This window comes from Paenibacillus durus, assembly GCF_000756615.1.
Lineage (GTDB): Bacteria > Bacillota > Bacilli > Paenibacillales > Paenibacillaceae > Paenibacillus_AQ > Paenibacillus_AQ durus.
In genome coordinates this window covers 3,286,044-3,343,714 of the sequence record NZ_CP009288.1, presented here as the reverse complement: position 1 = coordinate 3,343,714, position 57,671 = coordinate 3,286,044, and the positions used below count along the sequence as shown (strand labels likewise).

General features: G+C 46.8%; 57 protein-coding genes (2 of these 57 cut by a window edge). 37 read left to right on the top strand and 20 right to left on the bottom strand.

Translation table 11 applies throughout. The features are described 5' to 3' along the window. A protein-coding gene (locus PDUR_RS14140) for a glycoside hydrolase family 32 protein (RefSeq protein WP_042206832.1) crosses the window boundary here: on the top strand, positions 1-931 show its 3' portion. The gene continues 647 nt to the left of window position 1, outside the view; only the last 931 of its 1,578 coding nucleotides appear in the window; its start codon lies off the left edge, out of view; it ends in the stop codon at positions 929-931. A 71-nt stretch (positions 932-1,002) separates the two neighbouring features. Here PDUR_RS14140 and PDUR_RS28790 read toward each other — a convergent pair whose 3' ends face one another. Further along, complete coding sequence (locus PDUR_RS28790; RefSeq protein WP_156130464.1) at positions 1,003-1,176, bottom strand: hypothetical protein; 174 nt, start codon at positions 1,174-1,176, stop codon at positions 1,003-1,005. A 191-nt stretch (positions 1,177-1,367) separates the two neighbouring features. On the opposite strand from PDUR_RS28790, the gene PDUR_RS14135 reads away from it, so the two are divergent. The 6 genes from PDUR_RS14135 (at position 1,368) to PDUR_RS14110 (ending at position 6,429) form a co-directional block, all read left to right on the top strand. After that, positions 1,368-1,742, top strand: a complete 375-nt coding sequence (locus PDUR_RS14135; RefSeq protein ID WP_042206831.1) for a hypothetical protein — start codon at positions 1,368-1,370, stop codon at positions 1,740-1,742. 133 nt (positions 1,743-1,875) lie between these two features. Beyond that, positions 1,876-2,775 carry an efflux RND transporter periplasmic adaptor subunit gene (locus PDUR_RS14130; protein WP_042206830.1) on the top strand — a complete coding sequence of 300 codons (900 nt, stop codon included), beginning with the start codon at positions 1,876-1,878 and terminating at the stop codon, positions 2,773-2,775. 5 nt (positions 2,776-2,780) lie between these two features. Then, positions 2,781-3,464 carry an ABC transporter ATP-binding protein gene (locus PDUR_RS14125; RefSeq protein WP_179945211.1) on the top strand — a complete coding sequence of 228 codons (684 nt, stop codon included), beginning with the start codon at positions 2,781-2,783 and terminating at the stop codon, positions 3,462-3,464. Next, the gene (locus tag PDUR_RS14120; RefSeq protein WP_042206828.1) at positions 3,465-4,637 is read left to right on the top strand and encodes an ABC transporter permease; all 1,173 of its coding nucleotides are present in this window, start codon (positions 3,465-3,467) and stop codon (positions 4,635-4,637) included. Positions 4,638-4,672: 35 nt separating this feature from the next. After that, a complete protein-coding gene (locus PDUR_RS14115; RefSeq protein ID WP_042206827.1) occupies positions 4,673-5,347 on the top strand; it encodes a response regulator transcription factor in 675 nt (224 codons plus the stop codon). After that, a complete protein-coding gene (locus PDUR_RS14110) occupies positions 5,344-6,429 on the top strand; it encodes a sensor histidine kinase (protein ID WP_042206826.1) in 1,086 nt (361 codons plus the stop codon). Before PDUR_RS14115 ends, PDUR_RS14110 begins: the two co-directional genes overlap by 4 nt. Here PDUR_RS14110 and PDUR_RS14105 read toward each other — a convergent pair. Further along, the gene (locus tag PDUR_RS14105) at positions 6,402-7,016 is read right to left on the bottom strand and encodes an HD domain-containing protein (protein WP_233277376.1); all 615 of its coding nucleotides are present in this window, start codon (positions 7,014-7,016) and stop codon (positions 6,402-6,404) included. The two genes, PDUR_RS14110 and PDUR_RS14105, sit on opposite strands and share 28 nt — an antisense overlap. A gap of 241 nt (positions 7,017-7,257) precedes the next feature. On the opposite strand from PDUR_RS14105, the gene PDUR_RS14100 reads away from it, so the two are divergent. Then, on the top strand, positions 7,258-8,823 hold the full coding sequence (locus PDUR_RS14100) for a DNA-binding protein (RefSeq protein WP_042206824.1): 1,566 nt from the start codon (positions 7,258-7,260) through the stop codon (positions 8,821-8,823). Between the two features lie 121 nt (positions 8,824-8,944). Here the strand turns inward: PDUR_RS14100 and PDUR_RS14095 are convergent, their stop codons facing one another. The 4 genes from PDUR_RS14095 to PDUR_RS14080 form a co-directional block, all read right to left on the bottom strand. Beyond that, a complete protein-coding gene (locus PDUR_RS14095; RefSeq protein WP_042209369.1) occupies positions 8,945-9,865 on the bottom strand; it encodes a DMT family transporter in 921 nt (306 codons plus the stop codon). After that, a complete protein-coding gene (locus tag PDUR_RS14090) occupies positions 9,865-10,716 on the bottom strand; it encodes a helix-turn-helix domain-containing protein (RefSeq protein ID WP_042206823.1) in 852 nt (283 codons plus the stop codon). Before PDUR_RS14090 ends, PDUR_RS14095 begins: the two co-directional genes overlap by 1 nt. Positions 10,717-10,842: 126 nt before the next feature. Beyond that, positions 10,843-11,439 carry a TetR/AcrR family transcriptional regulator gene (locus tag PDUR_RS14085; protein ID WP_042206822.1) on the bottom strand — a complete coding sequence of 199 codons (597 nt, stop codon included), beginning with the start codon at positions 11,437-11,439 and terminating at the stop codon, positions 10,843-10,845. A gap of 139 nt (positions 11,440-11,578) precedes the next feature. Then, positions 11,579-12,754 carry a YhgE/Pip domain-containing protein gene (locus PDUR_RS14080; protein WP_042206821.1) on the bottom strand — a complete coding sequence of 392 codons (1,176 nt, stop codon included), beginning with the start codon at positions 12,752-12,754 and terminating at the stop codon, positions 11,579-11,581. A 379-nt stretch (positions 12,755-13,133) separates the two neighbouring features. Between PDUR_RS14080 and PDUR_RS14075 the strand changes: the two genes are divergently transcribed. From PDUR_RS14075 to PDUR_RS29510, 13 genes are all read left to right on the top strand, one after another. Next, complete coding sequence (locus PDUR_RS14075) at positions 13,134-13,574, top strand: MarR family winged helix-turn-helix transcriptional regulator (protein ID WP_042206820.1); 441 nt, start codon at positions 13,134-13,136, stop codon at positions 13,572-13,574. Between the two features lie 143 nt (positions 13,575-13,717). After that, complete coding sequence (locus tag PDUR_RS14070) at positions 13,718-14,599, top strand: hypothetical protein (protein ID WP_042209368.1); 882 nt, start codon at positions 13,718-13,720, stop codon at positions 14,597-14,599. 321 nt (positions 14,600-14,920) lie between these two features. Continuing rightward, on the top strand, positions 14,921-15,253 hold the full coding sequence (locus PDUR_RS28170; RefSeq protein WP_081949524.1) for a DeoR family transcriptional regulator: 333 nt from the start codon (positions 14,921-14,923) through the stop codon (positions 15,251-15,253). Positions 15,254-16,672: 1,419 nt separating this feature from the next. Next, positions 16,673-17,161 (top strand): MarR family winged helix-turn-helix transcriptional regulator, encoded by a 489-nt coding sequence (locus tag PDUR_RS14065; RefSeq protein ID WP_042206819.1) that lies wholly within the window; start codon positions 16,673-16,675, stop codon positions 17,159-17,161. Then, the gene (locus tag PDUR_RS14060; RefSeq protein WP_042206818.1) at positions 17,136-18,068 is read left to right on the top strand and encodes an alpha/beta hydrolase; all 933 of its coding nucleotides are present in this window, start codon (positions 17,136-17,138) and stop codon (positions 18,066-18,068) included. Before PDUR_RS14065 ends, PDUR_RS14060 begins: the two co-directional genes overlap by 26 nt. Next, positions 18,058-19,020, top strand: coding sequence for an amidohydrolase family protein (locus PDUR_RS14055; protein WP_042206817.1), 963 nt, complete (start codon positions 18,058-18,060; stop codon positions 19,018-19,020). The genes PDUR_RS14060 and PDUR_RS14055 overlap by 11 nt, the downstream gene beginning before the upstream one ends. 117 nt (positions 19,021-19,137) lie before the next feature. Further along, entirely contained in the window at positions 19,138-19,662 is a 525-nt protein-coding gene (locus PDUR_RS14050) for a PadR family transcriptional regulator (RefSeq protein WP_042206816.1), read from the top strand. A gap of 3 nt (positions 19,663-19,665) precedes the next feature. Then, positions 19,666-21,030 carry a flavodoxin family protein gene (locus PDUR_RS14045; RefSeq protein ID WP_042206815.1) on the top strand — a complete coding sequence of 455 codons (1,365 nt, stop codon included), beginning with the start codon at positions 19,666-19,668 and terminating at the stop codon, positions 21,028-21,030. A gap of 308 nt (positions 21,031-21,338) precedes the next feature. After that, the gene (locus PDUR_RS14040; protein ID WP_042206814.1) at positions 21,339-21,902 is read left to right on the top strand and encodes a polymer-forming cytoskeletal protein; all 564 of its coding nucleotides are present in this window, start codon (positions 21,339-21,341) and stop codon (positions 21,900-21,902) included. A 423-nt stretch (positions 21,903-22,325) separates the two neighbouring features. Next, the gene (locus PDUR_RS14035; RefSeq protein WP_042206813.1) at positions 22,326-23,834 is read left to right on the top strand and encodes a nitrogenase component 1; all 1,509 of its coding nucleotides are present in this window, start codon (positions 22,326-22,328) and stop codon (positions 23,832-23,834) included. Next, entirely contained in the window at positions 23,818-25,131 is a 1,314-nt protein-coding gene (locus PDUR_RS14030; RefSeq protein WP_042206812.1) for a nitrogenase component 1, read from the top strand. The genes PDUR_RS14035 and PDUR_RS14030 overlap by 17 nt, the downstream gene beginning before the upstream one ends. 96 nt (positions 25,132-25,227) lie before the next feature. Beyond that, positions 25,228-25,422 carry an NAD(P)H-dependent oxidoreductase gene (locus PDUR_RS29515; RefSeq protein WP_052410227.1) on the top strand — a complete coding sequence of 65 codons (195 nt, stop codon included), beginning with the start codon at positions 25,228-25,230 and terminating at the stop codon, positions 25,420-25,422. Between the two features lie 26 nt (positions 25,423-25,448). Further along, positions 25,449-25,670: a hypothetical protein gene (locus PDUR_RS29510; RefSeq protein WP_218918404.1), complete on the top strand. Its 222-nt coding sequence runs from the start codon at positions 25,449-25,451 to the stop codon at positions 25,668-25,670. Between the two features lie 101 nt (positions 25,671-25,771). Here the strand turns inward: PDUR_RS29510 and PDUR_RS14020 are convergent, their stop codons facing one another. The 3 genes from PDUR_RS14020 to PDUR_RS14015 form a co-directional block, all read right to left on the bottom strand. Then, positions 25,772-26,635 (bottom strand): DUF4405 domain-containing protein, encoded by an 864-nt coding sequence (locus PDUR_RS14020; RefSeq protein WP_052410225.1) that lies wholly within the window; start codon positions 26,633-26,635, stop codon positions 25,772-25,774. A 226-nt stretch (positions 26,636-26,861) separates the two neighbouring features. Continuing rightward, entirely contained in the window at positions 26,862-26,969 is a 108-nt protein-coding gene (locus PDUR_RS28160) for a GNAT family N-acetyltransferase (RefSeq protein WP_156130463.1), read from the bottom strand. A 128-nt stretch (positions 26,970-27,097) separates the two neighbouring features. After that, on the bottom strand, positions 27,098-27,490 hold the full coding sequence (locus PDUR_RS14015) for a winged helix-turn-helix transcriptional regulator (RefSeq protein WP_042206811.1): 393 nt from the start codon (positions 27,488-27,490) through the stop codon (positions 27,098-27,100). Positions 27,491-27,605: 115 nt separating this feature from the next. On the opposite strand from PDUR_RS14015, the gene PDUR_RS14010 reads away from it, so the two are divergent. Continuing rightward, on the top strand, positions 27,606-28,619 hold the full coding sequence (locus PDUR_RS14010; protein WP_042206810.1) for a zinc-dependent alcohol dehydrogenase family protein: 1,014 nt from the start codon (positions 27,606-27,608) through the stop codon (positions 28,617-28,619). Positions 28,620-28,705: 86 nt separating this feature from the next. Here PDUR_RS14010 and PDUR_RS14005 read toward each other — a convergent pair whose 3' ends face one another. Beyond that, the gene (locus tag PDUR_RS14005; RefSeq protein WP_052410224.1) at positions 28,706-28,975 is read right to left on the bottom strand and encodes a cyclic nucleotide-binding domain-containing protein; all 270 of its coding nucleotides are present in this window, start codon (positions 28,973-28,975) and stop codon (positions 28,706-28,708) included. Between the two features lie 258 nt (positions 28,976-29,233). On the opposite strand from PDUR_RS14005, the gene PDUR_RS14000 reads away from it, so the two are divergent. Further along, positions 29,234-30,145, top strand: a complete 912-nt coding sequence (locus PDUR_RS14000; protein ID WP_042206809.1) for a nucleoside hydrolase — start codon at positions 29,234-29,236, stop codon at positions 30,143-30,145. Positions 30,146-30,164: 19 nt separating this feature from the next. Here the strand turns inward: PDUR_RS14000 and PDUR_RS29160 are convergent, their stop codons facing one another. Then, positions 30,165-30,365 (bottom strand): solute carrier family 23 protein, encoded by a 201-nt coding sequence (locus tag PDUR_RS29160; protein WP_042206808.1) that lies wholly within the window; start codon positions 30,363-30,365, stop codon positions 30,165-30,167. A 79-nt stretch (positions 30,366-30,444) separates the two neighbouring features. Beyond that, the gene (locus PDUR_RS13990) at positions 30,445-31,116 is read right to left on the bottom strand and encodes a YukJ family protein (RefSeq protein WP_042206807.1); all 672 of its coding nucleotides are present in this window, start codon (positions 31,114-31,116) and stop codon (positions 30,445-30,447) included. Positions 31,117-31,897: 781 nt separating this feature from the next. On the opposite strand from PDUR_RS13990, the gene PDUR_RS13980 reads away from it, so the two are divergent. From PDUR_RS13980 to PDUR_RS13965, 4 genes are all read left to right on the top strand, one after another. After that, entirely contained in the window at positions 31,898-32,275 is a 378-nt protein-coding gene (locus PDUR_RS13980) for a hypothetical protein (protein ID WP_042206805.1), read from the top strand. 85 nt (positions 32,276-32,360) lie between these two features. Continuing rightward, entirely contained in the window at positions 32,361-33,359 is a 999-nt protein-coding gene (locus PDUR_RS13975) for a ketoacyl-ACP synthase III (RefSeq protein ID WP_218918403.1), read from the top strand. 173 nt (positions 33,360-33,532) lie between these two features. Beyond that, positions 33,533-33,904, top strand: coding sequence for a hypothetical protein (locus tag PDUR_RS13970; RefSeq protein WP_042206803.1), 372 nt, complete (start codon positions 33,533-33,535; stop codon positions 33,902-33,904). Positions 33,905-33,950: 46 nt separating this feature from the next. Continuing rightward, positions 33,951-34,307 carry a hypothetical protein gene (locus tag PDUR_RS13965; protein ID WP_042206802.1) on the top strand — a complete coding sequence of 119 codons (357 nt, stop codon included), beginning with the start codon at positions 33,951-33,953 and terminating at the stop codon, positions 34,305-34,307. Between the two features lie 77 nt (positions 34,308-34,384). Here PDUR_RS13965 and PDUR_RS13960 read toward each other — a convergent pair whose 3' ends face one another. Both PDUR_RS13960 and PDUR_RS13955 read right to left on the bottom strand, forming a co-directional pair. After that, the gene (locus PDUR_RS13960) at positions 34,385-34,720 is read right to left on the bottom strand and encodes a hypothetical protein (RefSeq protein WP_042206801.1); all 336 of its coding nucleotides are present in this window, start codon (positions 34,718-34,720) and stop codon (positions 34,385-34,387) included. Between the two features lie 15 nt (positions 34,721-34,735). Next, the gene (locus PDUR_RS13955; RefSeq protein ID WP_042206800.1) at positions 34,736-36,157 is read right to left on the bottom strand and encodes a hypothetical protein; all 1,422 of its coding nucleotides are present in this window, start codon (positions 36,155-36,157) and stop codon (positions 34,736-34,738) included. Positions 36,158-36,353: 196 nt separating this feature from the next. Here PDUR_RS13955 and PDUR_RS13950 point away from each other — a divergent pair, with 196 nt between their 5' ends. The 3 genes from PDUR_RS13950 to PDUR_RS13940 all read left to right on the top strand — a co-directional run bounded on the left by PDUR_RS13950 (position 36,354) and on the right by PDUR_RS13940 (position 38,832). Beyond that, positions 36,354-36,803: an Rrf2 family transcriptional regulator gene (locus tag PDUR_RS13950; protein ID WP_042206799.1), complete on the top strand. Its 450-nt coding sequence runs from the start codon at positions 36,354-36,356 to the stop codon at positions 36,801-36,803. 134 nt (positions 36,804-36,937) lie between these two features. Then, the gene (locus tag PDUR_RS13945) at positions 36,938-37,846 is read left to right on the top strand and encodes an alpha/beta hydrolase (RefSeq protein ID WP_233277375.1); all 909 of its coding nucleotides are present in this window, start codon (positions 36,938-36,940) and stop codon (positions 37,844-37,846) included. A gap of 380 nt (positions 37,847-38,226) precedes the next feature. Continuing rightward, on the top strand, positions 38,227-38,832 hold the full coding sequence (locus PDUR_RS13940; RefSeq protein ID WP_042206798.1) for an ester cyclase: 606 nt from the start codon (positions 38,227-38,229) through the stop codon (positions 38,830-38,832). Positions 38,833-39,527: 695 nt separating this feature from the next. Here the strand turns inward: PDUR_RS13940 and PDUR_RS13935 are convergent. Further along, positions 39,528-43,751 (bottom strand): sulfite reductase subunit alpha, encoded by a 4,224-nt coding sequence (locus tag PDUR_RS13935; protein ID WP_042206797.1) that lies wholly within the window; start codon positions 43,749-43,751, stop codon positions 39,528-39,530. Positions 43,752-43,787: 36 nt separating this feature from the next. Next, positions 43,788-45,020, bottom strand: coding sequence for a nitrate/nitrite transporter (locus PDUR_RS13930; RefSeq protein WP_042206796.1), 1,233 nt, complete (start codon positions 45,018-45,020; stop codon positions 43,788-43,790). Between the two features lie 463 nt (positions 45,021-45,483). Between PDUR_RS13930 and PDUR_RS13925 the strand changes: the two genes are divergently transcribed. After that, complete coding sequence (locus PDUR_RS13925) at positions 45,484-46,650, top strand: DUF116 domain-containing protein (protein WP_042206795.1); 1,167 nt, start codon at positions 45,484-45,486, stop codon at positions 46,648-46,650. Between the two features lie 154 nt (positions 46,651-46,804). On the opposite strand, the gene PDUR_RS13920 is transcribed toward PDUR_RS13925, so the two are convergent. Together PDUR_RS13920 and PDUR_RS28155 are read right to left on the bottom strand one after the other, a co-directional pair. Continuing rightward, complete coding sequence (locus PDUR_RS13920) at positions 46,805-47,635, bottom strand: polysaccharide deacetylase family protein (RefSeq protein ID WP_081949522.1); 831 nt, start codon at positions 47,633-47,635, stop codon at positions 46,805-46,807. A gap of 150 nt (positions 47,636-47,785) precedes the next feature. After that, positions 47,786-48,172, bottom strand: coding sequence for a YmaF family protein (locus PDUR_RS28155; RefSeq protein WP_081949521.1), 387 nt, complete (start codon positions 48,170-48,172; stop codon positions 47,786-47,788). Between the two features lie 225 nt (positions 48,173-48,397). On the opposite strand from PDUR_RS28155, the gene PDUR_RS13915 reads away from it, so the two are divergent. Beyond that, positions 48,398-49,291, top strand: a complete 894-nt coding sequence (locus tag PDUR_RS13915) for a cation diffusion facilitator family transporter (protein ID WP_042206794.1) — start codon at positions 48,398-48,400, stop codon at positions 49,289-49,291. A gap of 606 nt (positions 49,292-49,897) precedes the next feature. On the opposite strand, the gene PDUR_RS13905 is transcribed toward PDUR_RS13915, so the two are convergent. Further along, the gene (locus tag PDUR_RS13905; protein WP_042206793.1) at positions 49,898-51,496 is read right to left on the bottom strand and encodes a DUF4179 domain-containing protein; all 1,599 of its coding nucleotides are present in this window, start codon (positions 51,494-51,496) and stop codon (positions 49,898-49,900) included. After that, positions 51,465-52,046 (bottom strand): RNA polymerase sigma factor, encoded by a 582-nt coding sequence (locus tag PDUR_RS13900; RefSeq protein WP_042206792.1) that lies wholly within the window; start codon positions 52,044-52,046, stop codon positions 51,465-51,467. The genes PDUR_RS13905 and PDUR_RS13900 overlap by 32 nt, the downstream gene beginning before the upstream one ends. A 269-nt stretch (positions 52,047-52,315) precedes the next feature. On the opposite strand from PDUR_RS13900, the gene PDUR_RS13895 reads away from it, so the two are divergent. The 5 genes from PDUR_RS13895 to PDUR_RS13875 all read left to right on the top strand — a co-directional run. Continuing rightward, positions 52,316-52,849 carry an RNA polymerase sigma factor gene (locus PDUR_RS13895; RefSeq protein WP_042206791.1) on the top strand — a complete coding sequence of 178 codons (534 nt, stop codon included), beginning with the start codon at positions 52,316-52,318 and terminating at the stop codon, positions 52,847-52,849. After that, positions 52,836-53,960: a DUF4179 domain-containing protein gene (locus PDUR_RS13890; RefSeq protein ID WP_042206790.1), complete on the top strand. Its 1,125-nt coding sequence runs from the start codon at positions 52,836-52,838 to the stop codon at positions 53,958-53,960. The genes PDUR_RS13895 and PDUR_RS13890 overlap by 14 nt, the downstream gene beginning before the upstream one ends. A 19-nt stretch (positions 53,961-53,979) precedes the next feature. Further along, a complete protein-coding gene (locus tag PDUR_RS13885) occupies positions 53,980-54,549 on the top strand; it encodes a VanZ family protein (protein WP_042206789.1) in 570 nt (189 codons plus the stop codon). A 344-nt stretch (positions 54,550-54,893) separates the two neighbouring features. Continuing rightward, positions 54,894-55,682, top strand: coding sequence for a LacI family DNA-binding transcriptional regulator (locus tag PDUR_RS13880; RefSeq protein WP_042206788.1), 789 nt, complete (start codon positions 54,894-54,896; stop codon positions 55,680-55,682). Between the two features lie 117 nt (positions 55,683-55,799). Then, positions 55,800-57,671, top strand: partial view of a glycyl radical protein gene (locus PDUR_RS13875; RefSeq protein WP_042206787.1) — the 5' portion only. The gene runs 495 nt beyond the window's last position; the window shows 1,872 of its 2,367 coding nt (coding positions 1-1,872); the start codon lies at positions 55,800-55,802; its stop codon lies off the right edge, out of view.

Sequence of the window (57,671 nt, the reverse complement as noted above, 5' to 3'; positions counted from 1 at the left end):
TTTTTATGAGTCTTCGAATTTAAAGAATTGGCGCTATATCTACGGATTTATTACGGAAAATATCGGTATAGTGGAGTGTCCTGACCTTTACAGGATGCGGGCGGATGACGGGACCTATCACTGGATTCTTGGGGCCAGCGCAAATGGGAAAGCGACGGGTAAGCCGAACACCTACGCTTACTGGACCGGAAAATTTGACGGCAAGGAATTTGTCCCGGATATCAAGGAGCCGCAGTGGCTTGATTACGGATTTGATTGGTATGCCGCTGTAACGTTTGAAGAGGGGGCAGGCAGCGATAAAGACAGCCATCGTTATGCTCTGGCCTGGATGAACAACTGGGATTATCCCCATACTACGCCCACGATGCAGGAAGGGTATAATGGAACGAATTCCATCGTTCGTCAAATCAAGCTTAAGTCTGCGGACGGTATGTACCGTTTGGTTTCACAGCCCGCTGAAGGATTGAATCAATTGACGAAATCAACGGAATCCTTTCAACGAATCGAGGTCAACGGCTCTACAACGCTTAATACAACCGGAGATGCTTACCAGCTTGACGCGGACATTTCGTGGTCGGAGGTTAAGAATGTAGGCTTCAGACTTCGAGAATCTGCAGACAAGAAGCGGCATGTCGATGTCGGGGTTTTTGTGGAAGGCAGTTACAGCTATGTGAATAGAGCAAAGACATGGCAGCCCGACAAGCGTGGAACCTATGTAGAAAGCAGGGCGCCGCTTAATACTGGCAACAAAAAGGTGCATTTAAAAATCCTCGTTGATAAAACAAGCATCGAAGTCTTTGTTGATGACGGATCGGTCGTATTTTCCAATGTCATTTTCCCCGGATGGAAGGATAAAGGGATCACTCTTTTTTCAGAAGGGGGCACGGCGGTCTTTGAAAATGTCGTGATCAAGCACTTGGGCAAAAATTAATCATCTTGCCAAGCACCGGCTAGCGCAGCATTTTTTCAGCAGCGTTAGCCGGTGCTCCGGCGCCTTCTTGCTTAATATTCAAAGCTATCGAGCTGATCCATGGAATCAACTATTTTCTTCTTCTGTTCTAGCTCGCCGTCAGATTCCATATCCAAGCCTCTGTCTCTGGCAGCCTGCTCTTCCTTATCTAGCGCAGTCCGGTTCATTTCCTTCTGCTCATTAAATTCCTGCTTTTCTTCTGTCACGGTATACCTCCTTCTGAAGCTGTCTAAATTGGTGGGCCTTAGCGGATGTCTCCTTGCCGGGTCCCTTACCATTGTTAACCAATAATATCTCCCTTAAGCAAAAAACAAACGTTTTAACCGCTATATTTGTCTGATACCATTCGTTGAAGTTTGTAATAGACTATATCATCCTCAGATAAGGAGTGATATAGTTGGCAAACAGAGATGTGCGTCTTGCTCTTTGGTCGGGCACCAATTTTACCGGCCGCCGGATTCTCTTCAGACGGGGAGGAGTTGCGGTTCGTGATCTTGGAGCGTTTCGGTTTGACAATGTTCTCTCGAGCTTCCGGCTCAGAAATGTTGTGCAGAGCTCTCAAGTAACGCTTGTACTGTTTTCACGAATTAACTTTCAGGGATCATTCCGTGTGTTCCGTGGAAGCCAAAACGTAGCGAACTTGGGCAATTTTAACTTCAACAATGTCACATCTTCGTTTATTTTGGTAGGCCGCAACCTGACCAACCTCGAAATTGCCCTAATTCAAAGCACGGGCAGACCGCCTCGCGACATCCTCATCATAAGACAGTAATACCGCAAATGGGCGCCTTGGGGCGCCCTTTTTTTATGAAAACATCACTCACTCCAAGAGATTGTCCGCCGTTCATCTTCAGTTCATATACCTATATTATTCTAAATTCATTAAATACATAGGAGGGCTCTTTATGAGTACAAAAAGAAAGTCCAAGACAAGAAAATGGCTGGTAGTAAGTGTAATAGTGATTGCCGTGGCGGTCATTGCCGGTGCAGCGCTTATGCGGCCCGCAGCCGCTTCCTATGAAAGCGTAGTGGCCAAATCTGGGGATATCACCACCTATTATTCTTTTTCAGGAAATGTCGAAACGAAAAATCGTCAAACGGTTATAGCGGAGAAGATATTACAAATTTCGGATATAAAAGTCGAAGAGGGAGCTACGGTTAGCGAAGGTGATGTGCTGCTAACGACAACTGCCGGAGATGAAATTAAGTCTAAAATCAACGGTGAAATTGTGAAGATCAATGTAGAAGATAACGCTCAGGTCATGGCTGGAACGGCGCTGATAGAAATCGTGGATTACAATAATCTGGAGCTTAATGTCAAGGTGGATGAATACGACATTCATGCCTTGGCGGAAGGCAAGGAAGCAGCAGTGAAAATCGGGGCAATCAACAAGGAAATGACAGGGAAGATCAGCAGTATTTCTAAGGAAGGCCAGGTTATGAACGGGATCACCTTCTTTATTGCGACGATTGACCTTGCCAAAGATGAAGACCTCAAGATCGGCATGTCGGCAGAGGTAAAGCTGATCAGCAGCAAGGCTGCGGGTGTTGTGACATTGCCTATGACAGCCATTCAGTTTGATGATAACAACCAGCCCTATGTGCTGAAGAAGGATCAAAATGGGGCGGAGGTCAAAACGGAAATCACGACAGGCATCAATGACGGGACAACCGTTGAAGTGAAAAGCGGGGTTGCAAACGGAGAAACTATTCTCTATAAAAAAGCGGCTGTGGCATCAACAGGCGTAGGATTCGGCAGAGGAGGCGGCAATGCGAATGGTTCGGACGGGGGCGGAAACGAATGACAGAAATCCTTCACATGGAAAATATAAATAAAAGCTACTATATGGGTGAAGAGGAGCTGCCTATTCTGCATGATGTTAACTTAACCATCCATTCGGGTGAATTTGTATCCATACTGGGTCCGTCAGGCTCAGGCAAATCGACCATGATGAATATCATTGGCTGTCTGGATGTGCCATCGTCAGGGAAGTATCTGCTCTCCGGCAATGATATTAATGACCTGGATGAGATCGAACTTGCCAAAATACGAAATAAAGAAATAGGCTTTGTCTTTCAGAATTTTCAGCTTTTGCCCCGGATGACCGCACTGCAAAATGTGGAGCTTCCATTAATATATAGAGGTCTGTCATTTTCGGAACGCCAACAGCGCGCAAAAGCGATTCTGGAACGCGTAGGCCTAGCGGATAGAATGAAAAATCTGCCCAATCAGCTCTCCGGCGGACAGCAGCAGCGTGTGGCTATTGCCCGCGCATTGGTTACTGAACCTACTATCCTCCTTGCGGATGAACCGACAGGCGCCCTGGATCAAAAGACCGGATCACAGGTCATGGAGCTGTTCGAAGAACTGAATAACGATGGAAGAACGATTGTGATGATTACCCATGACATCAAGATTGCCCGGCATGCCAGAAGAGTCGTTCATATTTTAGACGGTCATCTAACTGAGCAGACGGGGCAGGAGGTGGAGTAGATGCTGTTTGAAAGCATAAAGATGTCTTGGGAAAATATTATTCATAACAAGCTCCGTTCCTTCTTAACCATGCTTGGCATTGTTATCGGCGTAGCCTCGATTATCGCATTAATTACGATCGTTCAAGGGGCGACGAACAGTATCAGCGATCAGGTCAATGCGCTTGGCGTCAACCGGATTATGATTAATGCAATGGGCACTCCGCTTAAGCAGGGCCTTAACGAAGATGACATGAACAGCATTTCGAAATTAGACAATATCAGCGGTGTATCTCCTACGGTTTCAGGCAAAACGGGTATTGTGTATAATGGTCATGTCAAAGAAGACGTATCGGTTCAGGGGAAGAATGAGGTTTACTTTAAGGCTGATTCAAGCCTATTGAAATCCGGAAGGGCGATCAATAGATTGGACCTGGAAAGCAAGAATCAAGTTGCTGTCATTGGCAGTAATATCGTGAGTGAATTCTATTACGGGGTGAACCCTGTCGGCAAAGAGTTAATGATAAACGGGACAACGTACACGGTAATCGGCACATTAGCCTCTTCCAGCGGATTCGGGCTTAGCTCAAATAACGATTCAATCCTCATTCCATACACAACAGCGCTGCGGAATTTGAACGTAAAAAGCATTTCTAGTCTGGATGTTTATCTTAAGGATACCAGCTTGGCGGATGAATCGGTAATCGATATTAAAGGCGTACTGAACGCGGCATTTAATTACAAGGATAATGCGTACACCGTTAATAATATGGGAGATATGATCGATTCCTTCCAAACCATGATGTCGATGATGTCCATGCTTCTTGGGGGGATTGCCGCCATTTCGCTTGTTGTCGGGGGAATCGGCATTATGAACATGATGCTTGTATCCATCACCGAACGGACTACGGAAATCGGTCTTCGCAAAGCTCTGGGAGCGACGCCTAATCGAATACAGCTTCAATTTATCATCGAATCGATATTCCTCTCGCTTATTGGCGGACTGATCGGATTAATCCTTGGCGCGCTCATTGCCTATATTGCCGCGGCGCTTATTGGACTAGGTTTCTCCATCTCCATGTCTACCGTGTCACTGGCGATAGGATTCTCGGCGGGTGTGGGTATCATCTTCGGGTATATGCCTGCCAGAAAAGCCAGCAGACTCAATCCGATCGACGCGCTCAGAAGCTTATAATAGGCAGATACTAACTATAGAAGGAAGCGGCAAAAATGGTCAATATTCTGGTTGTTGATGATAATGAAAGTATCCGAAAGCTGATGACAACATATTTAATCCGCGATGGATATCACGTTTTTGCCGCTTCTGATGGATTGAAAGCATTGGAAGTGCTGGATACGGAGCATATTGATCTAATGATCGCGGATATTATGATGCCGAATATGGATGGCTATACGTTAACCGAAGAACTAAGAGGCTCTAGACATGATCTCCCAATCTTGATGATTACAGCGAAGGAAACCTTTGAAGATAAGAAAAAAGGCTTCCTCGTCGGCACCGATGACTACATGGTCAAGCCGATTGATTTTGATGAAATGCTGTTGAGGGTCCATGCATTGCTTCGCCGGGCCAAAATTTCCAATGAGCATCGTATCGTAATCGGCGACGTTATCCTTGATTATGAAACGTTAACGGTCACAACCCCAGCCGAAACCTTCGTTTTGCCCAAAAAAGAATTTTACCTATTGTTTAAGCTGTTAAGCTATCCGCAAAAGATATTTACGCGGCAGGACCTTATGGATGAAATTTGGGGGCTGGATCATGACACCGACGAACGGACCATTGATGTCCATATCAAGCGCTTGCGCGAGAAATTCGATGGATTCGAGGGATTTAAAATCATCACCGTCAGGGGACTTGGGTACAAGGTGGACAAGCTGATATGAAAAAGCCCCGTCTGCTCAACTCCATTTATGCCAAATTCGCGATCCTTTTTTTGCTGATATGGTGGGTATTAAACTCATTGACCTTCGGTGTGACGATTAATGTCATTGCAAACAGTTTTTTCGATAAATTGTCTATGGACCATGACCAGTTAATGGCTGAATTTAGAAGAGTCCGGATGATTACCGGTCTTGTATTTCTTGTTAGCGCCGCCGTAGGAACAATCATCATCTTAATTGCGGTAAGGAGTATTGTTAAACCGATCAAGAGGCTGTCCAAGGCGTCGAAAGAAGTGGCCAAAGGCAACTTCGACATTGAGGTAAAAGTAACCAGCGGAGATGAAATGGGGCAGTTAACCGCCGATTTTAACTTGATGACCAAGGAACTGAAAAATATCGATGTGCTGCGCAAAGACTTCGTATCCAGCGTGTCACACGAGTTTAAGACGCCTATTACATCCATAAAAGGCTTTGCCAAGCTTATTAGAGACAATCGGCTGACGGACGAGCAATTCTCGGAATACACCGAAATCATCGTGAACGAAAGTGAGCGGCTGTCGGTGCTTTCGTCCAATTTATTAAAGCTGTCCGAGCTGGATAGTAAAGTGATAAGAGAGCAGGCGACCGTATTTTCGCTGGATGAACAGATCAGGAAAGCGGTATTAATCCTGGAAGCCGCGTGGTCCAAGAAAGAGATTGAATTTGACATCGATTTAGAGGAAGTAATCATAACGGGCGATGAGCATTTGCTTCAGGAGGTCTGGCTGAACCTGATTCAGAATGCCATTAAATTTTCAAATCAGCAGGGCATGATAAAAATTGGTCTGTACAGAAGCGGAGAGCTCGTAAAAGTGGAGATTGCAGACCATGGCATCGGGATCCGGGCAGAGGATAAGGAGCGCGTTTTTGAACGGTTCTATAAAGGCGACAAATCACGTTCGCAGGACGGAAATGGATTGGGGCTGGTTATCGTCAAAAAAATCGTTGAGATGTCGGGTGGAAAGGTATACTTTGAAAGTGAGCCAGGCAGAGGCACTACATTTATTGTTGAACTTTGTCAAACTTCACCATTCCATTCTGCATAGAAATGATTTAAGAACTCTACCATAATGTCATGCCTTCTTTGAGCTTTTTGTGCTCCAATTTCTGTATTCATTAAATCTTTTAATAATAATAGTTTTTCATAGAAATGACTGATCGTATCATTGTTAAATGACGGATTATACATGGGTCTATTAACGTATCCACCATAAGTAAATGCTCTACCTATACCCATCGCCCCAATGGCGTCAAGTCTGTCGGCATCTTGAACAATTTTTGCTTCGATTGTAGACAATATATGCTTATTAGTTCCACTTTTAAAAGAAATGTTATTCGCTATGTATACTACCGCTTCAATAATTTCTTTAGAAACTTCTAATTCACCCAAGAAATCTGAAATAATCCTTCTTCGATCATCGTCAGTGTACCCAAATTTATGGTCAGCAATATCATGAAGCAACGCTCCTAGTTCAACAATAAAACAATCCGCTTCTTTTGTTTGTTTAGCAATATCAGCAGCATTATTATAGACTCTAACAATATGCCACCAATCATGTCCTGAACCTTCGCCTTCAAGCCTTTCTTTTACAAATTGTTTTGTCTTCTCCAGAACGAGTTCTTTGTTCATCATTAAATCCCCTCTATTATAGCTTCAGCCAATCCCGGAGCAGTGTCCAAATCAGCAGCGTTGTATGCCTCTTATTATAACAGGTGCCAGATCTAATCATCCGGTTGTTTTGTTGTCCTTTCATCAAAAATGTTTGAAAATTGTAAAATATATCAAATCTATATTCTATTCCAAAATCTCCTATGCTATTCTAATAGCGGCCATCCATGGTCAAAATCCAATGAAGAGAGTGGAGGAATGAATGATGTTTCAAAGCTTCCTGCGGCTCCGCAAAACCTGGACGAGCCTGATGATTGCCGCTGTGCTGGTATCGGCATTAGGGATTCCATCGCTTAGGGTCAACGCGGAAGGACCGTCCGATCCGGCGCCCAGCATCACCCCGGTTACGGCGAACGGCAAGAAGGTTCTGTTCGACAATACACATGCGCAGACCGCAGGCGCGGCGGATTGGGTCATCGACGGCGGCTTCTCGGATTTCGCCAACGGGCTCACGGCCGAAGGATATTACGTTAAGGAGCTTCGCAAGAGCACGGCGATTACCTTGTCGGATCTGTCCGGCTATGATGTATTCGTCATTCCGGAAGCTAATATCCCTTACAAGACATCGGAGCAGACCGCTCTGCTTAACTATGTACAGGGCGGCGGGAGCATTTTCTTCATCAGCGATCATTACAACGCAGACCGGAACAAAAACCGTTGGGACGCATCGGAGGTCTTCAACGGCTATCGGCGGGGAGCCTGGTCGAATCCTGCGCTCGGAATGAGCACGGAGGAAGCTGCTTCGTCCGCGATGTCCGGGGTCGCCAGCGCGGACTGGCTGTCTTCCAACTTCGGTGTACGATTCCGCTACAACGCGCTTGGCGACGTGACAGCAAATAATATCGTGACACCGTCGCAAGCATTCAATATTACAAGCGGGGTATCCACCGTGGCCGTCCACGCCGGTTCAACGCTCGCCATTACCGACCCGGCGAAGGCGAAGGGAATCGTCTATGTTCCGACGACGGCTACCGCCTGGCCGAGTGCAGTGGATACCGGAGTTTATAACGGCGGCGGGGTTGCGGAAGGGCCGTTTGTCGCTGTAGCCAAGGTTAGCGGCGGCAAAGCGGGCTTTATTGGAGATTCCTCCCCGGTCGAAGACGCTTCACCTAAATATAAGAAAGAAGAGACGGGCGGCACCAAAACGACGTACAACGGCTATGGGGAGGCGGACGACGCCACTCTCTTGATCAACATGGTCAACTGGCTCGCGACGCCGGAGAGCTATACAACACTCTCCTCGGTACCGGGGCTTACACTGGATACGGCAACTCCGTTGTACAGCTGGGAAGCGCCCTCCAGTTCCATGGAGCTGGAGACTGAGCCTTGGGCATCGCCAGCTGCCGGGTACAAATGGTATGATCCTTCCACGTTTAAGACCGGCTCTTATGGTGCCAACTCGGCCTCCACCACAACGCCAACTTATGCGTTCAGCCATCAAGCGACGCTTCCAAACCATTATGAGTTCGAGGTAGAAGTGATCGCCACCGGTCTGACGGCCAACTCGACGACCTCCGGCTACAGCCTCGGAGTATACACCAGTACGGGGACGCAAGTCGCGAAGGTGAAGAACAGCGACGGTTCGTGGCCGTCATCCTATGGCTACAGCTCAACCTTCTCGCTGACGGCCAATTCAAGCGGTGTTGCCTCCAAGATATTAACGGTAACCATCAATCCGAGCGTAACCGGCGCAGCCAATATGCGATTGAGATTGAGCGGTACAGCAAAATACACCGAGGCTGTGACGATAGCAGACGTTCCTGTCGAGTAATTCGAATCGGATCTGCGCGTCACGCTGCCGGCAACTACGCTAATGGACTTATGCTCTAAATGGAGCGGGTAGCGGCATAGAACGTTACCCCGCTCCAATCATTGATGAACTGTCCAGTCATTTAACTCTGTTCGCAGCGCACCTTTCCTTTTCTAACCGTGTTAGGTTTCCGCTCTGAAATATACGAACCGATTAGGGTCAGGAAGGCGCCTGCCAGGGTAGCCCAGGTAATCTGTTCATGCAAAATAAGGGCAGAGGCCGCCACTGTAATCACAGGCACAATATAAATGTACACGCTTGTTTTTACCGCTCCCAATATTCCCACCGCCCGGTTCCAGGTCACAAAACATAATGCGGAGGCACCAAGGCCCAAGTACAGCAAGTTTGTAACATTTGAAATGTTATGGAATCGATCCAGGCCAAGATTGAAATGATTCAGGAATAACACCGGCAGCATAAACAGCAGTCCATAAAAGAACACTCGGCGGGTAGAGCCAATCGTATGATGCTTTAGCCCGCTTATTTTTCGCATCAAGACAGAATAAACCGCCCAAACCGCAGGGGCCAAGAATGCCAATAGGTCTCCGATCGGGTTCAGCTGCAAGAGAAAATTCCCGTTTAGCCCGATCAATACAATACCTGACAGCGCAAGCGAAAATCCGATCATAAATGGAGCGTTTAGTTTTTCTTCTTCCAAAAAGAAGTGAGCCAACACCGCCGTGAAGAAGGGGGCAATCGACACAATCACGCCCACGTGGGAAGCAAGTGTATAAATAAGGGCTATATTTTCAATTAAGAAGTATAATGTGACCCCGCAAAGTCCTGCCAAGATAAACAGCAATTCTTCTTTAAAATCCTTAGTTCGGATTGGGCGAGAATAGACAAGAAGCAGAACAAAGTATCCGATGAGAAAGCGAAAAAACAGGATTTCAACGGGAGTGAAGTCAATGAGCAGTATTTTTGTGGAGATAAAGGTGGTTCCCCAGATTAAAATCGTGAACAGTGCCAACAGGTGTCCGGTAGTGTTCTTACGCTGATCCATCATGCCGTGATATCCGCAGATCGTTGCGATCCCGTTTCATGAAGAAATATACGCGCATATTGCTTGGGGGTTAAGCCAATCAGTTTTTTGAAGAAATTTGTAAAATGGCTCTGATCGCTAAACCCGGTCTGAAAGGCCACATCGATCGGCGGCATTCCTTGCTCCAACAGCCTTTTCGCATGGTTAATCCGAATAGTTGTCAGGTAGCTATACGGCGAGATTCCTTTTTGTCTTGTAAATGAACGCAGCAGGTGATATTTGCTGAGTCCTGTCAACTGGCTTAAATGATCCAGGGTAATGCTTTGTGCAATATGTGACTCTATGTATTCGCATATCATTTTGATTTCGGCGGCAGGTTCCTGAGAGGAACAGGGCGTATCCACGTCCGTATATTCTCTCAGCAGCTGCTCCAGTAGTAATAGAAACCATTCTTCTTTTTGAAAATCGGGCTGGCCCTCCATAATCATAAGATGCAGATCATGCAGGGTCACGGCCAGTTCACTGCGGAAGAGAACGGTTGGTGTGAAACAAGGCAAATACTCCGTTCCTGTAATTTCCAGCACATATTGGCGCATGACGTCCGGTTGAATGTTGATGCAGCGATAATCAAGCGTATTTCCATCGAGCTGCTCACAGGCGTGAGGATCATTGGGGTTGAAGATGACCACGTCGCCGCCGCCAATAATGTACTCCTCATTTTTACACAGCAGATGCCGCTTGCCTTGTTCAATGAAACCAATGACATAATAGTCATGAAAATGGTTGGGAAACTTCTGCATAATTCCTTCAAACCGGTACGCTTCAACCTTTAAGTCCGCATCGAAGCTTACCGTTCGAACTTCACGAGTCATCGACTGCACCTTCTTCATTCATTCAATGTGCTGTCATTATAATACGTAAACAAAGAAAATTCTTGAATAATGTTGCTGAAATGAGCAGGATCTCATGCGTGTTGTGATATCCAGGCGGGACCCATGCTATGCTTGTTCCTCATAACCGATCGCCTGAAAAATAAACTGGGTCAAGTCCTCAATAAGTAAATTCGGATTTTCTTCGCTATTACCGAGAATCTGGTTGAAATAATACGTTTTGTTGTGAAACAGGATGCTGCCAAGTACGCTGATGAAGGTGTGATCGAGTGACCGGAAATGAAATACGCCCTGTTCCCGGCCAAGCTTCAGCCAATCCCGGATAAGCGTCCAAATCGGCAGCGTCAATTTTTGTATATAGTCCATTCGAGGGGACTGCATGACGATCTCCTGCTGCAGCAGGCTGATCATTTCCGGCTCGCGCAGCCGGTAGGCGGTGATCTCCCTTATCAGCAGTTTGAGGCCCGAGGCCGCATCCATCCGGGATAGTTCGTCTCCATTTAATATATCGTGTGAAAAATATTCCTTGAACAGAGCTTCGAACACCTTATCCTTGCCACCAAAATAATACGAGACGAGCGATACGTTCGCGCCCGCCTCTTCACATATTTGCCGTACGGTTGTTGCGTTGAAGCCCTGCTGCGCGAACAGCCTTTTTGCGGCCTGTAAAATGCGCAGCTTAACGTCATTTTCTTCTGAGCCCATGCTTTTCCATTTCCCCTTTGTTCCTTCGTTCTCTGGAATTGCGTTCCGGAACTAAACGGTCCCTTGTATGCTCTTATTATAAGCGGGGCGAGCGGGGGTTTTCCAGTAAGGTCAGAGGCATGTGCCGGATTAATCGGCTTTATGATTCGGGTACCGTATTGGAACGAGTCTGACCTACGGGCGCAGCGGCCGCATTAGACGCCGGTTCCCTGCGCAGAGCGGTTGTCCCGATCATCACGAGCGCCATCACACCCGCAATGATAAGCAGCGCTGCCGCATCGCCTCTGATCCCGGGGCCGCCGAACAGCAGATTCATCAGGCCTTCAACCGCGTAAGTAGCAGGGAGTACGCTGCCGAGATTGAAGTAAAAGCCGGACAACATCTCACGCGGCATCATCGCGCCGGAGGACACGAGCTGTACAGACAGCAGTGCAATGTTGATCAGCATGCCGGCCGTGCCGAGCAGCACAATGAGCGTCTGCGCGACGATCATGAACGTGAGCACGAACAATGTCTGGTAGCCCCACAAGGCCAAAAATCCCTGTTCGACCTGTCCGCCGAGCAGCATGACGAGGGATGTTCCGACCAGCGAAACGATGATGGCCGCTGGAATTGTAATGGCGATGCGGGCGCCGAGCCGCTGCCAGCGTCCCGTGCGGGCGGAGATTGCCGTCATTGATACCTCCAGGTTCTGAGCCATGATCATCGCGCCGACAAACGAGGCGAGTACCATCATCATCGGCACCATCTGATTGTTCGTTCCATCAACGATGTTCACCGACTGAATATCGGATACGACCCGCTCGGACAGCAGATCCGACGTGGCTGCAGCTTTCTCCGCAGGCATTCCCTGAGACAGCGCAGCCTGGGCGCCGGCCGCGATTGCCTGCTTGTTCGCTGCTGCCGTTACCTGGGAGGCGATGGAGGTCATGATGCTCTTGATCATCGCAGGATTGGATTCGTTCACAACATACTGAATGGATGCCTTACTGTCCCGTCCCGCCACAAGCGAGGTAAAGTCGGCGGGTATATGCACAATCATCTGAATGTCGCGGTCTTCCAGCCGCTCCCGCGCGGACGCCATATCCGCTGCCGTCTCCACATGGACGGGCAGCCCCGCCGACAGCTGCTTCGCTATAACGGCCCCGCTTTGCGTATCCTCGTTTACGACCGCGATGCTCAGCTCGTTGACCCGGTCCGACATACCCTCATAACCTGTCATCCAGATGATGGAGAAGAGCAGCTGAAAGAGCAGCGCAACAGCTATGCCAATTATCGTCGTCTTCATTTTCAGTAATTCCCTAATTGTGTTCATCAAGCATTCACTCCTTAAAATTCGTATGGGTATGGTATCTGCAACAATTAAAACAATTGATTTAAACATTTGTTTTAATTGTTTGTTTGAATTATAAAACGTGAAATTCTTGCTGTCAACCAAATACGAAGAGGCTGGACTTATCCACAGTTTGTCTGCGAATGAGGATGCCGGAGCTTCTCATTATGATGCTTCGATATAATATGAGAGATGATGATTCTCCGCGCAATAACAGTCAGCCGCAGATACTGGTTGGCCTTTTTGCTGTCCGCTTACAGTGAGTGCCTATGCGGTGTGTGAGAAAGCGCACGGACAAACATCATGAAATTTGAAATAGTGTAGATACACGATAAGGCAAAAGGAGAGCTATTCGACTATCATGAACAACAGGTCATCAGAGAACAAATCATCGTCAATCTGCAACTGCATCAATTTACGGCGGGCTTCGCTGGTTATTACGGAGCTGTATGATCGGTATCTTGCACCCAGTGGGCTGAATAATAGCCAGTTCTCACTCTTGCGGCACATTGATCGGCTTGGACCGGCAAGTGTCAGTGATGTGGCGCAGAAGATGCGGCTCGACCGAACAACACTTGTACGCAATTTGAAAGCTTTGGAGGAACGGGGTTATGTTCAGGATACGTCAGCCAAGGGAAGCCGGAGCCGCCAGTTGACTTTGACGGAGAGCGGGAAAGCGGTACATGCGGCTGCGGGAAAGTTGTGGGATGATGCGCAAAGCTTTGTTGAGCAATCGCTGGGTAAAGAGGATTTGGCAGCACTAACGGTTCTGTTATCTAAAGTGGAGAATCTTGCGCCTTGATGCACTCCGGTGATCTGTAAGTGCTGCCTGATTCAAAGTGATTTGTACTTTCAATTAGATCGTTATGCGTTCTTTTCGTGTATATACACGAATATGTGGGCTGTTGCGGTAAATAGATATGCCGGGAGGGAAAGAACTTGGAAATGGAAAAAGACACGAAAGAGGCAGAGGGACGTATCAAGCAATTAATCGTAGAGGAATTAAAGTCTTATGTGCGGGAGAACAAAGGGAACTTTTCCGAAGATCTACAGGCGCCTTACTACGAGGAGCCGATTGTACAATTCGCAGCTTGTGATGATCCCCTGTTTGAGGAATATAAGACCCTTATCGGTCCTGACCATGCTACGCCACGGGAAGTCTTTGAGCGGTCATTTGGCTCCGGCAGCTATGAGGGAGGCTCGGTGATCAGCGTGGTGCTGCCCATCAGCGAGGTCATTCGCCGCGCCAATCGGGCGCAGAAGGACGGGGCTTCGCGGGAGTGGGCGCTGCTTCGCACATTCGGGGATGAGTATTTTGTGACTGCGATTCGCAGGCATTTAACGGCTTATTTAAGCAGCCTTGGTTACCGGGCGGTTGCCCCGCTGGATACCGACTGGTACAGCATTCAGGGCACGGCTTCGGGGCCGGTATCCAATTGGTCTGAACGCCATGTCGCTTACGCTGCGGGCCTTGGCAGCTTCAGTATCAATGACGGCTTCATCTCAGAAAAGGGGATTGCGATCCGCTTGTTCTCCGTTGTGACCGACCTGCAGGCGGCTCCGGATGCCAGAACAGCAACAAGCCATGCGGGGAACTGCCTGCTCCACAGTAAAGGGATTTGCGGCGTCTGCATCACCCGCTGCCCGGTTCAGGCTATCAGCAAAGAGGGGCATGACAAAATCACCTGCATGAAATTTGTATATGGGCAAGCCTCCCGGGACTTTGCGGTGGCCAATGGCGGAAATGCCAAATCGGGAGCCGGCTGCGGTCTGTGCCAGACCAAAGTGCCTTGTGAGAGCAGAAATCCGATGCGGACTGCGCGGTGAACATAGTGTATTGTCCAGACTGGTCAAAATGGAATCCCAATCAAGTGTAGTTGCTCGTAGCTCGTGCCCACATTTCGCCGTGGACGCAGCCCTCATCATCCCTCGTTTTTTCTTTGTTCCATTCAAAGAGCGCAACAGCCAACAACGTTTTGGCGGCAAGCATTAGTTCGAAATAGGCACGATGATACGCTTCGGATCGCTTACCGAATGGCGCAGTGAATCAGAAGGGTTCTCAGAGTATAACAAATATCGTAATACTTTATAAATTTATCCATATATATGTTTTTGTAAGACATCACAAAAATGAAGAGATGAAATTATATGTCAACTAAAATACTTATTTCCAGCGTTACTTCTTCACCAACCCCTCAACCTGGCCAGTCAAGCCGTTCCAGCGGGAACTTTTCAACGGAAACTCTTCCTGCCAACACAATCAATTTTCAGTGGGAAATATCGTCTTTTGGAAATGATAATCCCAATTCGATAAGTTTCATTGTAGCGCGAGATGTAAGCGGCGGCAGCGATCCAACTATTTTTTCTGGCGTAGTTAACGGTAAGTATACAGATGTTTATGAAAGTAGATCTCTTTATATTGCAAATCCAAAAGGCGCAACAGCCAAATTTGTAGTAAGCGTATACGCGATAACAAGGTAAGAGTACGTTATAAAGCAGCACAATAAACAAAAAATCCCCGCCCAGCCACACGGCCAAGCGGGGATCGTTGTTTTTTTGCTGATGTTGATTGTGTGGGTTGTATGGCCGTACATATCGAAACCGACTCACCCTGCACCGGCGTGCTAGTCGCGTCGAAATCCCCCTTCCCGCTCCTCCCAGTTCTCCTGAACTTCAGGCCAGTGCTGCGCTGCATCAACGCCCCCACAAGAGGGTGACTCCAAACTCAGGGAACTACCCCGCCATCCCGCCGCGTGAATAGTTCACCTTCACCAAATCGTGATCCGGCCAAAAATAACTCAGTAAGTCCTTGCAAATCGTTGCACTTATGTGTCACTCTCAATGGAGATTCGCTGAATACTCTTGAGCAAAGATAATCATATGAGCTTTCGATACACCATCAATCGTAAGCAATGACTACCCAGGAAAACAAACAAAGGGAGATGACCTGCAAGACTCATCGACGTGATTAGGGTCAGGGTGGATGGAACGAAATAAGCAATCCGGCAACGGATGATGAGAACTTACTCCTGACGATGGGGAACTGACGAAGGAAAGCCGTGTGAGGGAAATCCGCTTGCACGGTTTGACGTGGAGTCCAAGGGAGTAATCCCTCGTCTTACCCTACTTGGAAGGGAAAGAGAAGTTCCGGTATATCCTGGCATAACGTGAGATACGAAGCTTCTAGCGATATTATCGCTATATTTTAATGCCTGCTGGTCTGATGATGTATCACTAAACGGAGAGAGTAACAGTCCTGTTTTTGCACGTAAATCTTTCATTAAGTATCCAAGTATGGAGGGAGACCGTGAGTAATATATTGGAAGGCTTGTTTTACGGGAATTTGCGTCCTGACGAATGCATCCATCCGAACCTCGATCTATTCCGCCGCCTCTTTTGTCCACGGGTTTCGGATGGGCGCATTAATGATGGTTGAAGTGTATGGCGGAGGAGAGGGTTTTGTTCAGAGAAAAACATAATGAAGTGCTGGTGAAGCCGGAGCGCGGATGGCCCCGTGCTGTTAGACTAAGAAGTGGATACGGAGAAATATGATTGATAAAAGCCAATAAAGACCCGCAGAAGCGAGTCTTTTTGGCTTTTTACTGTGTCTTCAAACCATTGATTTCCAGCTCAGCATGGCTAACGTATCACTTGGTTGCTCGGAGGCTAATAAATCTAGCTTTTCACTTAAATTTCTGACGCTTTGCTTGATGTCGCTTATATCATCCTTGATCGGTTTAAGTTTCATATATGAAGCACTGACACTGTTGTTAGTGCTTTTTTATTTTATTATTGATCGTGCACTTGGTATTTCCGCCTGACGCAGCTTGTAATTTAGTTGACACGATCAACATTGAGGATTATTATATAGTTGATCAAGTCAACTATGGAGGGATATAAATGGACCTTTTAACTTTAGCGAAATATGTTGGAATATTTAACAGGCAAACTCAGGCGTATATTACGACTGCTTTTAGCAGCATGGATATCAGTTTCTCTGAATGCATCTTTCTGATGAATCTATATGACAACGAAGGAATCAACCAGGAAGAGCTGTCATCCCTGTTGTTTATTGATAAAGCGGCAACCGCCAGGTCGATAAAATCACTCGAACAAAAGGGATTTATAACGCGTGAGATGATGAAGGATGACAGAAGAGCCAAAAAACTATTCTTAACCAACAAAGCAAGAGATCATAAAGCTCATTTCTACATGCTTTTGGAGAAGTGGAAGGACCACACCACCGAGGGGATGGATGAAGAAACTAAAGATGTGGTTTTTAAAGGGCTTCAGGCGATGGCAGAAAAGTCTGCAAGCGCAAATCTTATTGAATTATCCGAATATACGAAAGAAGGTAATGAGAATGCCACTAAATCCCAAACTGAATAAATTACTTGAAACCGACTTTGAGAAAATATATGCTCTGCCGCTTGATCAACAGAGAGAATGGTATGCAAGAAGCTGGGATGATTGTAAAGAGAGCATTGTGGAAGTCGGCTCCGTAAACGATCTCATCGTAAAAACATCCGTAAGGGATACCCTGATTAGAGTCTATCATCCCAAAGGAAATGGTCCTCATCCTGCTTTTATTTGGATTCATGGCGGCGGGTTTGTGTTTGGAAATATTGAAGTGTATGACTCTGTCTGCCGCAGGATCGTAAACAATGCAAACTGTACGGTAATATCCATAGAATACGGATTGTCACCGGAATACAAGTTTCCCCTGCCTGTAGAAGAATGCTATGAGACTGTAAAATGGGTATCTGATCATGCTGAAAAGCTGAATATATTGGCCGATAAAATCTCCATTGGAGGCGACAGCGTAGGTGGAACTCTTTCCGCTGTAATTAGTCAGCTTTCCAGGGATAAAGGGGAACTCAAGATTATTTATCAAGTTATCATTAACGCAATGTTAGATTTGCTGGGCGAAACCAAACCCAAATCCCGGGTGGAAAACGCTGAAGGTTACAGGATTACAACCAAAGGCATCGAATGGTTTGTTCGCCAGTATTTGAACGAGTTAAGCGAGGCGAACAATCCATTGGCTTCGCCGTTGCTGGCAGAAAATTTCGCAGAGCTTCCAGCCGCGTGCATCATTACCTCAGAATACGATCCGTTAAGAGATGAAGGCGAATTGTATGCGCAGCGTTTGGCTGCGGCCGGGGTTAACGTATATCTGAAGAGGTACAATGGAGTCATACACGGTTTTTTTAACATGCAGCACACATTGGAAGAAGCACGAGATGCTCTGGCTTTGGTATGTACAAAATTAAGAGAAGCTTTTTATGAAGATTGATCTTCATGTGCATTACTTGCCTCAGGCGTACAAGAAGGCATTGCTGAATTGCGGTGAGAACAATCCCGACGGATTTCCAACACCCGCATGGAGTCCGGAAATGCATTTGGAGGCCATGGATCATTTGGGCATTACTACTTCCATGCTTTCCTTATCATCGCCCCATATTAATTTTGGAGACAAGAATGCCGCTAAAGCCTTGGCCCGAATAGCCAACGAAGACGGTGCGGAACTTGTGAGGAAATATCCGGGGAAGTTTGGCTTGTTTGCCTCTTTGCCATTGCCTGATATTGAGCACAGTATTGCAGAAATTCAATACGCAATGGATGTTTTGCATGTGGATGGTTTCACGTTGCCTACCAATACACTGGGAGTGTATCTGGGAAATCCATGCCTGGATGCAATATTTGAAGAGTTAAACAGGCATAAATCCGTTGTCACTCTTCATCCCAATAAACCCGGTCGTGTCCCTGAGCATGTTGTGGAAGGCTTGCCTATTCCCATGATGGAATTTTTCTTCGATACAACTCGCACAGTCATCAACATGATATTAACAGGAACCCTGAATCGTTTCTCCGATATTAAATTCATCATCCCCCATGCAGGAGCGTTTCTGCCGGTACTTGCAGATAGGATCGCACCTGCTCTTCAAATGACGCCTTCATCATTTGGTGAACAAATTGGAACAGACGTAGTGGATATCTATGCTGCTTTGCAAGGACTGTACTATGACCTGGCCGGAGCTTGCCTGCCAAGGCAACTGGCTAACGTGATGCCAATCGTTGGAATAGACCATTTAGTGTATGGCAGTGACTACCCATATACACCTGATTTCGCCTGCATGGCTTTAGCAGATGCCTTGGACATCACAGAAATGCTAACGGAAGAACAGCGCCGGCTCATTTATTGTGAAAATGCGCTGCGTTTATTCCCGAGATTAACGACTGGTTAATAAAGTATATCTTATTTGCGGTTTTCCTCAAAAAGTAAGATATTGACAGAGATTAATATATCGGAATAATATATACCTATAAGACATATATCTAAACAACATATATGGAGGGTCATTATGTTGGAGAACATTATGTTAGGTTTTTTAATGTACGGTGAAATGAGTGGTTATGACCTGAAGCAGCGTATGTTAAAGAGTACATCAAATTTTTTTGATGCAAGCTTTGGAACTATTTATACTGCGCTAAAAAGAATGGAGGTTAAGGGTGCCATATGTTCGCGCGAGGTTGTTGATGGAGGGAAGTATAAAAAGTTGTATTCCATAACCGAGTATGGGAAGTCTGATTTTACGAATTGGCTGGAACAGCCCGTAGATTTTACAAGGACAAAACCAGATCATCTCATAAAAGTTTTCTTTTTCGGATTCTTGCCAAAAGAAAAGGCAATATCAAACTTGAAAGCCTTTATTGAAGAAGTTGAAGAAGTCCACAATAGTCTAAAAATACTTGAAAACCAAATAAAGGAAACGAGTGATGTTTATCAGTTTTCTACGTTAATTTTTGGAATTAACTATTATAAATACGTAATAGATTGGAGCCATAATTTATTGGGCGATTTGGAGAATATAAAAAAAGGGGTGTGAAATATGAAGATTGTGGTTTTGAATGGAAGTCCCAAGGGCGATGATAGTGTGACCCTACATTATATAAAATATATTGAGAAGAAATTTCCGCAACATGTATTTACTTACTTGAATGTAGCACATTCTATTAAAAAGCTTGAGAATGATTTAGCCTTTTTTGGAAATGTTATGGAGAGTGTGAAAAGCTCTGATGGTGTGATTTGGGCATTCCCGCTATATGTTTGCTTGGTGCATTCAAATTACAAGCGCTTTATTGAATTAATCTGGGAGAGAGGGGCGCAGGATGTATTCAGGGATAAATATACTGCCTCTGTTGCTACATCCATACATTTTTTTGATCATACAGCGCTAAGTTATATTCATTCGATATGTGATGATTTGGGGATGAGGTATATTGATTTCTTCTCTGCTCATATGAATGATTTGACCAAAGAAACGGAACGAAGCAGCTTAATCTTTTTTGCAGAAAACTTTTTTGAAAGTATAAATAAAAAAATAAAGACGTTGAGAACATACATGCCAATCGAATACAACATAGGAGAATATATACCTACGGAAATAAAGGCTACAGTAGAAAACAAAGGACAAAAGATTGTTATTGTGACCGATTCAGTGGATCAGACTAAAAATATCGGTAGAATGGTGGAGCGCTTCAGAAAGCTTACCCAGGCAGAGCTTATTAACATATCTGCAATAGATATTAAGGGTGGCTGTACAGGATGCATAAAGTGTGGGTTCGATAATCAATGTATGTACGGAAAAAGTGATGACATCCAAATGATATATGAAAAAATAAGAGGGTTTGACATTATTGTCTTTGCAGGGGCTATTAAAGACAGATATTTATCGGCCAGATGGAAAATGTTTATTGATCGAAGCTTTTTTCGAACCCACCAGCCCCTGTATACAGGCAAACAGATAGGATATCTGATTTCAGGGCATTTGAGTCAGAATCATAATTTAAGAGAAATTCTGCAGACCACCACAGAGATGGATGGAGCCAACCTTGTGGGGATTCTTACTGATGAGTACGAGAACGAAATAAATGAAATGATGGAAGACTTCGCACAAAATCTTGTTCAGTTCTCTGTAAGACATTACATTAGACCGCACACCTTTCTCGGGATCGGAGGCATGAAAATATTCAGGGACGATATATGGGGACCCCTCAGATTTGTATTTCAAGGCGACCATAGATATTATAAAAAGCATAGATTTTACGATTTTCCACAAAAAAAGTATGGCATGAGAATGGTTAATGCCATTCTGATGACTTTGACAAAGATACCCCCAGTAAAGAAAACCATCCGGCAAAACATCAAAAGCTCTATGACCATACCCCATAAAAATGTCCTGAAAAATAAGTGATCAGGTAAACCTAATGAAAATTCTAGAGGGTGCATTTTTGTACCGAAATTTTATGAACCGTTTAATTATCGATACGATTATGGCAGCGATATTGATAACGTCATGGCGCTTGCGCTGGCGATGAAATCCCCGGAGCGCTTATTGAGGAAGGAGATCACTTTCTTACGAAGAGCGCCACGCTGTCGATTTTATTATCGATACTGATGGATCTTCTTGGAAAATAAAATGTCGTTTTTTAGTGAAATGTGTCACATGTCTTTTTAATTGTTTAATATATAATATTTTTATAAATACAATTGGGGGGAATTATGGTGAAACTAGTTAAAGGTTTTTTAGTAGCAGGAATCGCAGCCGCGTTATTGTCCGGTTGTGGGGGAAACAAGGAAGAAGCAGCGGCTCCATCGGCTAGTCCGGCAGCCAGCCCAGCGACAGCAGAGCAAACGGACGCCAAAACTACGGCATCTATCGTGAACGTAGCGGATGCTTTCAACAATGCAGTAAGCGAAAAAGGAACTTGGATCATTGCCATTCTTAATGATTTAACGATTGATAATGAAGTGGTTGTAGCCGGAGAATTCCATGATAAAGGCGCCGCAGACGGTAATATTTACCGGAAAATCGCCCTTTACGCGCAAGATGCGAATCGCAATATCACCGCTAATTACACGCTTACTGCACCGAAAGTTACAGTAAAAAGCGAAAATTTAAGAGTTCAAGGCGGAACGATTAAAGGCGACGTTTATGTTGAAGCCAAAGGATTTAATCTTCATGAAACATCAACTATAGATGGCAACCTTTACTTTGCAAGCGAAGATGTGAAAGCATCCGCCCAAATCGATGGTAAAGTAACAGGGAAAACCGAAGTCCAGTAATCTCATAGCAGTACAACTAATAGAATCGAAAAGTTAAAAACTCTATACCTAGCCTGTAGACAATGCCCGTAACGGGAATTTTGTTTGCAGGTTTTTTCTTATTTCAGAGAGTTTGGAAGGAATGTTTATCCTTGACATGTACCCAAATAATGCTATACTAGTAAAAACATTAAGCATATGAGATTACTCGGAATAAAACCTGCTGCCTTTTTGATCGCTAGAAAATCCCCCATACCATCACAATTCCCCGGGATAATGCAGCGGTAAGACAACCCTCATATGATCCGGACTACTCTCCATGATTTTCGCCAAACCGAATTCCTTATCCGATTTTGCTTGTTATATTACCTGGCAACAGCCAAATAATGGTGTGCGCCTAAGGAGTGAGTTAAACCCACATAAAGCTAGAAGGAGGTTTTAATAGTGTCAATTAATTTAGATCGCTCTCAGGTAATCATCAGGGAAAAAAGACTGAAATCCATCGTAGGGTATCAAGGAACGATCAAGGATTTGGCGGAACAATCCCAATCAGGCTGCCTGAAGAACGCATCCAGAGGATTCAGCCAGGCGACAAATTGCAACTCGGGCTGCGCGCAGGGGTATTTGTCTTCGATAACGGATGCCGCTATCGTCAATCATGGACCCATTGGCTGTGCGGGTGACGTCGCGGGCGCAAACGCGGGGTTTCAATGGGGGCAGAGAATCAGAGACTGGGACCAGAGAAATGTTCGAATCATCAATACCAATATGTCGGAAAAGGCTGTCGTATTCGGTGGAGACCAGATTCTGAAAGAAGGCATCCTGAAAGCCTATGAAAGATTTAAACCGAAAGCGATCTTTGTCACCACATCCTGCGCTTCCGGGATTATCGGAGACGATATCGAAAGCACGATAAAAAAAGCGGAAGCGGAGATTGGCATCCCCGTGGTTCCCGTATTTTGCGAAGGATTCCGGTCACAGATCTGGGCCTCCGGGTTCGATGCGGCATTCCATGCCCTATTGACACGAATTGTCAAGCCTGCTGAGAAGAAGCGTCCCGAATTGGTTAATGTCATCAATTTTGTAGGCAGTGGACGGGCTCTTATTACCGAGATCTTCGGGCGTCTGGGGCTGGTTCCCCAGTTCGGAATACCCTACAGCAACATAGAGGAAATCTCCAGATGGTCGGAAGCCGGGGCTACAATCAGCATTTGCGGCACGCTCGGCGGTTATATGGGGAATGGCCTGGAGCAGAATTTTGGCGTCCCTTATGTAACCGCGCTGCAGCCGCACGGGATTTCGGGCTTTGATGACTGGCTCACAAAGCTTGGAGAGACCGTAGGCAAGGAGAAAGAAGTGGAAGAGTACCTTGCCGAACAAAAGATTCTTGCTGCGCCTGAATTGGAAGAGCTCAAGTTTAAGCTGAAAGGCAAAAAAGTGGTCGTCGGCATGGGGCCGAGCTTCGCGCATAACTATATCCGGTTTCTCGAGGATCTCGGCATGGAAGTGGTATGGGGATTCTCCTGGCATTACGATGCCAAGCATGATCATGGCGGATGCCCATCCTGCACAACCGAGCTTACAAAGAAAGACAAGGATATCCCGGTCAGCGTAAGCGATCAGCAGAATCATGAGGTTATCAATCTGCTGTCCAAGGTCAAGCCGGATATTTTCATCGGAAGACATCCCGGAATGTCCGTCTGGGCTACAAAGATGGGTATTCCCGCCATCATGGTCAGCGATGAATACAGCGCCTTCGGCTACCAGGGAACGATCGAGTTCGGCCACCGCATTATCGATGCGCTGACCAACAATAGTCTTGCCGTGAATCTGTCCAAACGAGTTAATCTTCCCTATACCGAGTGGTGGCTGGAGCAGGACCCGTTTGAATTCCTGGAACAAAAAAATAAAAAAACAGAAAGAGAGAATAAGAAAAATGTCGCTGTGCGTTGAGCAAATCAGACATGTGTGCACACTCGGTGCGTTTGAATCGGTACTGGCCATCAAGAGAGCGGTGCCCATCATTCATGCCGGTCCGGGCTGCGTGGCCAAGCTGTGGACAACACTTGGAAGTCAGAACGGTCATCAGGGTTCGGGCTATGTTGGGGGACATGCGATTCCCTGCACCAATGCCTCGGAAAAAGAAGTGGTGTTTGGCGGTACGGACCGGCTGCGTAAAGTCATCACCAATACCTTTGATGTCATCGACGGCGATCTTTTCGTAGTGCTGACAGGCTGCACATCGGATATCATAGGGGATGACGTTGGAGAGATTACAAGAAAGTTCCAGGCCCAAGGCAAACCGATTGTATATGTGGAAACCGGCGGTTTCAAGGGAAGCAATCTGATCGGTCATGAACTGGTTCTGGATGCCATTATCGACCAGTATTTGCAGCCGCAGCAGGTAGAACCGGGACTGGTCAATATCTGGTCGTCTGTGCCTTATCAGAATACCTTCTGGTCGGGCGACATCGAGCAGCTGAACCTTCTCATTTCTTCGCTCGGGCTGAAACCGAATGTGATCTTCGGACCGGATAGCAGCGTTGACGCTATTAATAACATACCTAAGGCGCAGTTTAATCTAGTGATCTCTCCATGGGTGGGACTCCGGACCGCCGAGCATTTGAAAGATAAATTCGGTACACCGTTTCTGCATTATCCCGCGCTTCCGATCGGTCCGACCGAAACCTCAAATTTCCTGAGAACGGTAGGTGAATTCGCCGGGATTGATCCTTCAGTAGTTGAAAATGTCATTCGTAAGCAAGAGGAGCGATATTTCTACTATTTGGAAAGAGCGGCCGATACTTTGTTGGAAACAAGACTGCTGCCAAGACGCTTCATTACGGTGGCGGACAGCCTGTATGCACTGGGAATCGCCAAATTTTTGACGAATGACATGGGATTAATCCCGGAGAAGCAGTTTATCACCGATGATACACCAACAAATTATCAAAGCGACGTAGCTGCTGAATTTGCAAAATTCACTAACGATATCGCTGCCGAAACGGTATTTTCCAATGACGGCGGTTATGTTGAAGAAGAAATCCGAAGATTAAAAATCAGAAGCCGGCCTATTATTCTGGGCAGTTCCTGGGAGCGGGTGGTTGCAAGAGACTTGAACGCCTATCAGTTATCGGTTGCCGCGCCGATCGGCAATGAGTTGGTATTGAGCAAATCCTACGTTGGATATAATGGAGCATTACAATTGGTTGAAGATATCTATTCCGTCGTTTTGAATGATTTCATGTGAAAATAGGCTCAAAGGTTCGTATAATTGTTCTTAGGAGCGATTTGCGAACCTTTTTTGTTCAGGATCGCAGGCTCTGCGTAAAGGATCTGATCCTACATGAACTTTAGGAAAGTGCTCCAGGAAATTCTGGAATCGGACGCCCTCCTGCTTGGTTCCCCAATCTATTTCGGCAATGTTACCGGAGAAATGCGCAGCTTTCTGGAGCGGCTGCTGTTCCCCAATCTATCCTACAACGTAGGAGAAAGATCCACTTTTGAGGGCAGGTCAACTCAGGCTTTATCTATACCATGAATGTCACAGAAGAACGGGCACATGATATGAATTATGAGGCGGTGTTCCAGGGCAACCGGAATATTCTGCAGATACTGGGCGGGGATTCGGAGATTCTGCTTTCCTATGACACGTACCAATTTACCGATTATTCCAAGTATGAAGCTTCCAGATTCGACGCTGCGCATAAGGCCAGGGTAAGAGAGGAGCAGTTCCCCATCGACCGCAAAAAGGCGTTTGAGCTTGGAGCCCGTTTGGCTGCAGTATGAAGCGATCGTTGATCCATAATGTGATTCAGCATCATTGAATGGTCCAACAACAAAACTCCAATTCCGCTTATAGCGGGATTGGAGTTCGTATAACGCTTCTTTTAAGCGGTAATGGCCCGTTTTCTTCGGCAGGCCCATTTATCTGCATAATAAGTGATTCCGGCAAATACGGCCATAATGCCGAAATAGGTCAGGATGACGCCAATAAAGTTGGGGGACTGACGGCCGCCTTCATGCTCTCCCCGGGAAAATCCTCCCATAGCTCGTCGCTCGAAGCCGTTCTCTTGGTCCATGCCCGTCCCGTCGAATGGCGCCGGTTCGTTATTGAAGGTTCTTTCGTCAAAATCATACCGCTCTATCCCGCTTTCTTCCGCCGCCGCAGTCAAGATGCCGAATACGTTCCCAACCATCTGAAGCCTCGAAATGTAGTGAGTGGAGTACACTTGGTACACGCCGAACAGCAATACGAACACCGCGGCACAGGTCATCAGAATTCGCGCACGGGCTTTTGACATCTTCAGATGCAGCAGCCTTTGCGTTACTTTCATCACCCAATGCCAGTGCAGGCCGATATGTACTCCGATCAGAGCAAGTGTGAGATAGGCGATGCTCATATGGGAAACACTGAACCAGCGCTCATTCCCCAATTGGAAGCCCTGCAGAACCACTCTAGAAATGACCAGCCCGCTGAAAATAACAAAGATCATGGATAAAAGCAGCAGCACATTTAATCCGTAGCTCAGGCGCGTTTTATGAGGGAGATTCTTGTCGAACAGGCGCAGGGTGATTTTTTTGACAAAATTAAGGTTTAATCCGATGTGGGTCAGAATAGCAATGCCGATGGCGATTCCGGCAATTTCGTGGAAGGCCAGTCCTCCAAACACCCTGGTATTGAACAGCAGAGCAAATGTAACGCCCATCGCTGCATCAAGGGCAAGCTTCACATACGGTTTTTTCTTGTTCACGCGTTCATCTCCAATCTTCTTGTTCGGTTCTGTGAACCCATTATCCGCCTGGAAGCTTAAACCTGTCTGAAGTTTGGCTGAATGACCACTGAAAGTTGTCCGGAGCACTAAAGTGGAGCCTGGAGTTATTCGTCCCTGACGCCGCTCAAGCCGCCTTGAAACATAAAAAGCTCCTGCAGCTATATGCTGCGGGAGCTGGGTATGACCGTGAATTTTACTATTGCGGTTATTTGTGGAGTACGTCCCCGTACTTGGGGTAACGCTCGAATCTTCCCTTGGCAAAGGGGCATAAAGGAATAATCTTAATCCCGTTTTCCCTCGCATACACCACCATGTGTGGGAATGTCGGATTTCAAACATACTTGATATGAATATACTCTGGCCATGGGTGGAGGAAACAGGCCGCTGATGACTTGGACCAAAGTGGTCCCGAATGCTTAATCGTATAAGCGCCTCCGAATTTCATTCCCCGCTATTATCCCGATCGTAATTCTCTCTGGCCTGTTCAACCAGCGAATAATTTTCTTTCGTCCACTGATTCAGTGTCCTCATGGGCTCAAGTAAAGATTCTCCCAGCCCAGTAAGTGAGTATTCGACGATTGGTGGGACGGACGGCGTAATAACACGCTTCACCAATCCGTTCCGTTCCAGCTGCCGCAGGGTCTGGGTCAGCATTTTTTTGGATATGCCTTCGATTCGTCTTCTTATCTCGCCGTAACGAATAACTCCATCTTCCATTGCATAGACGACCAATGCTGTCCATTTGTTGGAAACAATCTCAAGTACTTTGCTGTACCCGCAAATAGATAAAGATATATCGGGCTGTATAGTTTTATGTGAATATGAAGAATTCATCTGACGTCCTCCTGTGCACCTTTAGGTTCCCTGGACACTATAAAGTGCCTCCTTACTAAAGTGTAGTATATGTATTAATGTATGTCTATACCATACAAAAAAGGAGCGAGCTCTCATGAAAGTATACGAAATTCAAGGCGCATTTGGAATTGATCAGTTGAAGGAAGTCGAACGTCCGATACCGGTTCCGGGTCCTGGCGAAGTTTGCATCAAAATGCGGGCGGTTTCCCTTAACTCCAGAGATTTGGGCGTGATTGACGGATTTTATAATCCTGATTTGAAAGCCCCTTTAATTCCGGTATCTGACGGTGTGGGCGAAGTGGCGGCATTGGGCGAGGGAGCGACGAGGTTCAAGCTCGGTGACCGGGTGAGCGGTATTTTTACTCAAAGTTGGATTTCCGGAGAGGCTACCCGAGACAATTGGGTGAGTGCGCTGGGAAGTCCGCTGGATGGGCTGCTTGCGGAATATGCCGTACTTCCCGAGAAAGGACTCGTTCGCGTGCCCGATCATTTGACGGATGAAGAGGCGGCGGCGCTTCCTTGCGCAGGGGTGACGGCATGGCATGCTATCGTAGAAGAAGGCAAAGTCAAAGCCGGTGATACCGTTGTCGTGCAAGGCACAGGAGGCGTCTCCCTGTTCGCGCTTCAATTCGCCAAGCTTCACGGTGCAACGGTGATCATAACATCCAGCAGCGATGAGAAGCTTAAGCGGGCAAAGGAACTCGGGGCGGACTTCGGGATCAATTACAAACAAACGCCCGAATGGGATCAGATCGTTCTGGAACTAACGGATGGACGCGGTGCCGATCATATCGTCGATCTGGGCGGATCGGCTACACTGAACAAGTCAATCTCGGCGCTGCGAGTGGGTGGACAGATCAGCATGGTAGGCGGTCTTTCGGGCTACCAAGTGGATGGTTTTGCGATTATCCCCGCCATTTTAAGAAGAGCTCGCCTGCAGGCCATTAACGTCGGAAGCCGCGACATGTTCGAATCGATGAACCTAGCAATCCGGCAAAACGGGCTTCGTCCGGTTATTGACCGTGTATTTCCATTCGAACGCACTGTCGAAGCACTGCAATACTTGGCGGAAGGGTCGTATTTTGGAAAGATTTGCATTAAATTCTAACTTGGGGAGCTTTAAGACCGAGAGATCGGGAATCCATGAGGGTTCCCGGTTCTCTAATTCGGAGCAGCTAACAACGCAGGAGTATTTCATGAGAAGATTTTTTCTTTTACGGTGCCGAGGGCCATTTTTTCCAGCATGCTATTTCTTTGATTTAGTGAGAAAGATTCCACCTCGCCAAACGTGCTTCCTTTTCCCAAAATACCTACGGTAAACTGTTTCCCTTCCGCATTGATGATATAGAGGCGCAAGGCTCCTTCTTTTACAAAATAAAGGCTGCTCCTGGCGATTTCGGGGGATTGGATTATCGTGTGTTTGCGTATTCTGGCGTGATGCGTCCCTTGGTCGATGACCAGCATATCCTCGGCATCCACCTGGACAAAAGCCGCGTAACCGGTACAGACTAACTAGGAGGGACAAGTAATAAAGCGCTGCATTTCACGTAAAGTGCACCCCTTGGGATGGACATTAGAACAACCTTCAGGTCAAACTAATGAAAATTTTAAGCGGGTGCATTTTACGTCGAAATTTTTATAAAAATTTCATTTAAAATTTGATAAAATCAGAACATGACTTCAGCCATATCGAAAAAAGCCGCAAAGAGAGAGGAAAAGGATATGAACCGTTTAATTATCGATACAGATATCGGCAGCGATATTGATGACGCCATGGCTCTTGCGCTGGCGATGAAATCCCCGGAGCTTGTTCTCGAAGGTGTCACGACTGTGTACGGAAATGCCGATTTACGCGCCCGGATGGTCACCAAAATGCTTCAGCATGGCGGCCGGGAAGACGTACGCGTATACGCCGGTCTGGATCGGCCGCTGCTCGGCAACCGTGAAATATGGATGGCCGGCCACGAAGGGAAAGGGCTTATTGAGGAAGGAGAATCGCTTCCTTACGAAGAGCGCCACGCTGTCGATTTCATCATCGATACGATTATGGCGAATCCGGGCGAAATTACGCTGGTGCCGATCGGACCGCTGACGAATATCGCCGCCTGCCTGATCCGCGAGCCGCGGATCGCCCATAACGTCAAAGAAATTATTCTGATGGGCGGCGTTACCCGACTTGGCCGCAATGCTGCCGAATTACCTGTGACCGAGCATAATATTGTCAGCGACCCGGAAGCGGCATCTGTCGTATTCGGCAGCGGCGCGCCTATTGTAATGGTGGGACTGGATGTCACAAAGCAGGTCATTATTACCGATGAACATCGCAAACGGCTGCAGGAGACGAATGATCCGCTGAATGCCGCGCTGGCTCGGCAGATGGATTTCTGGTTCGATTTTATCAAGGAGAAGAAGACGTTTATGCATGACCCGCTTACCGTCTCGCTTCTCATCGACCGGTCGCTTGTCCAAACCGAAAAAATGAAAGTGACCGTCGAATACGATCACCGTGCAAAGACAGGGCAGACTGTCGCTGTCCGCGCAGAGGATGGCAATGTGGAGGTCTGCCTTGAAGTGGATAGCGGGCGGTTTCTGGCGATCCTGATGAACCGTTTGACTACATCCACGGCTCCATGATCTGGTTGAGAGCATTGTCCTAAAAAGGGGAAGAGCCCAGCACCGCAACGGCTGCGGATGCCAACATAAAAGGAAGCCGTAAGGCGATGCCCGTAACGGTGATAAAACCTGCCGATATTGCCATTGGCATGGCCGGGGCCACACCGAATATTCCAGCAAGCCCTGTTCCGACAGCGGTAATCAGGGCTCCCCGGTTTAAGCTTCCGTCTGAAATATCCACATCAACCGCCAGGGTAAAGGCTTGTAAACTTGCCGCAAGGCTGGAAAGCAGGATGATCGAGGTAAGGACACACCGTCCGTTATTGAGCCGCCTCAGCTCTGCGTACCGTCTTATGATTGCATACACTGACCGGCCGTTCGGAATGCCCTTGATCGTCAGTACACCAGGATTGAGATTGGAAAGCCAGGAACATACCGGCCCAGCGATTTTCTTCTTCAAAATGAATGAGGATTCCGCCGTCCTGCCAAATGCCATCGTCCCCCACAAAATCCCGATGGTTGCCTTGGTTCATGTGTATATTGTGCATTCCCCGTCGATTATTATAGGGTTCGCCAAATACGTAGATGACCGCTCTCTTTGAAATGGCTTCTTTAATATAGTTGTCAACCTTTTCGTTGAGATCGTTGTCGGGGCCGCTTACTCTGTAGGGAAGCTCGGTCATCTTACCCGGGTCAAACAATCCCCCTCTGATATAGTCCAGAGCAATTTGTCGATCGGTTGAAGTAATTTCATTAAACCCTTCGGGAAGGCCGGGTAAATGTGTGATTTGATCCGCATGAAAATCCTCACTGACCAAATATAATAATTCGGATGGGGCTTTCTTCGACTTGACATTAATCTGTATTTCGTACTCCTTATTGTTGGCTTCCACCGTGGCACGGTAATGAGGGGTAGTGTCATTTGAATTTTCTGGAACTGGCTCCCCTCTCGATACTTTTCCCTTTAACACACCATAAGGCTGTAGAGGCATAATATAATCACTCCTGTAGTTTTGTTGTTCTAATCTATTGTTGTAATTATTTGAGGGGATTAGTCTGGAATAATTTGGTAGGAAGAACAGAGCGATCGTAGTTTGCTCGAAAAGTAAATCAACTAGGGGGAGATCGAGTTGTTGCATCCGGTTAGTCTTATTATACCGTTTTTGATTTTACTGCCAAATCTTATGTTTTTTAGATTCCAGCCAAGGAATGGACCTAACCAAGCAGAAGAAAAAGGGAGTCCAATTCTCTCGGCGGCAGAAGGGGTTGGACGGCTCGGGGTATTCATAATTCCTATTTTCTCATCTGTACATATTGAACATTCATATGAGGTCATTTCACTGATCGGAATGATAATATCTCTATTACTTTATTACATAGGATGGATACGATATTTTGGGCGGGGTAGGGAATATAGCCTATTGTTCGCTCCAATGATTGGGATTCCGGTACCTCTAGCGGTTAGCCCGGTCCTCTATTTTCTTTTTGGCTCGGTCGTGCTGCATTCCGTTTATTTATTGATCTGCGGTGTGATTCTTGCCATTGGACATATACCGAATAGTTTAATCTCATATAAAAAGGACGTATGATGCATACGCCAAGTTGTGCTAGATTCCTTCTGGGGGCAAGCCGATCAGAATAATCAGTATATTGGTTCTTTTTTACTAAAGATTTCTGATTCTTATCCGATACATATAGTATATGCTACCAGGGATTGTCAGCTCGGAGATTATATTCAAACAATGTGTCTAAGACGAAAGGCGGTAATGACAGATGGCAGAATCAACAAACCAACTGGGACGGCATCATATGTGGGTTGATCCCAAAGCAAAGGTGTTTCACATTGACCTCTTTGGTTTTTACGGGGTGGATGAGGCAGAGAAATTTTTTGTAGACTACGAGAAGAATGCGGCTTCTTTAAACAAGGATGAATACAGCATCGTAATCGACTGCCAAGGCCTTTCGACCTTCAAGCCCGATTTACTGCCATACTTGCGTGATGCGTATCAAGCGTATGCGGAGTTCAAATCGGTGAGCTTCATTAATCCACAAAATCCTGTGGGGCAAATGCAGCTTAAGCGGGTTGCACGGGAAACGAACATGCGGGACAAGTTCCAGTTCGTGGATGACCCTGGAAAGCTTCAGCTATAATAAACCAGGCAGCACGTCGCGCTATTGTATCAGCCGGAGTACTGCCTTTTGTGATGCCGAATTTTGAAAAAGGGGATGAAAAATAATGAGTGCAAATGTAAAAATTTGCGGGGTAGCGATCTACCATCCGGAAAATAAAGTTGGCAACGAGTACTTTGTGAAGCATTTTGAACGGCAAGGGAAGGATATTACGGGGCTTCTGGAGGTAACCGGACGGGAGACCCGTTATCTGTCTAATGATCCCCATGAAAACCCACTAACGATGGGAATTGAAGCGGCCCAAAAAGTACTATACCAAACGGGTATTGATAGCGCTGAGCTAGACATGATCGTATTTTCATCAGGAACACCCGAGTATGTACAGCCGACCAACGCTGTGAAAGTGCATCATGCACTCGGCGGCAAGAACTCCGCTATCGTTTATGATATCAACTCCAACTGTGTGGGAATGGTCGTCGCGCTGGAACAGATCAGCCGCAATATGCTGTCGAATCCAAATGTCAAATATGCCATGATTGTCGGAGCGGAGCAATTGAATAAATACTCCAGGACAAATGAAGAAGTTCCATACTCCAATTTTGGAGATGCCGCTGCCGCACTTATCCTTGAACGAGTGGAGGATAGCGATTGCGGATTTATCGATTCTTCATTCTATACGGATTCTTCGCTGCATGATACGATTGTTCTGCCTGCCAAGGGATTCTCCAATATATACAGGGAGGACTTGGAGGAGAGCGACAAGCGAATCGAATGGCTGCCGTTCGATACGGATGAAGCTTTCTTGAGTGCGAAGAACGCCATCGAAAGACTGCTCAAGGAGAACGGACTGACCAAGTCGGATGTCAAAAAATACTTCCTGTCTCAATTTGCCAAGAAAAATATCGATATCATTTGCGATCAGCTTAACGAGGACCCTGAGAAATTCAAGTTTATTGGGGATGAGTTTGGCTACACAGGGACAAGCAGCCCGTTTATCGCCTTTGCCAAATCGATTGAAGAGGGCGAAATCAAACGCGGCGATGTCATCGTCTTCTGGTCGGTAGGAGCGGGAATTACTTCTTGCAATGTGATTTATAAATATTAATAGGCCTATGTATTTCAAAAAGCATTCCTCTCGCAGATCTGGGAGGGATGCTTTTTTCGTTCAACCAACCACGCGATAGCATGTGAAAAATGGATTTTTCATCCAGTTTAATCACCCTTTCGAATCGGATTCTCTGTCATATGATACATTATCAAACTGAAAGGAGACACAACATGAGTGATAGAGAATTTGATATAGATGCTCTTGGAGCCGCAATTGCCGCAGCATTACAAGCACAACTGAGCTTTAACAAAAACGAGAATGATAACGAGAACGACAACGACAACGACAATGACAATGACAACGACAATGACAACGACAATGACAACGAGAATAAGGCACGGGCAAAAGCTTTGGCTGCAGCTTTCGCTAAAGCTTATGCAAGTGCAAAATCCAAAGCGGAGGCAGAGCAGGAACTCAAACAGGATTCCGATCAAAAAGCTAAACAAAAATCCGATCAGGATTCCGATCAGGATTCCGATCAAAACATTTATATAGAGGTTAAAAATGGTAACGCACATGTAAAACGCAATAAAAAATGGTAATACATCCAAATAAAAACAAATAATGTTCAGATAAGGGGATAGCACATTGAGAAATTACGAAGATTTTCTTTCGCTGGTCATCGCAGTTGCCTTGCAGCTCCAAAAAAGTATCAATAAGAACGAAAACGAAAACGAAAACGAAAATGAAAATGAAAATGAGAACAAAAATGAGAACAAAAATGAGAACGAAAATAAGAACGAAAACGAAGCTCTTGCAAAGGCAATAAGTGAAGCTTTTGCCAAAGCATTCGCACAAGCTTTTGCTTCTGCCAAAGCAGATCAAGATGCCAAACAGGAATCTGAGCAAAAAGCTGAACAAAAATCGGAGCAGGAGTCGGAACAGGAATCGGAGCAGAAAATTTTTATTCAAGTCAAAAACGGTAACGCTCACGTAGATTACTAATTCTAAGAGATCTTAAGTTCATGTGTTGAGTTGCCGGCCGGACAGTTCATTTTACCACTGAGCTGTCCGGTGTCATTTCATTCTTCTGAGGGTTTTAATGATTCAATGACATCCGTAAAAGTTTTACGGTTCTCGGAAATAATCCCATCGAGTCTGCCTAAAATCTCATCGATATTCATGGCTTTTCTATGCTCTTCATCCATGAAATGATAATAGAATAAGACCATAGCATATGCGATTCCTGTATTATCTACATATACTATGCCGTTCCCACTTTGTTTGACACTTGCATTTCCGTTTTCATTTTTCAGGTCAGCATTGATTTTTCCCAAGAATTTTTCTTGCAGCTGTTTTATTTGCCGCGTGATTATTTTTTCAACGAGAACCGTAATTTCTTTCTCATTCTGGATCACATGATCACTCCTAATTTATAATCCTCTGTTATGACGTCCGCTTCCTCGAATCGAGCCATTACCGTTCTCTCCAGTAATTTTTATGTTTACATCCTCTAGAGTAGATACTTTGGTGTACTTCTTATTTGTCTCCTTCACAATTTTGTTGGCTTTACCCTTGACCTGTTCAATACTGTCTGTTCTCAGGATATCTTTAATTATCAGTGGTTCTTTTTCAACCCTGGGCTCCAGTATGGGATCATGTGATACGGATGCTGCCTCCGGTTCTGGAATTATCACACGAGGATCGCTTGTTTGTACCGATTTTTGATTATGTGCCCATTCGATCCAACTGAGGCTGCTGCCCGGATCGGTCCTTTTAGACCCGCTGTACCTCCAGGCCTGCCGCTTGACTGTCAATTGCGATTGATCTGCCGACTCTGTATTAGAACCACTCTGATGAAGAGGGCCTTTTCTCTTTTGCAAAAAATCTATTGCGGCCGTATCACTGGCTTTTTCCGCTTCGAAAGTGCGTCTCCAGGTGACCGGGCTATCATTAACGACCGGCGCTTCTTGCGGGATGCTTTGGATAAGATGAGACTTCTGGCTATCCGCCAACGTTTTATCGGGATCACTCTTTAAACCAGGTTTGCTGATCACCGTTCCGGGATTCGTCACTGCTTGGTTTTTTTTATTCTCCTTGATAGTCTGTGCAGGCACATTCTGTTTAGGGTCGCTGATCGCTTCACCTGAGGAAAGGTGTATGTTTGTTCCTTGATGCGGGCGCTCAGCCAAGCCAGTGCTGGATTCACGATGCTGAATGCGTAAACTGCTATCCTGCTGGTTCACCGGCATAAGTGGCGGATTGGTTGTCACGTTTGGATTGGTTGACACCTGTGGGATGGTTGTAATTGTATTCTCCTTGATAATCTGTACAGGCATATTCTGTTTAGGGTCGCTGATGTCTTCTCCCGGGAGGTGTATGCTTGTTTCTTGATGCGGGCGCTCAGCCAAGCCAGTGCTGGATTCACTCTGTTGAACACTTAAACTCACGTCCTGCCCGTTCACCATCGTATGTGGCCGGTTGGTTGCAACGTTTGTGTTGACAGCCGCCTGTGGGTTGGTTGTAATCACGAGTGGTTCATTTGTAATTGGGGGATCGCGGGAAACGACTATTTCTTTGATATCTGTTAAAGTTATCTGACGCACTGCGCCTGCTCTTAGAACCCCTTTCTTCCGTTTAGAATGTCTAGAGCGCTTTTTTCGATTTGAGAGCCGTCTTTTTTGTAAATTTCTCACGCTGCGTTTTGATTTGTGCGGAAACTTTACGCGTAATTTTCCGCTTGAATCAAAGAATAATATAATTTTTTTCAGCCGTTTCCGCTGCTTGCTTATCAAGCGTATGTTAATTCTTTTATCGCTGTACACTTTTGTGGTATAACTATTGCCACTTTTCAAGGTCATCCTCCTCAACCAGTGTCTTTGTTATATATGTACGATTATCCTAGACAGAAGGGAAGGGCGGATTGACTATAACATCTTTAGGAAAACGTGAATCGCAGCACCAAAGATGCAGGGAAATTAATATGCGGGTAGAGGGGTTGACAATCCACCTTGTTGTAATTAATATTATTACAACGAAAGGATGATTACATTGAGAATCAGCAGCCGATTTTCCATCGCCGTTCATATGTTATCCCTGATTCATGTTCGGACGGATCTTCTGACTTCGGAGCAGATCGCCGACAGCGTTAACACGAATCCGGTAATTATCCGTCAAATCAGCAGGTTATTGAAAAAATCAGGTCTGCTCGATGTGAAGCGGGGCTCCGGAGGGGCCTTCTTGCTAAGGGATGCCGCCGATATCTCCTTATATGACATCTATAAAGCCGTTGAGGTCGTCGAGGAAGGGGAACTGTTCCATACGCATGACAATCCGAACCCGAGCTGTTGGGTGGGAGCCAATATTAATCAGGTTTTGGAGCTAATTTTATTAAAAGCTCAAACGGCTATGGAACAGATCCTGCAAGAAATCTCTATTAAAGAAATTACGGAGCTTATTGTTCAAAGAAAGAATGCCTCTAATGCTTCTGCGGAAGCATAATTTTTTTAAGTTCGTTGTAATGATTATGATTACAACAAAATCGATTTTGAAAGGGGTGAGGACAATGTAGCAATGGAATTGCAGGTGAAATTTTACCGGGCTGTATATTTTTTATTTTCAAGGAGGAGAATCAAATGACAAAGAACGTCAATGTGGAAAACGAAGTCAAAGAGCTTAAGTGGGAGCCAAATGTCAATACGTATGTTCAATTGATCCCCAATATTGAGTTCTCCAATGTGGAGGGAACTTCATTGAAACTGAATGTGCTGGTGTATCGGGACCCGATGGATGCGCTGTTCGGCAGGGAAGGGAACAAAGAAACGTATCCTTTGATTATTTATTTGCAAGGCTCGGGATGGGGATGGACGGAACAGAATATTTACGCTTTTATCCCTCAACTGGACGATTTTGTAAAACAAGGCTACGTGGTCGCGTCTGTGCAATATAGAGGAAGTGGTGAAGCTTTGTTCCCGGGACAGCTTCAGGATGTGAAGGCGGCGGTGCGTTTCCTGAAAGCCAATGCGTCCAAGTACAATATCAATCCGGAAAAAATAGGCGTATGGGGAGATTCCTCGGGCGGGCACCTATCTCTTTTGCTTGCCTTGACCGAAGGGATCGAAGAATTCACGGGAGACAGGGAGCATCTTGAGGAATCCTCGCGGGTTCAGGCCATTGTGGACTGGTTCGGCCCGACGGATCTTTTGTCCATGAGTCAATATCCGTCCCGGTTTGACCATGATTCACCGCATTCGCCCGAATCGAAGCTGGTCGGCGGGGCCATCCAGGAAAACAAGGATAAAGCTAGAAAAGCGAGTCCAAGTCAATATGTACACCCAGATACGCCTCCGATTTTAATGATGCACGGAGATCAGGACGACGTCGTGCCATACGAACAAAGCCTTGAATTTTTCAAGACGATGAAGCAGGCCGGCAATGATATAACGTTGTATAAAATAACAGGCGGCGGACATTTCGGTTTCACCCAGCCTCACACGCTTGAAGTCGTTAAATCGTTTTTTCAATCCCATCTGAAAGAGTGTTAACCAAGGTTAACCGCCATTTTATGGGAAAAATATTCAAACAAAGAGGGAATCGTATTTGTATAAAATTCGGATTCCCTTTTTGTATAGAAAAAGGAATCAAGTCACCCGCCTCGATTCAATACTCCATAATCCTTCAGCTGGCACTGGGATAGAACTCGCCTGGACTTCAACATCCTCCAATAATTTTTTTAACTCGATTAAGCTAATTACTTCACAATAATATACTTAGGGAAACTATGTGAATAAAATATCACTACTTCCAAAAATGAATTTACTGCATTTATAATATCGAAGTGATCCGATAATTCCATTTCTAATTAAGGGAGGTGAACCAAGGAGGACTACTGGTTACCGGATTAACTAAAACTTGGAGGAACATGATGCTATCAAAAAAGAAATTAATTCAATCGATTGCTGGTGCTCTCATCTTAGGAACAGTGCTTCTCGTATCAGCATGCAGTAATGCGGCCTCGGCCGATAAAACCGCTGAACCCCCTAAAAAAGAGATTCAACTGTTGAAGGATCTTCCACAACCCCAATCAATGACGATAGATCCGGCTTTGAATGCAAGCGAAGCAGACACAATGGTTCAAACCGCGCAGCGCTTTTACGCATTCTGGAATACGGGTAATGAGGAATTTATTTCGCAGGCCGTTTCACCAGACTTCATTGATAACACGCTGCCGAAGGGGAGACCTCAAGGTCCGGAAGGTTTGAAATTCGCCTCCAGCAGATTCCGCAAAATCGTTCCTGATTTGCAGTGCAGCATTGAGGATTTATTGGTGGTTGGGGACAAGGTAACAGCCCGTCTCTCATTCACGGGTACGGACACAGGTGAGTTCATGGGGAACAAGCCGACCGGAAAGCCCATTCATTTCATGGCGATCGATATTTTACGTATCAAGGATGGGAAACTCGTTGAAGATTGGCACTTGGAAGATAACTTAACTTTCATGCAGCAAATCGGCGTCGTGGCGGAAAAATAAACCTGCTAGGACTCCATTTCATTAAAGAGGGTGTTCCATAAGCCATGGAAACGGTTGCTGGGACGATTTTTTTGAGGGGGAATTTAGGCAGGTATACAGGGTAAATGTATTTCCAGTCCCTGGAGCATGATGAAGCAAAGTACGCAAAAAACCTGAGATTGTGCATCTTTTGGTCGCCTGAGAACAGCTATTGTATAACATGCCTACGGAAATACAGGTTTTTCTCCGCTCAGCTTCAAATTCAGTCAGCACAGCCTCAAATTCCTGCATGATAGCAGGATCTCCCTGTGAATAAGCGTATTGGGTAAAAAAAGCTGCATCTTAGCTGTTCTGCAAGACGCTGAACTTAAATCACAAACCAATCTAACCTCATCACTTGATGTTGAAGCGCCAAGGAGGCAGCACTCACGCTCGCAGCAATACATATCAACACCCGGGCCGCCCCAAAAATCTTTTTCGAGTCTCCCGAATTCACTTTCTTACTCTATGAAAACGTTCTGATGAACAATCCGTCAGCGATTGCCCTGATTCCTAACCTGGTTCGATCGGCGGAGCAACAAACAGAACAACAGAATCCGGCGGGTCTTTCAATAATCGAAAGACCTGCCGGATTCTCCACTTATAGGACAGCCCCTATTACTTCAAAATAAATGGGACAAAGGATATGGTCAGCACATGTAAAATGAGCTGCCTTATTAATAGACATCCCGCAAATACCGTTTGCTGAGGGACATCTCTTTTACATAATCCTTTGCTGCATCCGTCGTCATCCCGCCGTGCTGCTGAATGACGGCCTTTAGCGCGGCATCCACTTCTTTGGCCATTTGATTGGCATCTCCGCACACATAAAAGTGGGCGCCTTCCTGAAGCCAGGCCCAGAGCTCCGCACCATGCTCGATTATGCGGTGCTGGACATAGATTTTGTCGGCTTGGTCGCGGGAGAAAGCGGTGTCCAGACGATGCAGGAAACCTTCCTTCCAGAAAGCTTCGAGTTCATTCCTGAAGTAAAAGTCGCACTCCTCACGCTGCTCGCCGAAGATCAGCCAGTTCTTGCCTCTGGCCCCGGTTGCTCGGCGCTCCTGCAAGAAGCTGCGGAATGGAGCGATACCGGTACCCGGCCCGACCATGATCATTGGCGCATCCGGATTAGCCGGTGGACGGAAATGCGCGTTCTTTTGAATGAAAATCGGAATTTCCGTATCCTGACCGGCGAGGTCGGCAAGGAATGTGGAGCAGACGCCTTTTCGGGAGTTGCCATTGTAATCGTAACGTAAGGTGGAGACCGTGATATGGACCTCTTCCGGATTCGCTTTCGGGCTGGATGAAATGGAATAGAGGCGGGGCTGCAAAGGTTTGAGCAACTGAGTAAACTCCGCCGCGCTCATGGATACCGGAAACTCCTGCAGCACATCGATTAACTGACGCCCCCACAGCCACTCCTTCAGGTTTGTCTGATTTTCACTTTTAAGCAGCTCGCTCAACCATCCATGTTGTGACCGGTCCCGGATAAAGCGGAGCATTTCCGGAGCAACACGGGCAATCTCGAAGTGACGGAGCAGGGCATCGGCGAGCGGCATTTCTCCATGTCCTTTTACCGTGACCGGGGAAGATGGTTGCAGTTTAAGGGTGCTTATCATATTAGCAACAAGATCAGGACAATTGGCCGGCCATACACCGAGAGCATCGCCGGCTTCGTACTGCAACCCGGTATTCTTAAGGTCGAAAGCATAGTGGCGGGTTTCTTTCTCGGAGTTCTCTTTATTCAGGCGCCGGTTGAACAGGATGCGCGAATGTATCGGACGGTTTCGGTTATATCCGCTTTGCTCCGGGATCTGTGCCGCCGCACCGGGTTCAATAGCTTGAGTCGATATGGCGGTTTCTGCTGCTGTAAGAGAAGATTGCTCACGTTGGCTTGCTGACTCGCTTAACACACCTGCGATTGTGTTCGTCCACGTATCGGTCAGCTCCTGGAAATCCGTATCGCAAGGAGCACATTCAATAAGCCGCTGCGCGCCAAGCTCCTCCAAACGGGCATCCAGATTTCGTCCGAATCCGCAAAACTGATCGTAATTCGAATCCCCGAAGGCGAGAACGGCGTACCTTAGGTTCGGCAAAAGGGGCGCATTATCCGCTTGCAGAGAATGAAAGAAGCTTTCTCCGTTGTCCGGAGGATCTCCGGCTCCGAAGGTGCTGGCGATGAACAGGACAAAGCGTTCCTTAGCCAGATCCGGTACGGAATATTGGTTCATATTTACAAGTCTGATATCATAACCCAATTCCTGTAACTTCTTCGCGCAGCCGATTGCCGCACCTTCCGCATTTCCGGTCTGAGAGGCCCAAAGTATGGTAACAGGAAGTCTGCCCGCCGCCGCTGTTGCCGCCTCATGCTCGGAAATCGTTGCCGCCTCATGCTTGGAAATCGTTCCCGCATCGGGAACGGAGCTGCGGGAGAACATCCCGGCCAGCAGGCCGTCTACCCAATAACGTTTGGACGATTCAAGCGGCGCGGAAGGGGGCAGAACCGGAATGCCGGACGCTGCTTGCGAATCCCCGGTGCGCAGACTTGTAATGAAGCCTGACAGATAGGCTTGCTCATGATTATCCAGTGTGATGTTTTTGGGGGATTGAAGGCCCAACAGACTCTCGAGCGTATTCAGTTGCGCCAAATACAATTCCTCCTTCTGATTGACGGCCGTGGCGTTGGTTGGAAGCGGAGTTTGAATTCCAGATATATCCGGAAGAGTCGTCTCCGATGATTGGCGCCCCTCAGCCTTGACCAATGAGACAGAACAAAATTTCAATTCAGGCTGAAAGGACAGAGGATCAACCGAATCATTGGTAACGTCGTTTATCGCCAGATTCGCCCCAAACATATCATTCCAGTGGAAGGGGGCAAAGCAGTTTCCGGGGCGCACCCGATCATTAATGACCGCCGGAAGAATGGCCCGCCCCCGTCTTGAACGGATTTCTACCGAATCCTGATCTGTAATTCCAAGCATCGCTGCATCTTCCGGGTGAATCTCAATAAAGGGACCCGGGTTCAGTTTATTCAGCGTGGGGATCTTTCCCGTCTTGGTCAGGGTGTGCCATTGATGCTGAAGACGGCCCGAATTCAGCACAAACGGATATTCATTGTCCGGCATTTCCGCCGGTGGCAGATACGGGCGCGCCCAGAACACTCCTTTTCCGCTTGCCGTCGGGAAAATGATTCGCGGAGTGCTGCCGCTATCAAGCTCATTTGTCGTAGGCGTATTGCCGGCTTCGTTCAAATAGCGGATCGGGTTCCGATCGCTCGCGCTGTCCGGAGCACAGGGCCACTGAATAGGCGTCTCATGCAGCATTTCATACGTTGCGCCGCGAATGTCATAGCCGGTCTTCGGATTCCATGCCTGCTGGATTTCCTGGTAGACCTCAGCCGAGGAACCGTAGGAAAAAGCCTCGGAATAGCCCATTTCGCAGGCTACCCGGGCGATAATCTGCCAGTCGGGAAGGGCTTCCCCGGGCGGCTCGACCGCCTTCTGCATCAAGGTCAGGTTGCGCTCGGAATTGATCATGACCCCTTCGGCTTCAGACCATAAAGCGCCGGGGAGCAGGATATCCGCGAACCGGTTCGTCTCGGTATCGAGGAACGCATCCTGCGTAATGACCAGCTCGGCAGCCTCCAGACCCGCGATAACGTTCTTGCGGTTCGGGACGGTGGCCACCGGGTTGGTGCAGATAATCCAGCAGGCTTTGATATCGCCGGATTTCATGCTTTCGAACATGGATACGGTGCCGGTGCCCACCTCAGTACGAAGAGTGCCTTGAGGGATCTTCCACATCTCCTCGATAAACCTGCGATCGGTTTCGTCCAGGACGGAACGCTGACCGGGCAAGCCGGGCCCCATGTAACCCATCTCCCGGCCGCCCATGGCGTTAGGCTGGCCGGTGAGTGAGAAGGGACCGCTTCCCGGGCGGCATATGGCTCCTGTAGCGAGGTGCAGGTTGCAGATGGCGTTCGTATGCCAGGTGCCATGCGTGCTCTGGTTGAGGCCCATGGTCCAACAGCTCATCCAATTAGGCGACCCGCCGATCCACTCGGCGGCTTTACGGATATCCGCTTCGGGAATTCCTGTAATTTCAGCCACCTTGTCCGGCGGATAATCTTCCAGGAATTCCGGCATGTTCTCAAAGCCGGAGGTGAACTCGGCGATGAAGGCCGGGTCCGTATGGCCGTTCTTTACAAGCAGATGCAGCAGGCCGTTGAGCAGGGCGAGGTCCGTTCCGGGCCTGATTTGCATGAACAGATGCGCTTTCTCCGCAGTAGCGGTGCGGCGGGGGTCAACGACAATCAGCTTCGCTCCCGCTTTAACCCGATCCATCAGCCGGAGGAACAGAATCGGATGACAATCGGCCATATTGGCTCCGATTACGAAGAACAAATCGGTTGTATCCATATCCTGATAAGACCCCGGAGGCCCATCCGCTCCAAGCGAAAGCTTGTAGCCGCTGCCGGCGCTCGCCATACATAGGCGTGAATTGGATTCGATGTTATTTGTCCTTATGAAGCCCTTGGCCAACTTGTTAATCAGATACTGAGCCTCCAGTGACATTTGACCCGAGACATAGAAGGAGAGGGCGTCCGGACCGTGTTCGTCCAGAATGGCCCGGAGCCGCTTGGCCGTATCGCTGATTGCTTCATTCATACTAACTTTAACTGGCTGTGCCTTTCGGATCTGGCGGGTGTAGGCGTATTCCATACGCCCCGATTCTGTGATGGCTAAGGCCGCAGTGCTGCCCTTGGTGCACAGTCTGCCGAAATTGGTAGGATGCTCTTTATCTCCGGTGAGTTTGACAACGCGGTTACCGGACACTTCGAGTACGATTCCGCAGCCAACGCCGCAGTAAGGGCAGACACTTTTTACTTTTTTCGTTGTCATGTACATTCACCCCCACCGAAGTTGTCTATAAATCCTTTAGAAATTGACCCCGGATTCCGCCTTAGCCCAGGTTTTTCTCCAGGAACGAGTTACCGCATAGAAAATAAGAGTGGTCAATAACACGATGGAGCCTACAACGAGAAATCCTGTGACCTGAGAGCCTGTAGTTTGTTTCAGCGGGCCAAGGATGTATTTAGGCAGTAAATATCCTCCCAAACCTCCGGCGGCGCCGACGATTCCGGTAATAACTCCGATTTCACTGGAGAAACGTTGTGGTATAATCTGGAATACCGATCCGTTCCCCATGCCAAGGCAGGCCATCATCACGCTGGTATAAAGAAGCATGACAAGGAATGAATCGGGCATGGTGGCGATCGCAAAAGCACATACGGAAATCACACTGTACAAAATAACGAGGAGGCGCATGCCGCCAATTTTGTCCGCGATCCAGCCCCCTACAGGTCTGAAGAAGCTGCCGGCAATAACAGTAATGGTTACCAGGTAACCCACCTGAATTTTGGTTAGACCGCCGGGATGCACGTTATCGCCGTACACATCATAGAAGAAAATGCTCGCATAGCTGGCGAATCCGACAAAACCGCCAAAGGTAATGGCATAGAACATCGAGAACCACCAAGTATCCGCATACTTGAACACACTGAGGTAATTCTTCAATGGTTTAGGTGCAGGGGCATTCGGGGCGTCTTTAACCAAAATTGCGAACACGATCATGACAATAATGAGCGGGATCATGGCGAGACCAAAAACATTGTGCCACCCGTAAGCCTGGGCGATCTGCGGCCCGAAAAAGGTTGCAATCGCTGTTCCGCTGTTCCCCGCTCCGGCAATGCCCATTGCAAGTCCCTGATACTGCGGGGGATACCAACGGCTGGCCAAGGAAAGCGATACGGCAAAGCTTGCGCCCGCGAAGCCGAGCAGGAATCCGATCATTTGAATCTGCATCAGGCTGGTTCCGCCGAGCCAACCCCAAAGAAGAGGAATAAGGGTAAGGCCCATTCCGATGAGACCTGCTTTTTTACAGCCAATACGGTCTGCCAATATTCCCATCGGTATCCGGAACACCGAACCGCCAAGAATCGGGATCGCAACCATCGTAGCTTTTTGGGTATCCGTTAGACCGAAATCCTTGGTTATGTAGAGCGATAAAGCTCCGCACAGTACCCAAATCATAAAGCTGACATCAAAATATAAAAAAGCTGACAATAAACTCGGGGAATGACCGGCCTTGCGAAAACCTTTTGCATCCATCTGTAACTTCCTCCTTTTAGTGGGTAAACCGCTGTCTTGTAGAGTGATTTGCCGGTTGCCAGGGATTGTTCGAACTATCATGCTGCTGCCGCTAACATCGCCTCCTTATAAGAGTACATGCATGGCAAAAAAGGGCCGACTGACAGAACCCGCAAAATTGCGGATTTCGTTAATCGGCCCCGTTGCCAATGCAGCCACATCATTGTGACTGACTTATTAATTGTAAGAATAGCAGTGCGACAATCCATCCGGCCACAGCATTGTGCGGATCAACTGTTCTTCACCTGATTGACACATTATTGTGCCGCCTAAAATCTTATAATGCCAATATAATTTGCTTTTGAAGCAATGTCAATAATAATAACATAAAAATTTTAAATAATTAATTTCCATGTTATTTTACTGTGTTTTTGAAATCAATACGGTATGTAAACTGACATGCTATAAGCTGGAGGTGATTCGGGTGAGTGAAACAGCTACAGAGACGTTAACCTACTCCTTATTAGGCGATCGTGGTACAACAGATAAATATTACGCGGATGTGGCCGCTTTTACCGATGAGGTCATGGAAAGAATGAGTGAAGAAGTACAGACTATTGAAGATTTTGACCGTTTCATTGCAGAAAATAACCTGAAGCCGATCGATCGTGCAGTGTATGCGCTGGAATTCCTTATGATTGGCGTGCTGTGGAGAGTGTACGGCCGAAGGGCAACGGCAGGAAGTATATATATGGGCAAGCTGCTATCATCCCTTTACAGGATAAGAAATAGAAGTGCAGGTGCAAAAATCGCGGTAGACAGGCTGAAGGGGATTGCCGGAACGACCGTCTTGGCGAGAAGCAGAAGGTTTACAGACGCGATTAATTTAAGCCTGTTCAGGAGGATGATTGGCTGGCTGCGGGCAAGCGGAGAATTTGAGCAGGAGAGTGAACGATTGGCGGTTTGGTTGGATTTTTTGAACAAGAAACCTTCAAGTAAAAGCGGAAACATGCTGGTAAGAGCTGCACGGCTGGGCTACTGGTTTGAAGGAAGAAGCAGGGAGCGGTTGGGATGCTATACTTCGAGGGTGGCGGCTTATCTTAATAACAACGGTCAGCGGCTGAAATGGAAAGAAAACCGGATTTTTGTCAGCCGTGAACGGGTGGAATATCATTTGAATATGGTGGGCGCGGAGATCATGAACCGGGCGTTTCATGGCGGTTTCTCGGCAGCCAAAGAAAAGAGAGTGTTCCTTCCCGTCTGCATGCGGCATAAATCAAGTGAAGCCTGCCAAGCGGTAAAAGATAAAGAGGGCTATCTCTGCAGAAGCTGTTCCAAGGATTGTCAGGTCAATCTCATCACGGCTATGGCTAAAAGGTACGGCTGTAAAGTGGTGGTTATCCCGCATGCCTCCACTGCATTCGGACATCGGCGCATCCGGGAGGGAGAGGTGGGAATCGTTGGCATTGCTTGCGTGCTGAACCTCATCTCAGGAGGATATAAAGCGAAAGAAATGGGATATGAGCCCCAGTGTGTGCTGCTCCATTATTCGGGCTGCATCCAGCATTGGCATCCAAAGGGTATCGAGACGACCATCGATCTGGACCGTTTAGAAAAAATTCTGAAGGCCGGGCAGTACTTCGATTCCTGAATACCCAAGAATTCATAAAAAGCTTGCATATCCTAAAGTTGTATTAAACTGCAAAGGAGGGATTCATCCATGAGCGAATATGATCATAAAGTCAAAGGTTACGGCGGCTTTACGTCGGCAAATGCTATCTTGGTCCTCTTTATCTTGTTGGTTATTATTTTGAAAGCCTGCATGTTCTAGTTGCTATACCCCACATCCGCCAGCATGACTTCCGCCAGTAGCACGCTGGCGGATTCCCATGGGTTGAAATCGAACTCTCAGATAAGCTAATCAATTCCGATACCGTAACAAAACGATAGCCCTGCTTCTTCAGCTCAGGTAAAATAATCTTGAGAGCTTGTCTGGTTTGTGATTGTCCGTGGACATGGTCATGGAAAAGCACGATGTCGCCATTATGCGCATTGCGTATTACCTTATTAGCAATGTTGTACACTCCCGGGCAGTTCCAGTCTTTCGTATCCTGATGCCAGGACCATAAAATCGGCTTTAGGCCCTTTCTGTTGGAGAAGTTTATCAAGGTCTCATTGTACATCCCTCCCGGCGGACGGAACAGCTTGCTGTGCCTGCCCGTGATTTTGATAATCTCATTTTCCGTTAATTCCAGTTCCCGCTGGACCTGCTTCTGGGAAATTGGCTTTTTAAAGTAAACATGATTGTAAGTATGGTTTGCTAGCTCATGCCCCTCGGCAATAACCCGCCTAGCTACGTCCGGATAGGAGGCAAGACGCTTTCCGATGGCAAAAAAGGTGCATTTGGCATCATACTGGTGCAGCACGTCCAGGATTTGCTCCGTCTCCGAAGGGTCCGGGCCGTCATCAAAGGTCAATGCAATCACTTTTTGGTTTGTATGTACCTCCCAGATCATGTCACCCCGTTGTTCGTAGTACTGGCGGTTCTTTATTACGGCTGGATGTCCTAGAGCGGTATTGGTTAAACATAGCAAAAGCGCAAGTGATGCGGCAGCAATTCGCAATCCTGTTCTCATTCGTTTCACCTTTTTTTAATTTTAGAGTGCTTATGGACAGGATGAATTATTCATAAATGCGGTTGATACATATAAAATCCCGTGTTATCAAAAGATATAAAAGACGTACTGAAAGAGTATCAGAGTACGTCCTTTACTGTGAGCCTTTTTTTACCTGCCTGCTTCGTTGCCCGTTCGCCCGCTATAGGCATGGGAATGAGGATTCCTTCCGTTAATTGACGTATAGCCCTCAAACCGATGATAGTGTCCGCCTCCCGGAAGTTCAATGGCTGGACCGGTTGTTCCTTGAATGAGGTGGGTATGACCTTGGTTCAAAGATGTAACGGTGTAGTAGACGTGTACATGAGGGACACCAGTGGGTGCAGGAGCAGTCCAGCTAGCATACTCATGAGAATGTCCGTCATCAACGGATGTTACACCGGAAAAAGCATGGACATGGACAGGGTTGCCATTCCAAGAGGTTATATAAAGCTTGTGTGAATGATGAGCATCTTGATCTCCGGAATCTATTACGAATCCAGTAACCGGGATTTTCATTGCGGCTCCTTTCGTCAAACGAAGTAATAGTATGGAACTAGTCTATGGAGAATCATGCGCCATGAAACGGCTAACGCCCATAACAAACGAAACAATAATTTTCGGATAGTCGACACAATGGGATCTCTAGACCCACTGCGTATTCGTTTGGTAATATTTATTAAAGACGGATTGGTCAAGCTAAGTTGTGCAATCCACTAAATACTAAAAAAGGTTGTGTTAGGTTTGAATGGTTCAAAATCTGCTTTTTTATCTGTACTTAGCAACACTTTTATCGTCTTAATAAAGCTCATTGTTGGTATTATGACGGGCTCTATAGCAGTCGTTTCTGAAGCTATCCACTCATCCTTGGATTTGGCTGCTTCTTTGATTGCTTTTTTTTCGGTTCGTTTTTCTAGCCGCTCCGCAGATAAAACCCACCCTTATGGACATGGAAAAATGGAGAATATTTCGGGAACCATTGAAACCTTGCTTATTTTTGCAGCAGGGATATGGATTATTTATGAGTGTGTTCATAAAATATTAAACCCTACAGCTATTGAACTTCCTTTGTTGGGCATCATCGTAATGGTTGCGGGGGCGGGGATTAATTATATGGTTTCAAGAAGGGTAAAGAAGGCAGCTATAGAGAATCATTCTGTCGCTATGAAATCCAATGCCTTACATCTGCTTACTGATGTGTTTACATCCTTGGGGGTTGCATTCAGTTTATTATTGGTTACCGTAACAGGCTGGACCATTCTGGACCCTATTATCGGAATTATTCTGGCTCTATATATTATGAGAGAAGCATATAAGCTGCTGAAGGAATCATTCCCTCCTTTGCTCGATGCCAGTCTGACCGAAGAAGAAGAAAACGAAATTCTGCGTGTCATCTATTCATATAAAGAAAAATACATTGAAGTTCATGATTTTCGCACACGGCGATCAGGTCCAGAGGAATATGTAGACTTTCATCTTGTGGTACCATCTATAATGGAGATAGAAACCGCGCATCACCTATGTGATGAGATTGAGCAGGCTATCAAAATAAAATTTGATCATGCCCAAGTATTAATTCATGTGGAACCCGAGCACGAACGGCTGGCGGTTAAGAATATAGAACATTTAAGCAGGTAAAAGCACAACTGAAACGTCTCACTCGGATTACAGTCATGATCGGAGAACGTTAAGGGTATACACAGAAGCTAGGGGAGGAATCCCCTGGCTTTTGTGTGCGGCGTGAAGCCTTATGCACCAACTATTAGCTCGGGTATTCGAGACCGCGCTTCATCTCATTGATACAACGGGGATCTGGGGGATATGGATAGGAATGATACTGGAGAGCGCCTGTATTCCGAATCCAGGTGAGCTTATTATCCTTAGCGGCGACTGGTAGGTCGCTCAAGGATCGCTATCTGTTACCGAAGTTGTCGCCGAAAGTACATACTATAAATGCGCAGCGTTCTTCGTTCACCTCTTTATATTCTAATCGCTATTTAGACCGCTGCCTCTCATAATTATCGTCCCCCACTTCGTAGCCCGTTTGCCCACCGCCAGGAAGCTCAAATACCTGTGTACATGGCCTTTTTCTTTTTTCACTATCGGGTGTTATTCAAAACTTTATTAGAAAAAACGAGCTGCCCCAGCCAGATGTAACTGACTAGGCACAGCCCATTTTTTGTTGAGTCCGAAGTTTCATGTCGCTGTAAAAGTGGAACTGGAAATTTAGATATCTTTAAACGCCTAATGCCGCTCGATTTGCGGCAGCTCGAAGCTCCAGTCCACATCGGTATACTTCTTGTCGGTTACGGTGCGGATGAGCGTTAGCTCCTGTGGCATAGCAGTCATGCCTAAAACATCGAGATAAGACTTAGAGTTTACTCCTTCCTTCGGTTCATCAATGGTTATCGTGTTACCGTTCCTAACATTTCCGACAAAGTAAACTTCATATTCCTTACCGGATTCATCCCGTGCGATCCAGCGATCCTCATTAAAGCTGTTAACAACTTCCCCGCTGACTGTCATATGGCCCGAGAGTCCCGGCTCATTCGAGCTTTTTTCAATATCCATTGCATGGATTTTGAGGATATCGCCTTGCGCTTCAAACATTATAGACTGCTCTTTCAGCTTCTCCGGACGGAAAGTAATAGAATCCTCAGATTGCACAGGGATAGAATAACTATCCAACACGAATCGAACTTTCATGCTGTCGTATGGAAGATACGTGAAGGAATAGGTCCAATGCTGTGTCCCAGTCTGTGCATCTTCTGTCATAAAGTGATCCAGGTAGACATTAGGGGGGGAGCCGGTATAGTTTCCTGGGCCGTTAACTTTGGCGAGAATACGTCCGTTCTCATCTTCAAAATGGTAGTTAAGCATGAGTTGCTTGCGGAGACCCTTGGACGAAAGGGCAGCCGCTTCATCTGTAAGCAAGGTGTCGAATTGCAATTGGGCTCCGATAGGAGTACGAACAAGCTGCCGCATGTTAATTTTTAGCCCGGTTGGGGTGGTATAGGATTCATCCAGAGCATTCGTTACGGTCAACTTCTTTGACTTGGTCATATCGGCCATGTAGGCAAAGCTCCAGTTTCCCGAAAGCGGCTCCGTACCATCGTCACCGACATACAGCTTATGAACGTTCCCCTCGATGATTACGGTATCCCCCGGCGGCCGGGAGAATACGTAAGTTAACCACAACTTTTGGGATTTCTCAGTGTTGGGTCCATATTCCAGTGGAAGTTTAGAAAGAAAATATCCTATTTCTTCACCGTCTTCATTTAGAATACGCAATTGCTGACTGTCAAACCTATTTTTTGTCCACTCATCGTCCGTCTGTCCCGATTCATCAGTAACCTGCAGAGACAGCACTAGTCTAGAGGAGTCGGCAATGACTTCTTGCAACGACAGGGTGTAGCCCTTGTCGCTTACTTCCACACTCGGCTGTTGTACTAATCCGAGCGCCTGCGCTTCCCTAAGGCTGTTATCTGCCCATTGACTGACTTGCAGAGGAGGTCTCCAGGACATCTCAGACACTGGCTGCGAAACAGAGGAAGTATGTGGAGTCGTCCCGAGGGCGGACAGTATTGAAATTATAAGCATTGCTGCTGCACCCGTCGCCAGAGCCGCACTGCCCCAGAGAAAGCCGCGCCGCAAACGATGATTGATGTGTTTTCTCTGCCAATTACGCGATCTGCGGGAAGCAGGCAGCATCTCCACATGCCGCAGTTGCTCCATCACTTGCTCCGTAAATTGATCGGAAAGCCCGGTGGATGCATACATTCTGCGTAGTGGAAGTTCATCCTCGACCATGTTATCTAAGCTCGTGTAATGCCGATTTTTCATGAGAAGCCTCCTTTGGCTGCAGCCATAATTTTCTCAGCTTTTGGCGGGCTCGGTAGAGCCGGTTTTTGACTTGATGCATAGACATGCCTGTAACTGCGGATATTTCCTCGTAGCTCAGATCATTGGTATAATGCAGCAGCAGTACGATCCTGTACCTGCCCGGCAATCTGGATAGCAGCTTATGCAGCTCAAGCTCGCTTTCCTTGCGCATGTACATCTCCTCCGGAGTGGGTGTCCCATCGATTTGAGCCTTCGGCAAGTTGCTTGCAACACTGAAGGTTTTCCGCCGTTTAACATCCCTGAAGCGGTTGACCGCAATGGTGTACAGCCAAGCGGCAAAGCTTGATTGGCTGTTGTGACCGCTGAGCTTCCGATAGGCGTTGATAAAAGTCTCTTGGGCTAAATCCTGTGCATCCTGATGGCTCGCGCCCATTCCCAGCAACAGAATGTATAACCCGGACTTGTATTTATCCACCAGCGCCGCAAATGCTTCACGATCCCCTTGCAGCACCCTGCCGATAATGAGTTCATCGTTAACCTTATCCGTCATTAAGTGCCTCCAAACTTATTTATTTTACTTATAAGACGAGGCGGAGGCTAATCGCTTCTAACTTTTCCGCAAAAAATTATAAAAATGGCTCAACACCAAAGTTAGTGATTGATCTAATCCATTAATCGTCCCGTATTTCATATCGGTGGTTTTTGTTTTTTTGAAAGTTTTTTTGATTGTGATGTGACCGTTCAGGTACTTGCCCAGTCTAATTCATGTAAAACAAAATCAACACAGGGAGTAACGGAGGGAGGAGGTGGAGTTACACCATGAGTATGGAGCAAGAGGTGGAGCTGGCCAAGCAGGGGGACCGCGAAGCATTTATCCGTCTGATGCGGCAGATCGAACAAGGACTGTACAACACCGCGCGAGCAATGGTCAAAAAAGACGAGGACATAGCAGACGCGCTGCAGGAAACGATTCTGAAAGCCTATAAGTCACTGGATACGCTCCGGGAACCCGGTTTTTTTAAAACCTGGGTTTACCGGATTTTGATTAATGAATGCAGCACCATTCTAAAAAGGCGTTCGCGTAGCGTTACCATGGAAACACTTCCGGAAACGCAGGACGCTTCCGATAACATGGCTTCGGTCGAACTGAGGATGGCCGTGGACAAACTCGAAGATCAGCAGCGGATCGTTATTATCCTGTACTACTTCCAGGATATGCCGCTTAAACAGGTGGCGGATACGCTGCAAATTTCGGAAAGCGCGGTAAAAACGAGACTGTACCGGGCAAGAAAAACACTGATGGAAGAAATTCATCCGGCAGAAGAAGGGAAGATGAACCATGAATCAATTTGATCTGGATAAACAGTTGAAAGCAGAAAAGGATAACGAGGCGCCAATGTCCGATTTCGTTCGCGGCCGTTTGGAAGAGACTTATGCCTCAATTTCCGGAGGGAAGATGAATGCCTGGACGCGTCCCGAACGCTCAGGGAAACGGCGTTTTCTTGGAACCGGCGCCGTGGCAGCCGTCCTTGGTATAACCTTGTTCGCCTCGGGCTTCGCTTCGCCCGCTATGGCTGATTCCATTCGGCAAATACCGCTGATCGGCAGCCTTTTCAGCTCTATAGAGCGTGATCTTGGACTGCAAAACGCGGCCAACGAAGGCTTGACTTCACAGGTTGACAGCAACGTGTCCTATAAAGATGTGAAGCTGGAAGTTACAGAAACCGTGTTCGACGGAACCCGCGCTGTATACGCGCTGACTGTGGCGGCGCCGAATCTGAAAGACGGAATGTACGATACGGACAAAGGTCCCGTAAAGCTTAGCAGTGCGATTGACGCTATTACCTTTAAGGGGAATGGCGGAGAGTTTGACTCTTTAGGCGGAGGAGGCCAGTACTGGGGAGCGGGAAAAGACCATCCGAATACGATTATTGTCGAGCAAACCCTTAACCCTTCGCCCGAAAGAATTAAACATACGGCCCCGGACGCTTTTGACGCGGAAGTAGAAGTGAAGCTGGCCGGTATCGATCATACTTTTACGCTCAATGTTCCTTTTACGAAGAAGACTGACGATGTCATCAGCCTCAAACCGAATGCGGTCAAAACTGCGGGCGACCTGATCTTTACCGCAAATGCGGTCGATGTTACTCCGATCACCACAAGGCTGGAATACTCTCTGGAAAAAGTGTCGAAAACGCCGATCTCTGAGCAGGATGAGCATGATCTGATTTATACGAATGTGGCGGTTTACGACGATCAGGGCCATCTGCTGGACCGTCTGGGCGGCCAAGGCGTTATTCAAGGCAACAAGTTCACAATGACCGTGCATTATGCTTCCGCAAGGAGCGGGACTAAATATTTGATCCTGAAACCATTCAAGAACAATGACGGAGACTTCCCGAAGGAAATTAAGAACAGCCAGTTTGTGGACGGCCTGGACATCCGGATTGACCTTACGAATTAATTAAGAAGGTGAATTTGAAGTGGATATTCGCTTTACGATTGAAGCTTTTCCCGCGTTGTTTATTCTTTTGCTCGTCCTGCTGGCGGTACTGGTAGTTATCCTACAGTCGATGATTCAAACCAAGTCTTCGCCTAAGCGTTTTTTATTCGGGGCGGTTATGTGCTTGTACCTGACCAGCGTGGCATATTTCGCCTTTTTTCCCATTGACGTCAACATTGGAATATACGCGTCGCAGAACGCTTGGTATAAGTCCATCAACTGGATTCCGGTTTTGACGGCTGATGTACCAACGTTTTTGTTGAACGTAATCATGATGCTGCCGTTCGGTTTTTTATGGCCTCTAGTTTCGGGGAAAACGAATAGCTGGAAGAAAGCCGGCACAGCGGCTCTTATTCTGAGTGCAATCATTGAGCTGGTACAGTTTAGTGTCACCCAGACGCTTGGCAGCACCCGAAACACCGATATTAATGATTTGATTGCCAACACGCTTGGCGGGATTATTGGATATGCAGTACTCTCTAGGACTTTAAAAGCAAGTGGATTCCGGAGTTTGCTGCAAGACGGTCAAGCTTCCTCTCGTAGCTGCTAGTTGATTCATGATGACTCTTTTATTGGATTGGCATTTCTGAAAAATCAAAAAGAAGCCTGCAAATCACTTGAACTTGATTTGCAGGCTTCTTTTTCGTTCCTGTCCGTTTACGCCAACTTTTTCGATTTGACATGGAACGCATTTCATAATTTACACTCATAACCAAGAACAGAAGGCGAGGGGAGAATCTTATGCTTGGATTAATTGGGCTTTGTTTAATATTGATGATGCTTTGCTTAATTATATATATGGCGGCTTACTTTTGTTTAAAAGCATCCGGACAACGGATGGAAGTGAGACCCATTAAATCCTTTGATGATTATTTTGGTTGAAAAGGTGAGCGCATGACAAATATTAAAGATTTGGCAAAGATGGCCGGAGTATCTGTCACAACGGTCTCCCGTGTATTAAATAATCACCCATATGTCAGCGAAGAAAAAAAGAATGCTGTTCTGGAGGCGGTTAAGGCTAGTAATTATCATAAGAATATAAATGCTGTTCATTTAAGTACGGGGAAAACGTCGTTAATGGGTGTGGTTCTCCCATTCTCGGACCATCCCTATTTCGGTTTGTTGTTAAAAGGAATAGCAAATCAAGCATTGGAATACAACTATAAGTTAGTCTTATTTCAAACGGATTATATGGAGAGCAGGGAACTGGAAGCTCTACAAATGTTAATGCAAAAACAGATTGATTCGTTAATCATTTGTTCGAGAACCTGTGATTTGTCAACGATTAAAGAGCATTTGCCATTTGCATATCGGGACTTTGTTAAGAAATATAATTTACCATACAAGCCTGACTATATTATGGATGAATGCTACTATTTTGAGGACGGAGAAAAGGTCATTAAGCAAATACAAGAAATGGATGCGCCGCCATCGGCATTGTTGGTCACTAGTGATCAAGTCGCGGCTGGAATTGTTACCTGTTGTAAGAACCGGCATATTTCTATACCTGACGAACTTGCAATAATTGGTTTCGATAATCAGCCAATAGCCAAGATGATGAATATTACGACAGTAGAAATCCCTCTTGAGAATATGGGAAAAAACCTTTTCCTTCAAGCCGTAAATGGTGATTTATCAAATGAGGAATTACCCGCTAAACTCATTGAAAGAGGAACGGTTTGATCAATGGTGCAGCCGACCGGGATCTGAAGTTGTATCCTTGAGCTGAACCGGAATGAACGTATTCGCTGCAGTCATATGTGAATTTGTGAACAATCAAAGGGCTGGAGGCAGAAATGTATGAACCGAACGTTAGCAGGACTGAAGAAGCCGGAAAGAGTGGAAACGTTAAAAAAGAAAATGCTGGATGAGAAAAGGTATGTTTCAATTGAACAGGCCCGGATCATCACCGATACGTATGAACGGCATCCGGAACGGTCCGCCATTGTAACACGTGCCTTATCACTCAAAAACGCGCTTCTCCATCTCTCAATCGATACGCATAATGAAGAGCTGATTGTAGGAAACCGGAGTAAGGGAGTGAGGCAGGGCATTATTTTTCCGGAGAGCGGGACTTCCTGGATCGACAGAGAATTTGAAAGCCTTCCTACACGTCCGCAGGATAAGTTTCAAGTCCGCCAGGAGGATATTGAGGTGTTCAGACAGGACATTAGACCGTACTGGAAATCCCGCTCGCTGGAGGATGTTATCCGGGAACGATACGGCGGCGAAATTGATGAAATCGCTCTGGTAGTGAAGATTAATCAAAAAGATCATGCCCAAGGGCATATCTGCCCGAATACCGAGAAATGGCTGAAACTCGGGCCGGAAGGCATTAAGCAGGAAGCATCCGCAAGGCTGGCCGTATGCGAGGGAGAAAGCAGGGAGTTCTACGAAAGCGTCATTCTGGTGATGGAAGGCGCGCAAGAATTCATGCTTCGCTATCATCGTCTAATTCTGGAGAAGCTGGAGTCAGAGAGCGATCCTGCTATCCGTGAGGATATGAGAGTGACCGCCGGCAACTGCCGCAATCTGTCCCGGCGTCCCGCCGAGAGCTTTCATGAAGCCGTTCAGTCGCTTTGGTTCCTCTTCGCCATCCTGCATTTGGAATCGAACGCCTCTTCCTTCTCACCAGGCCGGATGGACCAGTATCTGTACCCCTACTTCAAGAAAGACTTGGATAACGGGACGATTGACGAACAAAGAGCACTTGAAATCATTGAATGCCTCTGGCTGAAATTCAATCAGATTGTCTATTTGAGAAATTCCCACAGCGCCAAATTCTTCGCGGGGTTTCCGATCGGGTTCAACATTGCGGTTGGCGGCCAGACTCCGGATGGCAAAGACGCAACAAACGAGTTATCTTTCCTCTTTCTGAAAGCACAGGAGCATCTGCTGCTCCCGCAGCCCAATCTCTCGGTGAGACTTCACAAGAACACACCGGAGGAACTGCTTAAGGAGAGCATCCGGGTTATATCTCTGGGAAGCGGAATGCCGCAATTTTTTAACGATGAATCGATTATTCCCGCCATGACTCGCCTTGGCATTAGCCGGGAGGACGCCAGCAACTATGCGATCGTCGGTTGCGTAGAGCTTACAACACCGGGCAATAATTTAGGCTGGAGCGATGCCGCGATGTTCAATCTTAATAAGGTGCTTGAGCTTACGCTTAACAACGGCAGATGCCTCATTACGGGCAAGACACTGGCTCCCGACCTTGGCAATATCGAAACCTATGAATCGTTCGAACAGCTTGAGGCTGCATTCGCGAAGCAAATCCAATATTTTATCGGCAAAATGATTGCGGCTTGTGAAGCAGTGGAGAAAGCTCATATCGATACTCTTCCTTCACCGTTCCTTTCTTCGGTCATTGACAACTGCGTGGAGCTGGGCAAGGATGTTACCGCAGGCGGAGCCAAATACAACTTCTCGGGAATTCAAATGATTCAAATCGCGAACCTGGCGGACAGCTTGGCGGCTATTAAGAAGTTTGTGTTTGACGAGAAGCGGATTAGTTCCGGAGAACTGCTCGAGGCGCTTCGCGCCAACTTTGAGGGTCATGAAGTTACTCGGGCCATGCTGCTGAATAGATCTCCCAAATACGGCAACGACATCGTCTGGGTTGATGAGCTCGGAGCCAAGTGGGCCAGAACCTTCAATCAATACCTGTCG

Bases quoted from the DNA above. Each gene is read 5' to 3' on its own strand.
- PDUR_RS14040 (WP_042206814.1), top strand. From the start codon at position 21,339: ATGGTGAAACTAGTTAAAGGTTTTTTAGTAGCAGGAATCGCAGCCGCG.
- PDUR_RS13940 (WP_042206798.1), top strand. From the start codon at position 38,227: ATGCTATCAAAAAAGAAATTAATTCAATCGATTGCTGGTGCTCTCATC.
- PDUR_RS28170 (WP_081949524.1), top strand. From the start codon at position 14,921: ATGTCAACTAAAATACTTATTTCCAGCGTTACTTCTTCACCAACCCCT.
- PDUR_RS14050 (WP_042206816.1), top strand. From the start codon at position 19,138: ATGTTGGAGAACATTATGTTAGGTTTTTTAATGTACGGTGAAATGAGT.
- PDUR_RS29515 (WP_052410227.1), top strand. From the start codon at position 25,228: ATGAACTTTAGGAAAGTGCTCCAGGAAATTCTGGAATCGGACGCCCTC.
- PDUR_RS13980 (WP_042206805.1), top strand. From the start codon at position 31,898: ATGGCAGAATCAACAAACCAACTGGGACGGCATCATATGTGGGTTGAT.
- PDUR_RS29510 (WP_218918404.1), top strand. From the start codon at position 25,449: ATGAATTATGAGGCGGTGTTCCAGGGCAACCGGAATATTCTGCAGATA.
- PDUR_RS13975 (WP_218918403.1), top strand. From the start codon at position 32,361: ATGAGTGCAAATGTAAAAATTTGCGGGGTAGCGATCTACCATCCGGAA.
- PDUR_RS28155 (WP_081949521.1), bottom strand. From the start codon at position 48,172: ATGAAAATCCCGGTTACTGGATTCGTAATAGATTCCGGAGATCAAGAT.
- PDUR_RS14095 (WP_042209369.1), bottom strand. From the start codon at position 9,865: ATGGATCAGCGTAAGAACACTACCGGACACCTGTTGGCACTGTTCACG.
- PDUR_RS14060 (WP_042206818.1), top strand. From the start codon at position 17,136: ATGCCACTAAATCCCAAACTGAATAAATTACTTGAAACCGACTTTGAG.
- PDUR_RS14070 (WP_042209368.1), top strand. From the start codon at position 13,718: ATGGAAAAAGACACGAAAGAGGCAGAGGGACGTATCAAGCAATTAATC.
- PDUR_RS14015 (WP_042206811.1), bottom strand. From the start codon at position 27,490: ATGAATTCTTCATATTCACATAAAACTATACAGCCCGATATATCTTTA.
- PDUR_RS13945 (WP_233277375.1), top strand. From the start codon at position 36,938: ATGACAAAGAACGTCAATGTGGAAAACGAAGTCAAAGAGCTTAAGTGG.
- PDUR_RS13905 (WP_042206793.1), bottom strand. From the start codon at position 51,496: ATGAAAAATCGGCATTACACGAGCTTAGATAACATGGTCGAGGATGAA.
- PDUR_RS14045 (WP_042206815.1), top strand. From the start codon at position 19,666: ATGAAGATTGTGGTTTTGAATGGAAGTCCCAAGGGCGATGATAGTGTG.
- PDUR_RS13970 (WP_042206803.1), top strand. From the start codon at position 33,533: ATGAGTGATAGAGAATTTGATATAGATGCTCTTGGAGCCGCAATTGCC.
- PDUR_RS13900 (WP_042206792.1), bottom strand. From the start codon at position 52,046: ATGACGGATAAGGTTAACGATGAACTCATTATCGGCAGGGTGCTGCAA.
- PDUR_RS14010 (WP_042206810.1), top strand. From the start codon at position 27,606: ATGAAAGTATACGAAATTCAAGGCGCATTTGGAATTGATCAGTTGAAG.
- PDUR_RS13990 (WP_042206807.1), bottom strand. From the start codon at position 31,116: ATGCCTCTACAGCCTTATGGTGTGTTAAAGGGAAAAGTATCGAGAGGG.
- PDUR_RS13880 (WP_042206788.1), top strand. From the start codon at position 54,894: ATGACAAATATTAAAGATTTGGCAAAGATGGCCGGAGTATCTGTCACA.
- PDUR_RS14100 (WP_042206824.1), top strand. From the start codon at position 7,258: ATGTTTCAAAGCTTCCTGCGGCTCCGCAAAACCTGGACGAGCCTGATG.
- PDUR_RS14130 (WP_042206830.1), top strand. From the start codon at position 1,876: ATGAGTACAAAAAGAAAGTCCAAGACAAGAAAATGGCTGGTAGTAAGT.
- PDUR_RS14000 (WP_042206809.1), top strand. From the start codon at position 29,234: ATGAACCGTTTAATTATCGATACAGATATCGGCAGCGATATTGATGAC.
- PDUR_RS14090 (WP_042206823.1), bottom strand. From the start codon at position 10,716: ATGACTCGTGAAGTTCGAACGGTAAGCTTCGATGCGGACTTAAAGGTT.
- PDUR_RS13890 (WP_042206790.1), top strand. From the start codon at position 52,836: ATGAATCAATTTGATCTGGATAAACAGTTGAAAGCAGAAAAGGATAAC.
- PDUR_RS14105 (WP_233277376.1), bottom strand. From the start codon at position 7,016: ATGATGAACAAAGAACTCGTTCTGGAGAAGACAAAACAATTTGTAAAA.
- PDUR_RS14055 (WP_042206817.1), top strand. From the start codon at position 18,058: ATGAAGATTGATCTTCATGTGCATTACTTGCCTCAGGCGTACAAGAAG.
- PDUR_RS14030 (WP_042206812.1), top strand. From the start codon at position 23,818: ATGTCGCTGTGCGTTGAGCAAATCAGACATGTGTGCACACTCGGTGCG.
- PDUR_RS14120 (WP_042206828.1), top strand. From the start codon at position 3,465: ATGCTGTTTGAAAGCATAAAGATGTCTTGGGAAAATATTATTCATAAC.
- PDUR_RS13935 (WP_042206797.1), bottom strand. From the start codon at position 43,751: ATGACAACGAAAAAAGTAAAAAGTGTCTGCCCTTACTGCGGCGTTGGC.
- PDUR_RS14080 (WP_042206821.1), bottom strand. From the start codon at position 12,754: ATGAACACAATTAGGGAATTACTGAAAATGAAGACGACGATAATTGGC.
- PDUR_RS14005 (WP_052410224.1), bottom strand. From the start codon at position 28,975: ATGCTGGTCATCGACCAAGGGACGCATCACGCCAGAATACGCAAACAC.
- PDUR_RS13930 (WP_042206796.1), bottom strand. From the start codon at position 45,020: ATGGATGCAAAAGGTTTTCGCAAGGCCGGTCATTCCCCGAGTTTATTG.
- PDUR_RS14085 (WP_042206822.1), bottom strand. From the start codon at position 11,439: ATGGGCTCAGAAGAAAATGACGTTAAGCTGCGCATTTTACAGGCCGCA.
- PDUR_RS14075 (WP_042206820.1), top strand. From the start codon at position 13,134: ATGAACAACAGGTCATCAGAGAACAAATCATCGTCAATCTGCAACTGC.
- PDUR_RS13920 (WP_081949522.1), bottom strand. From the start codon at position 47,635: ATGAGAACAGGATTGCGAATTGCTGCCGCATCACTTGCGCTTTTGCTA.
- PDUR_RS28160 (WP_156130463.1), bottom strand. From the start codon at position 26,969: ATGGTGGTGTATGCGAGGGAAAACGGGATTAAGATTATTCCTTTATGC.
- PDUR_RS14110 (WP_042206826.1), top strand. From the start codon at position 5,344: ATGAAAAAGCCCCGTCTGCTCAACTCCATTTATGCCAAATTCGCGATC.
- PDUR_RS13895 (WP_042206791.1), top strand. From the start codon at position 52,316: ATGAGTATGGAGCAAGAGGTGGAGCTGGCCAAGCAGGGGGACCGCGAA.
- PDUR_RS14065 (WP_042206819.1), top strand. From the start codon at position 16,673: ATGGACCTTTTAACTTTAGCGAAATATGTTGGAATATTTAACAGGCAA.
- PDUR_RS14115 (WP_042206827.1), top strand. From the start codon at position 4,673: ATGGTCAATATTCTGGTTGTTGATGATAATGAAAGTATCCGAAAGCTG.